Source organism: Microcoleus sp. Pol12B5 (assembly GCF_036701335.1).
Lineage (GTDB): Bacteria > Cyanobacteriota > Cyanobacteriia > Cyanobacteriales > Microcoleaceae > Microcoleus.
In genome coordinates, this window is the sequence record NZ_JAUBQQ010000009.1 from 94,306 (window position 1) to 144,106 (window position 49,801).

Consider the following 49,801-nt stretch of genomic DNA (forward strand, 5'->3'; position numbering starts at 1 on the left):
CAAGAGATTAAGGATAAGCTCAACTCCCTAATTAGCGACGCAGATCTAATAGATCCGAGTTTGGCGAGAAGATTGGATGAAATCAATCGCTGGGTGAAAGATGTTAAACCCGGTTCGCTAACGGCTAAAAAATTTGTGATGGCTTTTTTGCTGCAGCTTATCCGAGATTCTCAGGTTTGGCTGGCAGTTCAATCTCTACCTTCGGAAAGAGAACAGCAAGCCGCGTTTGAGTTAATGACTCCGGGGGAAAGGTATTGGTACAGCTATCTATTTCCTAAATGGCTGAGCGAAAATGATCGCAAATTTTATATCTGGAAACAAAAACTCAAGGCCGGCAAATTCCATCCGGGTGATGATATCGTGATTCGTGCGATCGCAGCCCGAATTGTCGATCGCCAAGGCACTGTTTTGTATCGATATGTTGCAGATCTTTCTATGGCAACCGATTCGATCGTTAGCAGTCGCCAACAGCAGCCCCTCTGCATTCAAGTCACAACTCTTTCGGATGAATTCTCTGAACAAAAATATCAGAATTGGCAACAAACTCTTCAAGATTGGGGGATTGACAGAGGATTATTTTTAAGTTATGATAAAAACGATGCAAATTTCCTGAATCAGTTAGTTAACATTGCATTATATAATAGTGATAATTTGCCCGCAGGTCGTTACCTCAAGTTCCCGTAAATCAAGCATATCTGCTGCTGAGAATAGTTCGACTGCTAAAAACTTGGTGAAAAAAAATTTGACTAACTCACATATTGCACAATTTTCGACAAAGCCAAAAACCTAAGCCCCAGCCTGCTTCGGGAAAAGGGAAAACAGACCAAGCTTTTTCCTCTCCTTTTCAGTCTCCGGGAGGGGTTTGCCAGACACTGGCAAGAGGTGTTTGATACGAAGGCTAAGCAATGGGAACATTTACCGCAGCAATCAATCGGGTGAAATAACGAGCAACTCGGCCTAAATTGAATTGAGATTTGATTTAATTGCGGTGAAATTGTTGGAAATAAAATCTAATTACATCAAAATCAAATACTATGACAGTACAAGGTACACATACCGTTGAAAATAACTTGCAAAAAGTCTGGGAAGAACTGGAAGCAGCCAGAAAAATGCAGGATGAATGGATGAATTACGGGGTAGATTTTGTAGATTTGTATGTGGAAGATGCGGGCGGTGATTGGTTGGAAAAGTGGGGTAAATGTGAAGAAGAATTAGAGCTAATAAAAAATAAAAAGGTAGATATTGAAGCAGTCAAAGCAGCGATCGACATTCCCAGCTTTCAGCAGACAAAACTGCTGGAAATTGCCTTCAATTGCCGTTATTCTACCAGCTATTACTCCGATCGCCCAGAGGAGTCTCCCGCTTGGCAAGAGGTTAAGTACAAACGGCTGTCACTCTTAGGGAGAGCGATTTTCGGTGCTGTTGTTAGCGATTACCTCTACCGCGAATATCCAGAACTCGAGCCCGATGCTATCTCAACCTTAAAAGCTCGTTTAGCAGAACCTGAAAAACTTGCGGATTTTGCACAGAAATTGAAATTAAACGAACTCAGTTGGGGCGTATGGAATGGGAAAGGAACAGAAGAAAGCGAGTACAATAGAGTTTTTCCTGAGACTTGTGAAGCTTTGTTTGGCGCGATTTACTTGGAGTTTGATCGCGATTTTTTTCGTGGGGGAAACTGGCTGATTCAGCACTTGATTGAACCAAATGTTGGGCAGCATGGGGATCTCACTCAGCAGCGACAAATAGGACCCGAAAACGAGGTAAAACGCCGGGAAATCCTGGGGGCGGATATTCTAGATGCGATCGCGATCGACTATTTGTACAACCGCTTTCCCGAACGCAACGCCAGCCAGCTAACTCGCTGGAAAAATATGTTAGTGACCAAAGAGATTTTTCCCAAAGAGTTTAAGGCCAAATTAGGCAGTCATTACCTAGAGTTGGAAAGCAATTTCTCGCGTACCCGCGACTGGTTGGTGGATAACTTTATCAAAACCGCAGTTGACGAACTGCTAGAGGAAAGCGAAACTCAACCAGAATATGTGATTGACAGTGCGAACCCGGAATCGCTGCCAGAATTGGTCAGCCGGATTACAGACAAAAAGTGGAAAAATGAATTTGTGAGAGTTGTCAGCATTTTGCAACCTGCTGACGAACTTTTGCTGCTGATGCAACAAAAATTAGACAGTATGGTGGCTAAAGATGAAACTTTGCAGCAGTTGCTAATCTGGGCCAATCACAAGTCTCAGTTAGTGCAAAGGAATTTTAAACCACTCGAAATTCGCGCTTTTTATGTAGCCTTAGTTTGCGTACTTAATTTGGCTTTGACTCGCGTCCTCGATCCGAGTGTGAAGTTTGATAGATCGAAAGTTTGTAAGTTGCGAAGTTGTTTGGCAAAGGCTGGCAAAAATGTAGAATTTGCAGATGCTAACGAGTCTCTGAAGTTGGCCTTTGATAATGAGGATGTGGCGTGTATCTTGGTTGGCATTTGGGCGCTGGATATTGAACCAGAACTTAAACAATTGCTGGCACAATTTCAGACTGAGATGCCAGATTTGCAAAACTGGAAAAAGTGGCGCAAAGAGTGCGGTTGCACTTGGCTAGCAAAATTCAAAACTGCGATCGGCTACAATTTATATTTGGGCCCCCAACAGAAAACTTTGCTGCAACAGTATTACTATGCCCACAACTTGCTGGTGGAATGCCTCAACAGCGATAATTGTCAGGTGACACCGGCCGTCAGACAAAAAATTGAGGATAAAATGTTGTTATTGTCGGTGGATTTGAAGCTGGTTCATATTTAATTTGGATAGCATGGAGGGGCGGGACGCCCATCCCACTAATGGATGGACGGGCGGGACGCCCATCCCACTAACAGCAACAGGGCTTACCCACTCCCACCCAAGAAATCGGGTTTTTTACCGAATCTGCGGGCTGCAATGCGTCTTTTGGTGAAAAACTCGGTCTCTCCTCATCGGTGCCTAAGTCATAAGAAGGGTAAGATTTAATGGGCAAGTCAAATTTATTAAGTGATGGCTTCCAAATCCTGTATCCCATAACGGAATTCTATGCAGTTGCAGCGCCAATTTAGCGGACAACTGATTGCGATCGACACCAAAACCGCGATCGCCAGTGGGGGTGAAGGTCGCATCTACCCGATCGCCCAAGACTCGTCCCTTGTAGCCAAAATCTACCACAAACCGACAGACGAAGACGGCGACAAACTCACAGTCATGTTCAGTATGCCGCCGGATGCGCCGATCGCGGAACCGGGACACGCTTCCATTGCTTGGCCGATCGATTTGCTGCATACTGTCGGCGGGCGAGAAAAAATCGTCGGTTTTGTGATGCCGCGCGTCAACAAAGTGATGCCGGTACACACTTTCTACACTCCCAAAACCAGGCGCGAACAAAAACCGCTATTTAGCTATCTTTACCTCCACCGTACCGCCAGAAATCTCGCCTCGGCTGTAAATGCCCTTCACGTCAGGGGTTACGTCATCGGTGACGTAAACGAGTCGAACATTCTCGTGACGGATACGGCGTTGGTAACGCTGGTAGACACGGATTCGTTTCAAGTCCGCGATCCTTATACGGGTTACGTTTATCGGTGTCCTGTGGGGAAACCCGAGTTTACGCCGCCGGAGTTGCAGGGGCAGACTTTCCGCGATATCGATCGATCTCCAGAGCACGATTTGTTCGGTTTAGCGGTATTAATTTTTCAATTGCTGATGGAAGGTACGCATCCGTTTTCGGGAGTTTATCTCGGTAGCGATGAACCACCGTCTTTGGAAGCGAGAATTCGATCGGGCCATTTCCCTACAGGTACGAAACGGATTCCCTACCGCCCGATGCCGGCTGCGCCTCCTTTTGAGATGCTGAATCCCCGGCTGCGGCAACTGTTTATCCGCTGTTTTGAGGAAGGGCACGGCAATCCTGCGGCGCGCCCGGATGCGAAAACCTGGGTGAATGCGATTCGGGAAGCCGAAGATGCTTTGGTAACTTGCAGCAGAAATAGTCAGCATAAATACGGAAATCATCTCAGTCGATGCCCTTGGTGCGATCGGGCAAAACTCCTGAAAGGGCGCGATCCGTTTCCTTCACGGCAAGCAATCAGCCACGGATTGCACTTGCAGCCTGCGAAAATCAAGCGTAAAAAGCCCCAACCACCGCCTGTCGTGGCCCAGCCCGCAATGCGTCGGCAACAGCCAGCCACGGGGCTGTCACGCCCTCTAGGCCAGTACGCAGTGCCGTTGCTACCGATGCCGATGTCTTCTCGGAGTCGGACTCCTGCGCCTCAGCTTCCCGTGGGCAAGTTTGAGCGCATTTTTCAGGATGCTGCTTGGGGAGGTGTTTGGGGTAGTTTGTGTTTGGCGGCGATCGGGGGGATTTATTCGGCAATAGCTGAGGGCGGCAGTGCTATTTTGGGGGCGATTTTTGTTGGTTCGATTTGGGGCTGTTTTTTTGGGGTGATGTGGGGGGTTTTTACTTTGCCGCCGAATCAGATTTGGCGGAAGTGGGGCGGAGTTTTGGTGGGGGCGTCTTGGGGGGCTTTTTTGTTGGCGGCGATCGGCGGTGCGGTGTTTGGCGCGATTAATAGCACTCCGGGGATCGGGGAGAGGATTTTGGCTGGGGCGGGGGTTGGTGCTCTCTGGGGCTGTGTTTGGGCAACTTTTCAGCCTCCTCTGGCGCTGCCAATGGGGAGGGTGTGGGGCCGGCGGGGAGGGTATTTGGGGGCGGTCTGGGGCTCGTTTGTGGGGACTCTGGCTGGTGTTCTTTTGGGGGCTGGGCTGGTGGTTTGGCAGCAATACGGTGTCCAGATGCGGCCGGTGAATGAGTTTGCTGGTTTGTTGCTGGGTGTGGCGATCGTGGCGGCTGGTGTGGGTTCTGTTGGGGGTGTGGTTTCTGGGGGTTTGTTGGGTTTTTGCGGGTTTGCGCCGAAGTTGCCGATTTCGTTTCAGCCTTCGGGTGTCAATGGTGGGAGTTTGGGGGCGATTTGGGGCAGTTTTTTGGGGACTTTTGCGGGTACTGTGTTGGGGGCGGGGGTGTCTGCGATGTTTCCGGCTGTTAACGCTGGGGTGCCGGTGGAGTTGGGGCCTGTGGCGGGGGCGATCGTGGGGGCTGGTTTGGGGGCAATTTGGGGGGTGGTTTCGGGTACTGTTTGGGGGGCTTTGGGGAAGTGGTGATTCGCTTGATGTCTGTTTTTGGGTGGAAAATGCGTCTATGCCTAGGTGTAAAAATCGAGGTGTTAAATTTTGGGGCTATAATGTATATGCTCTAAGGGTTAGAGGCACTTCAAGCTTAACAATGGTAGACGCAATCGCTGGAATCTATGCAGGACAAGGGTTTGATGGCTGTATGAAAAGTTGGGTATTGACACGTCGAAGGCTGAAATGGTACTTTTGTTTTATGCAGACGCAAATGAACCTTGAAAACCAAATACAGCAAAGCTTCTGGAACGGGCTGCCGCAATTAACCAAACTCCCTATCAGGGATTGAAACCTAGCAATTTTGGAGTAATTGGAGCAAGAATTTGGCCGCAATTAACCAAACTCCCTATCAGGGATTGAAACGCCGAAAGCGGAGACTTGCCACAGGGAATGGTGATGGCCGCAATTAACCAAACTCCCTATCAGGGATTGAAACAATGTCAAATTCTTTGTCCAAGATATCTCCCTGGTAGCGCCGCAATTAACCAAACTCCCTATCAGGGATTGAAACCAATTCCCTGGGACATAATGCTTGCGACTAAGGGCCGCAATTAACCAAACTCCCTATCAGGGATTGAAACCGACAATCACTATTTCCAGGAGCAAAAGTGCGATCGGGGCCGCAATTAACCAAACTCCCTATCAGGGATTGAAACTTTCATTCTCCCCGGTACCCGGTGGGAAATGGGAGCCGCAATTAACCAAACTCCCTATCAGGGATTGAAACGAAGGCATTCCCGGACGACTCGACGCTCCTGTCGTAAAGCCGCAATTAACCAAACTCCCTATCAGGGATTGAAACAAAAACATGGGGTCAGGCCTCTGGGAACTCGGTAAAGCCGCAATTAACCAAACTCCCTATCAGGGATTGAAACGACTAGATTTGCAGCATTCACGTACTTCTGTGTCGGCCCGGCCGCAATTAACCAAACTCCCTATCAGGGATTGAAACGCTGAAACCCTGATAGAGAAAGCATTTCACTGAAGCCGCAATTAACCAAACTCCCTATCAGGGATTGAAACGGAAGCTTATCAACAGTACCTTCAGATTTCGGTGTTTCGCCGCAATTAACCAAACTCCCTATCAGGGATTGAAACGGCGGCGGTTGGCTTCTGAGCATGGGCCCTTTGAAGCCGCAATTAACCAAACTCCCTATCAGGGATTGAAACTTTGGCTGGCACTGGTGGCGGTAAAAAGGATGACGTGCCGCAATTAACCAAACTCCCTATCAGGGATTGAAACATTTAGAGGCGATCCAAATCTACCAGCGACGGCCGCAATTAACCAAACTCCCTATCAGGGATTGAAACAATTTTAACGTTTCTAGGCAAAGATTCAGTCTGGCCGCAATTAACCAAACTCCCTATCAGGGATTGAAACACCGTGTCTCGGCATTTGTCCAATTCGTATCGTCGCCGCAATTAACCAAACTCCCTATCAGGGATTGAAACTTGCCTTGCCCACTTGCGAAATTGTAAATATCCCAGCCGCAATTAACCAAACTCCCTATCAGGGATTGAAACAGGCGGAATCACCCTAGGGGCAATGTTGCCTACTTGCCGCAATTAACCAAACTCCCTATCAGGGATTGAAACGCATTAGTGTGGCGGGTGCAAAAATAGAGGTAACGCCGCAATTAACCAAACTCCCTATCAGGGATTGAAACATCACCCCTCACCCCGCATATGTCACCAAAAATGCCGCAATTAACCAAACTCCCTATCAGGGATTGAAACATTTGTTGTGCCTCTTTGCGACTCATTTGGGCTGTGAGCCGCAATTAACCAAACTCCCTATCAGGGATTGAAACGTTGTCGGCTCTATCGCTTCATTAATGGCTATTCTGCCGCAATTAACCAAACTCCCTATCAGGGATTGAAACAGGGATTATCCGGATTGATTGAAGGCTAAGCTCGCGCCGCAATTAACCAAACTCCCTATCAGGGATTGAAACCAGCCAAAACAGTTTGGGTCAGGGGAATCTGTGCGGGCCGCAATTAACCAAACTCCCTATCAGGGATTGAAACTCTGGGACGATTCGTAGTTCGCTAATATCCCAGGCCGCAATTAACCAAACTCCCTATCAGGGATTGAAACTTCTGTATTGAAGTTAATCTTGCTCATTTCTTTTTAATGCCGCAATTAACCAAACTCCCTATCAGGGATTGAAACTGATTCCAACGGTCACGACGTGAAGCATGAGAAGCCGCAATTAACCAAACTCCCTATCAGGGATTGAAACACATCTGGGTTCCTCCCGAAAGGGGGCTGCTATTTTGCGCCGCAATTAACCAAACTCCCTATCAGGGATTGAAACATTCATTCGTATCAATTTATCGGAATGAAGACGGCCGCAATTAACCAAACTCCCTATCAGGGATTGAAACACTAGCAGATATTGTTGAAAAAATAGAAAAACTGAATCGCCGCAATTAACCAAACTCCCTATCAGGGATTGAAACAGCGGATCGGCACACTTAAACGAGCTAGCCGAGGCCACTAAAGCCGCAATTAACCAAACTCCCTATCAGGGATTGAAACAGGGTGAATCGCGATCGAGTGCAATTTTGGAAGGCATAAAGCCGCAATTAACCAAACTCCCTATCAGGGATTGAAACTCAAGCTTTGCCAATTGCTCAGGAGTCAGGGAATTAAAAGAGCCGCAATTAACCAAACTCCCTATCAGGGATTGAAACCTACTGCAATGGTGATAGTACGTATCTTTTTAACGCCGCAATTAACCAAACTCCCTATCAGGGATTGAAACCCGTACACCAAGCAATCAACAGCTACGGGAATCGCGCCGCAATTAACCAAACTCCCTATCAGGGATTGAAACCCAAAAATCCCAGAAATGGCAACCAACGCAACCACGCCGCAATTAACCAAACTCCCTATCAGGGATTGAAACCGATTTTCGGATCGAGTTCCTTCACCCAGAAGCGCCGAGCCGCAATTAACCAAACTCCCTATCAGGGATTGAAACGCTTGTTTGGTATAGGGGACGGTAAACGAGCCGGTGCCGCAATTAACCAAACTCCCTATCAGGGATTGAAACGCGATCTACTCTGAGTTTTGGCAGTTTGTCAGGCCGCAATTAACCAAACTCCCTATCAGGGATTGAAACTTTCGGAAGTATTCACCAGAGGAGGAGACAGGAGGAAAGAGAGTATTCTTCTCCTGACTCCTGACTCCTGACTCCTTCTTCGCCACAACCAACCTAAATCCCATCTTCACTTAAGATGACAGTGACAATTCGGCTTTTCAATCAAAGACTCAACCAAAGCATTCAAAGCAACCGCCGCCAACAACCCGCCGCCAAAAGTTCCCACAGTCGTAATATAAGCAACGCCCGATCGCACTAACCGCCGTTTCGCCACCGGAGAATGACTAAAACCGATCGGCATTCCAACTACCAAAGCCGGTTGCAGTTGCCCACTCTCGATCGCCTCGCAAACCGCCATCAGCACAGACGGCGCATATCCTATCACTAATATACATCCTTTTTCCAGTTTCAACAACTTATCAAACCACTCACGCTGCTGCCAGAATTCCTGTTCCGCTTCCGCCGCAGCATTGATGTGCGGGTCATCAATTAAAGCTGCAATACTTGTTCCCAAATGCGCCAATCTAGTTCGATCCAAAGCCGCGAAAACAGGCGGCACGTCAGCCACAATTTGACACTGATTTTTCAAAGCTTCCCGCGCCGATTTAATCGCCGTTTCGCTCAACTTCACAAACGGCAGCAGCGAACAATCTCCGCAAGCTAACACCAGTTTAGAAAGCAAGTATACCTCAATTTCCGAGCGATCGCCCAAATCCGGCAACAAATGCTGCAACGACTCCCCAAAATCCTCCGGGTGAGTGTGCGCCCCCGCATCCCAACCCTCCCAAAGTTGTTCCAACTCATCCAACCCCCCCTCAGTTTCCGCCTGCAACAGCCTTAATTGCGCCAATGCGTCCGCTTGCACCGCTTGACAGGAAATATCCCGCCCCAGCAATCCTTCAAGCGCCGAAGCCGTTTCTCTGAGGCGAACAATTTGCTGAATAACCGATAGATATTGCCGTTGCAGAGTCGCCATCAGCGCGTCAGGGGAAGCATCCGCGTCAGTTTCTAACAGTTTGCGGATGTGAGACAGTTGAAAGCCTTGCTGCTTGAGTGCGACTATTCTTTGGAGTCTTTGCACGTCGCTGCGGGTGTACAGTCTGTAGTTAGAGGTCGATCGCACCGCCGGAGATAGCAGCCCCAAAGCGTGATAATGTCGCACCATCCGAGGGGTAATTGTGCCTTTTACCGCTTCTGTAAGTTGTTTGATTGTCAGGTATTCTTGCATTGGATTTTTTAACCGCAGATATGGGCGGATAAACGCGGATGGACGCAGATGGGTATGGATGGTTATTGAGTTTTGTAATTTTGTTTGGTTTTACTATTGACATTGACATTAATGTCAACGTTTAGGCTACAGGAGTCATTCTACTAAATAAAGCTTTACAAATGACTTCTAATTCTTTGTCACTTTCTCGCATCTCCCAGTTAGCCGAAGAACATCCAGATGCTGTGACTGCCGCCCTGTGCGGAATTCTAGTAATCTTGGGTTCGCTAGCCCTGCAATTCGGCTGGCTGGGTGTAGCCGTGTTAATCTTGCCCGCAGCTTATGTTATCGGCGGCTATTCCAGCACCCGCGAAGGCTTAACTACGCTTTTTCAAGAACGCGAATTAGATGTAGATTTGTTAATGATTGTCGCTGCTTTGGGCGCGGCCGGTTTGGGGTTGTGGCGGCAAGAATATCATTTAATAGTTGACGGTGCGGTGCTGATTTTAATCTTTGCAATTAGCGGCGCCCTTGAAGGTTATGCTATGCAGCGGACTGAACGCAGCATCCGCAGTTTGATGAGTTTGACTGCGGATACTGCTAGGGTGGTAATGTACGGCGGGGAACGGGAAGTTGCGATCGACAAATTGGAAATTGGCGATTACATTTTAGTCAAGCCCGGAGAAATCATCCCCACAGATGCGATAATTATTGAAGGCTACAGCGCGATCGATCAAGCCTCGATTACCGGCGAATCGATGCCCGTGGAAAAAACCAGGGGCGATGAAGTCTATGCAGGTACAATTAACGGTGTCGGCGCGCTGAAACTCGAAGTGCATAAAACTCCAGAAAGCAGCTTGATTCAGCGAGTAATTCGGCTGGTTCAAGAAGCGCAAACAGCAGCGCCACCTTCTCAAATGTTTGTGGAAAAATTCGAGCGCGGTTATGCCAAATTAATTGTCGGTTTAGGCTTGCTGTTGGCAACTTTGCCCCCCTTTCTTTTGGGCTGGAATTGGGAAGAGACAATCTATCGGGCGCTAATTTTCCTAGTAGTCGCATCCCCCTGCGCGCTGATGGCTGCGATTATGCCAGCGCTGCTTTCGGGAATTGCTAACGGGGCGAGACAGGGGATTTTGTTTAAAAGTGGCGCGCAATTAGAGATGATTGGTAAAGTCAGGGCGATCGCCTTTGACAAAACCGGAACTCTCACCACGGGAAAACCTGAAGTTATCCAAATTGTACCAGCAGCCGGATATACTGAAACAGAAGTTCTGCAATTGGCAGCAGCCCTAGAAGCTCATTCCGAACACGCGATCGCCTCTTCAATTGTCAGCGCCGCCCAGCAGCAACAGTTACAATTGTCAACCGCTACCGACGTACAAGCAAAAATCGGTCAAGGAATTATAGGCAAAGTCAACAATCAAATCATTGCCATTGGTAAAGCCGGATTTGTCGAAGCAACTTCCGAATTAGCTCAAATCAGCCAGCAGTTGCAAGCCGAAGGTAAAACCGTTGTTTGGGTGGCAAAGGGCGCTCAGCTTTTGGGAATCATTGCAGTAGCAGATACCCTCCGCCCCGAAGCAGCAGCCACAGTAAAACGCTTGCAAAAATTAGGCGTAGAACATATAATTATGCTAACCGGCGACAACGAGCAAACAGCTCAACACATCGCCCGTCAATTAGGCATAAAAGAAGTGTACGCCGAACTTTTGCCAGAAGACAAAGTGCAGGCAATTAAACAACTGCAAACCCAGTATCAAACTGTAGCAATGGTGGGAGACGGCATCAACGACGCCCCCGCCCTCGCTCAAGCTTCCGTCGGTATTGCGATGGGAATTTCCGGCAGCGATGTTGCTTTAGAAACTGCTGATATCGTATTAATGGCAGATAAGTTAGAGCAACTAGCTAAAGCAATTAGTTTGGGCCGCCGCGCTCAAAAAGTTATCAAACAAAACATTGTTTTTGCACTCAGTTGCATAGTTTTGTTGTTGGCGGCTAATTTTTTCGGAAATATCACCATGCCTTTGGGCGTCATCGGTCACGAAGGCTCTACAGTAATAGTAACCTTAAGCGGTTTGCGACTGCTGAGAAATTAGACACCAAAAACCGCTAAAATCGAAGCAGAGCAAGAGTAAAATGCGTTCCCAGACTCTTCCTGGGAACCAAAATTTTATCTGCGTTCATCTGCGTCAATCTGCCTTCATCTGCGGTTAAAAAAAAAATATTAAGAAAAACTACAATTTGTGTTTGCGTCACTCAAAATACGCTAGCGTCAAAAGTATAGAATCATACCAAAATCTGAAATTGCTCGAAACTGCAATAAAAATTAACCTAGAAAAAGTCTAGAAAATGGTATAGAACTGATTGCACCAAGAGCAATGGAAAAAAAGTTTTCTGTTGGAGGCTATTATGAACGAAAAAGTCATTGGGGCCACGCGGAACGTTGCAATTGTTGGCCCTTATTTAAGCGGTAAAACCGCACTGCTAGAAAGTTTGCTGTCGGTGACAGGGACAATTACCCGCAAAGGAAATGTCAAAGATGGCAACACAATAGGTGATAGTTCGCCGGAAGCGCGCGATCGCCAAATGAGCGTAGAAGTAAACGCCGCCACCGCTGAATATGAAGGCGTCCGCTTCACATTTCTCGACTGTCCGGGCTCGGTAGAATTTGCCCAAGAAACTTACAATGCGCTGATTGGTGTGGATGCGGCGATAATTGTTTGCGAACCCGTTGCCGATCGCACTTTAACCCTCGCACCCCTGTTTAAATTCCTCGACGATTGGGAAATTCCCCACCTAGTTTTCATCAACAAGATCGATCGAGCTTACACAGACGAAACTACTTGCGGCACCAACTTCACCGAGGTGATCGACGCGCTCAAATCCGTTTCCAGCAGACCGATCGTACCTCACCAATATCCGATCGGCAAAAACGAACAAATCATCGGTTTTATCGACCTAGTAACCGAACAAGCTTACCACTACCATCCGGGCGCCGCCGCAGATCCCGTCCCGCTTCCAGAACACCTCAAAGCAGAAGAAAGCGCAGCGCGGCAGCAAATGCTAGAAGAATTGGCGAATTTTGACGACCATTTACTCGAAGAATTGCTCGAAGAAATCAATCCCGACGCCGAAGAAATTACCCGCGATTTAAAGATGGAATTAGGCGCAGATTTAATTGTGCCAGTATTCATCGGCATGGCCGAACAAGATTTCGGCGTGCGGCCTCTGCTGGAAGCTTTGCTGAGGGAAGCGCCGACACCCGAAACTACAGCCGATCGCCGTGGCATTATACTAAGTGAAAACAAAGTTCTGGCTCAAATCCTCAAAACCTATTACACGCCGCAGGGAGGCAAACTATCGTTAGTGAGAATGTGGCGGGGGACGCTGGCAGACGGAGCAATTTTGAACGGCGTTCGAGTTAACGGTTTGTACCGCTTGACCGGCCAGCAAACGCAAAGTTTGCAGTCTGTCAGCACCGGGGAAATTGTGGCTTTGGGAAGGCTAGAAGGCGTGAAAACAGGCGATATGCTGGCGCAAGACCCATCGGAAGAATTGCCAAAAGCCGAAATCATCCCGCCTGTCTACGCACTGGCGATCGTCCCAGAAAAGCGCAACGATGAAGTTAAGCTGAGCTCGGCTTTAGCTAAATTGTTAGAAGAAGACCCATCTTTAGTCTGGGAACAGCACGGCGACACTCACGAAATTATACTTTGGGGTCAAGGCGAAATCCACCTGAAAGTAGCCTTAGACAGGTTGCGCCGCAAGTATAACTTGCCGATGGTAACTCACTTACCGCAAGTGCCGTACAAAGAAACCATCCGCAAACCAGCATCTTCCATCCACGGGCGCTACAAACACCAAAGTGGCGGACACGGACTGTTTGGCGACGTGTACCTCGATATTACACCGCAGCCTCGCGGAGAAGGCTTCAATTTCACCGACAAAATAGTCGGCGGCGTCGTCCCAAAACAGTACATTCCCGGCGTGGAAGTGGGAGTGCGCGAATATTTGGATCGCGGCCCGCTGGGTTTCCCTGTGGTAGACGTAGCGGTGACGCTGACGAACGGTTCCTACCATTCTGTGGACAGTTCCGAACAAGCTTTCAAGCAAGCGGCGCGTTTGGCGATGCAGGAGGGAATGGCGAAGTGCGAACCGGCATTGCTGGAGCCGATCGCCAAAGTTGAAATTTGCGCTCCGAACGAGTGTACATCAAAGGTGTTGCAGTTGGTCAGCGGACACCGCGGCCAAATTCTCGGCTACGAAGGTAAAAAAGACTGGAAGGGATGGGATGCAGTTTCTGCTTATTTGCCGATCGCAGAAATGCAGAATTTGATCGTAGAATTGCGATCGCAGACGATGGGAGTTGGATTTTTTAATTGGGAGTTCGATCGATTGCAAGAAGTGCCGGAACCTTTAGCTAAGCGGGTTTTGCAAACGACTGGCGGCAATGGAAACGGTAACGGTAAAAGTTAGGTAATTGTCTTAAGAAACCCGGTTTCTTCAAGAAACCGGGTTTTTGCACGAGTTGCCATTACAATTCATTGGGATCGATTCCCATTTCTCGGAGTCTTGATTCTAAAGCTTGCGATCGCGATCGTTCTTGTTCCAGCAAAGTTTCTGCTTCCTGTGCCCGTGCTTCCGCCTGCTGTCGCAGTTGAGCGAGTTCCACAAAACTCACAAACGGTTCTCCCGACGGCCCGAACATTTCGAGTCCAGTTTCAGACAATCCAAAGCGCACCCCCAGTCTGGGACTAATCCAACCGTCTATTTGTTCGATCGCCTCTAACTCTTCCTCAACCCGCTGCCATCCTGTCAATTCTAATATTTGCGGGTCGTACAAATAGTATTCTTCCACACCGTAACGTTCGTAAAATTTGAACTTGTGAATCATTGCAGCGGGCCGATTTCCCGGCGACAAAATTTCAAACACAACTTGTGGCCCAATATTATCTTCATTCCACTGTTGATAGGAACCACGATAACCTTTTGGTCTACCAAAAACTACCATCACATCTGGTGCTTGGCAAAGTTTATTATTTCCTTCCACAGGATACCAAAGCAAGTCGCCGGCCACGAAAACATTCGGTTCATTCGCAAACAATAGTTCTGAATTTTCCTTAATCCAGACGATTAATCTAAATTGCTCAGTATTATCTGACATTGGTTCGCCGTTGTCATCGGGGTAGATAATATTTGATTTGTCGGGAGATTGCAGTTGTGTAACCATTGCTGTTTCCCAAATTTACTGCTAATAATATTGTATTGTAAATGATATCTATTCCGTGCTTCGTAGGCGCTGCTTTCACCAGAAATATTTGCAATCATTCAAAGGATAAATAAACCCGCCCCCGCCCCACGGCCAATCTGAATGTACATTTCGATTGTTCGTTGGGTGGGGGCGGGTTTTCGAGATTGTTTTTTTTCGGCGATTCGGGTTTGTGAAACCCGCCCTTACGATCGCACAAATTATACGATGCGAATCAACGAGACATGATATTAGAGAACTCGATAATTCATCCGTGTATCCCTGTCAAAATCCGTGTCCTGCCTTCTGCTTTACCCTAAAAAGAAATGATTAAGTAACCATTCAGGAACTTAGCACCAGTAACAGATTTCCCAGTTAGCGCCGGAGGCAGCAAAATATTGCGCCGCTGATCGCCCGCTTCGATCGTCACTTCCGGCCCCGATTGAATCAATTTAATTTCTTTCTTGTCAAACCCAGGCAAAAACAAACTAACTTGACGCTGTGCAATGTTTATGTTAATGGGTTTAGGAGCTTTTGCGGCATCAGAAAAATCTGGCAAAGCATCAATTAGCGGTTGCCAATTATTGTCACTGTGCGCCGGAACCGAAACAGCCGTCAAAGGCTCAAAATCGGCAGTAATAGCTTCTGTAACCGATGCTTGATTGACAATGACACCGCCCACAGTCAAACCAACTTGTTGAGAACTTCCCCAAAGATAGCGAGCAGTTGCGATCGCACTTGCATCTCCAGTCGTCACCAAAAAAGCCGCCGTGCGGTTCGGATCTGCCAGCGCTTCCTTACCCTTATCCAAGAGATTATCGACTTGCTTAGTAGATTGAAAAGCATTGTCTCCCGACAAATCCACAGTCAACACGGTACTAACAACCGGTTGAATAAAAGGCGACAAAGCTTTACCCAAATCCGAATCTACCAAAGCTTGACGGAACCTGCGGATGTACCAACTCAGAATTTCCGGCATTCCCAGCATCCGCAGCGTATCCATGCCGCCATTGCCGTCATAAACAATTACATCGTATTGTTTGCTGTCCTCGTATTCCCGAAGTTCGTTCAACGCCAGCGCGCTGTCCATTCCCGGCAAAACCCCTAATTCTTGACCGTAAATCTGCTTGAAAAACGGAGTGCGGACATATTGAGCTTCTAGTTGTTTAACTTCGTCCCACCTGCGTTCTAGCAGTGGCGCGCTTTGCACCTGAACTGCTTTGAGGTTGGGGGCGATTTCCTGGGGGCTGAGAGTCAGGGGAGTCCCTAGCAGGATGCCCAATGCAGGGCCCGGATCTTGGCCCAGCAGCAGAACTCGCTTGCCTTGAGCCGCGTATTTTTTAGCTGTTGCGATCGCGATCGTACTGCAGCCAGTGCCGCCTTTGCCCAAAAATGTCAAAATCAAAGCCATTTTCTGTTCTCACTGCCAAAGCTTACTCTTTAACATTTAAGCGCAACCTTCAGCCAGAGTGGGGGAGGGCGGAGAGTGGAGGAAGAGGAGAGTCGGCGAGTCGGAGAGTGGGAGAGGGGAAGAATTGGGAAAATTTCTCCTCTTCCTTCTTCCATCCGACTGACATCCGTTACATCCGTTACATCCGTCGAGCGAATCCGTTGCCGAACTTCCTTCTTCCCTCTTCCTTCTACATCTGTTAAACGGGTTCTAGCTCATCTTCAAAAAACCAAGTCGCAAAACCGTCAAACTTGACAACCACACCTACTCCGCTACCGTCAACCATTCTGAATCCGTCAACAGTGCCTACGGGATTCTCCTTTATCTTGCCCACTATATTTGCAGGTATCCGATCTCTGAGACGGCGCACCTTCACTCTCTGACCTACTTCTATTGCCACTGAAATTGTTCTCCTGCTCTATATAACCTATATACAACCGTCCATTTTACAGTTTGGCGTCTACTTCGGAACAGCAACACCAGCAGGCGATCGCTCGCTATGATTTTCCCTCGAAATTTCCACCAACTTTCCCTAAAAAACGGTATTCTAGTCGGAGTTCGTCGATCGTCTACCCGGATTCGCTTGGGTTTGCCTCATCAGGTTACACAGCGGCAAGCTCAACTTCCAGAGCCTCGCGCACCACGGAGATAATTATTTTTTATCCATTCCCAAAAACAATCTTTTTATTAATTGCCACAACTACAGGATTTATTTCCAATTAGTCATCCTTCCGGTAGAAGCCAAAAGACATTCAGAAGCAGTAATTAATTTTAGGTTTGCTATATATAAATCTTGTATTTCTAACGTTGACATCGGCTAAGATTAATGCTGTAAAGCACTTGGAGTCTAGCTTGCAAAATTTTCCGAATGTCAGATTCTAGGAAACGGTCATGTTGTAACGGTTTACTACAATCGGACAATAAAAAAAAGATTTAATGCTAAAATTTCAGGCTGAGAAAGTTTATTTGTGCTGCTGTGTTAGGGCATAAAAAGTCGAACGATTGCCGGATTTAGGGTGTCTGATACAGGAAAGGAAGTCTAGAAACTTCAATATGACAAAATTGAAATTATGAATAAAATTTTTACCTGTGGGCGCTCGACCCAAATTCCGCTCCTAAGTTTATCATTAGCTGTGTTTGCCTGTCTGCCGCTTGGTCGTGCGACGATCGCCAGTCCGCTCTCTGCATCCCCCAAACAGCCGTCTAACCCTACTAAAATTATCTCAGTCGATCGACAGCCAGCACTACCAACCGCCTCAAAATCTCCCAAAAATCCGACAACAGTGGCGGCGAATCCATCCCCAGCAGAGATGATAAACGCTCAGGCAACAACGGGCGCGCGATCGCTCGAAATAGAAGAAATTCGCGGTACAGTCAGCTTTAAAGGGCGGCCGGCGGTTGTGGGCGATCGGCTACTCGCCCCCGGAGACGAAATCATCACCGGCCCCGATTCCACAGCCCGTTTAGGCATCGACAACAACCTCGGCACCGTGGAAGTTGGCGAAAAAACCGCAGTCAGAATATCCAATTTGTCAAGCAGTGCAGGCGGCGAAAAAGACACAGCCATTTTTGTCAGCAGGGGGCGAGTCAGGTTGTCGATCGGCAAAACTGCGGCGACAACTCCCGCAGCCAGCACCTCAACAATTATCCCGCCGAACCAAATAGCGTCCCTCAATACCTTCAGCGGACTCGGCAAATCGAGTCAAATTGCCCAACAAAAAAAATCTGCCAAAACCGCCCCAGTCAGGGTTGAAACCCCAGAAGGCGTTGCGGGAGTCCGCGGCACTTCCTTTGGCGTCAGTGTCGGCGGGGGTAAAACCGCAGTCGAAACGATTGAAGGTGAAGTCGTAGTATCCGGCAACACCGACTCGGAAGTAGTTGTCAACAGCGGCAACTCCACGACAATTTTCCCTCAAACCTCGCCCGTGGCGCCCTCAGCCAGCCCTCGCCTAGCTAAACTCAAAGTCCGCAGGTTGTTGAGACTCAGCGGCAATATCTATCGCCTCAGCGGTCAAATTAACCCGATCGACACACTTTATGTCAACAACGAAGCTATTAAGATCGATCGAAATGGCAACTTCAAGATCCAAGGAATTTTACCTCCAAGCCGCCGCCTCCAAATCGTAGTGCGAGGGCCGTCAGTCACAGAACGGCACTACAGCCTCGCCGTTCCCTAAACAACCTCTCAGAGCAAATTGCGCGGGCAGTCTCTGAGGATTTGAGTTAGATCGTAAGTTTTAGTTGAGTTGATTATTTCGTGTAAGGGCGAAGCATTTCGCGGTGAAACTTCGTAAGCCCAGCCGCGTCTAAATCTTAAAGTCAAGTTTAATTCAATTATTGTGAGGTGTCCCGCTCGCCTACAAATATAATTTAGATGCCCAAGAGATTACTCAAAATAAATAAATTTGGCGTTAACCTTTCGCCATTACGGTTTTGTAAAACTTCATGACTATCATATGCGTTCCGGTTGCATCGGAATCATAAAATCGAGTCAATAGTTAACAGTCAAGCATTCAGTTTTTAAATAGCAAGTCAACAGCCAACAGTCAACAGTTAACAATCAACAGGAGTGCCACCGCAATTGATATATAGCTATCCTTGCATCCTTTGTGAATTTCTTACTCCCTCCCCTTGATAAGGGGAGGGTTGGGGTGGGGTAAAAAATTTAAAAAGGATGCGAGGATTGATATAACTCCTCTCGAAGGTCGGACTCAAATGTCAATGATTTCGTCAAATTAATTGCATGAAGTTCAAAGAATGGATCGATCATCTCAAACAAAATCAACTGCTCGGCCTCCGGCAATATATAGCAACAAATCCTCCCTGGATGACAGGGGCAGTAGTAGGTATAATGTCTGTCATCATGCTGCAAGTGGGAATGTGGAAACCCCTTGAATATTTGGGATACAAAACTCTCTTTCAAATTCGAGAATTGGGAATTTTGCCCAATCCCGGATGGGATGAGAGAATTGTGGTAATTGCGATCGAACGGCATTCCCTGCAAGAATACGGTCAATTTCCTTGGCCCCGCAACCGCTACGCCGAACTGCTAGAAGCACTGAAAAAATCTCCCCCTACAGCAGTTGGTTTTGACATTCTTTTTCTCGATCCAAGTCCGAAAGATGATATTTTAGCCGCTGCAATCGCCGCCAACGGCAAAGTTGTACTCCCTAGAACCCCCAAAGAAGAACCCGTAGCCTCTTTAAAAGCAGCCGCCGCAGGTGTCGGCCACATCAGCCAAGAAGCCGATAGCGACGGTATTACCCGCGAGTCAAAAATCTTTCTCAACGGGATTCCTAATTTCGGTTTAGCCATGACTCACAGGTACAATGCTGCTAATCCCCAAGATCCAGTATTGCTTCCACATTCAAAAAATAAGCAGGAAAAAAAAGTTTGGATTAACTGGCCGGGGAAAACAGAAAATCTATCTACCTATGGTTTTGTTGATGTCGTAGAAGGTAGAATTCCCGCAGATGCTCTGACCAATAAGTTAGTTTTAGTGGGCATAGTTGCTACGGGATTCGACCCCATATCTTCACCTCTCAACAAGACTACGGCTGGGGTTTATTTATATGCAGCGTTGGTTGACAATGTGCTCAATCAACGCTTGCTGCAGCGGCTGCCGGTAGTGGTAGAAATTTTGTTATTGTTGGGGATTGGCCCGCTTACTGCTTTGGTTCTGGGCAAGCGAGGTGTTCAAGAGAGAATTGCGATCGCTCTCGGTTTGCCTATAATTTGGATTGCGGCTGCTGCTTTGTTATTTGGCTTCTTTTTTTGGTGGGTTCCGATTGCCGCACCTATCGGCACTCTCATTTTATCTAGCACTGCTTTGCAACTGCGGGAACAGTACGAAAAGCAGCAGTTGATGAGGTTATTTGAAAAGCACGTCGATCCAGAGACTGCTCAGCTTATTTGGCAACGCAAAGCTGAGATATTTGAACAGGGAGAACTCGAACCTCAAGAACTTACAGCAACGGTGCTGTTTATGGATATTCGTAGTTTTACTTCGATTTCAGAAAAAATGCCGCCGCGAGATTTACTCACCTGGCTGAACAATTATTTGCAAGCGATGACCAACTGTATTATGGATCACGGCGGCGTTGTAGATAAATACATCGGTGATGCAATTATGGCAGTTTTTGGGGTGCCTTTTTGCCATACCGAATATGGACAAATTCAACAAGATGCTTTGAATGCAGTTGCGGCTTGTATTGCGATGCACGAACGGCTGCACCAAATTAATCAGCAGCTTAGAATTGAACGCAAACCTTTAATTAAGTTTGGCATCGGTTTGCATACCGGACAGTTAGTTGCTGGCAGCGTGGGCGGTTCCAGGCGTTTGAATTATTCTGTGATCGGCGATGCTGTCAATGTTGCTGCTAGATTGGAGGCGATGAATAAGGAAATTGTTTCTGACAGTCCTTTTAATTTGTTGGTGACGGCGAGGACTTTTTCTTACGTGCGCGATCGCTACGAAGGCCAAAAAGTAGGCTCGATTCAATTACGCGGCAAAAAAGAAGAGACTGTGGTTTATGCTATTTTGGGCGAAAAGCATTAGTCAGTTGTCAGTTGTCAGTTGTCAGTTGTCAGTAGGGAAAATTACCTTTTTTCCAATTCCCCATTAGACATTCCCCATTCCTAATGACTACTGACTACTGACTACTGACCAATCTAATCAAATACGCTTAGCCGCAGACTGTGAGCTATTTTTTCTAATAGAAATAAGCCACCGATAGAATTTCCGTCTTTATCCAGGGGCGGACTGTAAAAGCCGATCGCACCTTGACCCGGAATTACCGACAGCATTGCCCCGCTAACTCCCGACTTGGCCGGCAGTCCCACCCGCAGCGCAAAGCGGGCGGATGCTTCATACAAACCGCAAGTTGCCATCAGTGCTTTGACAGTACGGCTGTTTTCGCCGATTTGTCGATCGCCACTTTTTACCAAAACCATCCCCAGCTTAGCTAAATCCTCCACACTTCCCGACAAACAGCAGACGCGGTTGTAGGTTTCTAAAGCAATTTCTGCATTTTGAATATAACCAGATTCTACCATTCTCAAGGCTAGATTCCAATTGTTTGGATTCGGATTTGTCTTCACTGAATCGAGCATTAACTCATCAAGAAATAACTGACTGTTTGCCTGTTGATTTAACCATTCGAGCAAGTTTTGACAGCGCGCCACAGCATTTTGACCGGGAATCAAAGACGCTAGGGCGATCGCTCCGCTATTAATCATCGGATTTCTCGGCTTCCCTTCGTCTATTTCGAGTTGAATGAGGGAATTGAAAGGCAGTTCCGAAGGCTCACAGCCAACGCAGTCAAATACCCTTTTTTCGCCCAATTCGCACAGCAAATAAAGCAGCACAAAGGGCTTGACTACACTCATCAGCGGGAATGTTTGAGCAATGCTACCCCAGCTCAAAAATTTACCGTCAATTGCCCGAATTTGCACGGCAAATCCTTGTCTCTCGGCTCGCGCAAGGAGAGGTATGTACGCGGGGATTTGACCGAATTTACTGCAATTTATTGCCTCTTTTGCCCAAGCTGCTAGTTGTTCGGGTTCCAATGAAGATAGTTGGCTGGTGGATATATTCACGCTCGATTATTTCGATCATTTTAAATTTTAGATTGGTATTCCTGGCGCGATATTGAGCCATAAACCCGGTTTATTAACGGAATTGCGTCACTTGGGCCCGCTGCGGGAAGAAACTGGGTTTCTTCGGGGATCTCAACCAAGCTCGAACTTCAGGCTATTGACGTTTCTGCCCACCGGGAGCAAATAAATTTTTCATAAAAAACCTGTACTTTGCATAAACATCTCCCCTTCACCCCGATATATAAGTAGCAGCTTCAAGGCCAGGCTGCTATCTAAAAAAAACCAGCACTAGCTCGAAATGCCTTCAGATGCTTATGTTTAAGCCCCTGTAAGGGGCGAGGTGCATATTTAACTTAATTCTTTCAGAGTTCGCGAAATCCTGTCCGGAAAACCCCCGAACCTTTAAGAATGTACTATCCAACCGGATTCACCAAAACCAGGATAAAAAAATGGCAGATGAAGCGAAAGCAGAAGCACCAAAGCCCGCTCCCATGATTTTTAAGGGTGTGTGCAAGGAGGGAGTTCTCAAAGGCAAAGAAATTGAAGGCAAACTAGATATCAAAGTCAACGTCGAATCTGTCACAACCCCAGAAGCACCGCCCAAAAAATCCGAGTGGGAGCCAGTTATCTTTTGGGTATTGTTTGCATTCATGGCAAACTTGATTGTCGGCGACCCCGCCGGAATGAGAAAAAAATACAGCTCCCCACAAAGGTCTCATTCTCATCAGATGTTAAACCAATCTGGGGAGCAGTCGCTGTTGCCTAAGAAAAACACCAGCAACTTGCCACTTTAGGCTCTGGGAGCCTGCCAGCCGCGCAAATAGTAATAAAAAGACCCGAAATATTCATCGAATACTCGCGTCGTAGTTACCAAAGCTTCTGCACTGGGCAGAAAATCTCCCGCGTCTAAGCGGAGTCTGGATTTTCCTCCTGATGTGGGTTGAAAAGTGTAGAAGTCGGTAGCCCTAGGAATCACCTGGATTCCCATATTCGCAAAAGCGAGGCTGGCACGGCGCATCTGAATCGCAGATGTTACCAGGATTACTTTGCGCGGGGCGCCACGGCTGTCGAGTATCTTTCTCACTTCTTGGGCGCTGGTGCGTATGTTGCTGCCGTTATCGTCGAGAACGATACTGCTGCGCGGCACGCCCATGTTGTTTGCCAGCAAAGTCTCGATATCCTTCGCTTCCCCAACATAACCCTCCAACTCTGGTCTGGGGCCAGCGGTAACGATGACCATCGGTGCCACTTTTTGGCGGTACAAAACGGCAGCATAGGGCAGGCGATTACCTGTATCTGTCAGTTGAATCGCTACTCGGTTGGGGATGTGAGGCTGAGTGGTTCCCTTGCCTAGGAGAACTATCGCCGCGGCAGTTTCATCGCAGCAAGCTGTGCGGACGGCAGCAGCGGCGTCCCGTTCTGCTTGGTCGGCGAACCAGTAAGCGACAACTGGCATACTCGAAAGGATCAAAACTAGCAGCGCTGCCAGGATCATTCTCGGCGCCGGGTTGCGGATGCCCCCGTTCGTGATCAGCGCCGACGCAATCACCAGCAGAGTGATGGAAAAACCCAACGGCTTAAAGAAGAAGGCTATGAGCCCGAAAATCGCTGCTCCGACTGGTGTGTCTGGCGCAAAAAAAGCCAGGAACAAAAGGCTGATCAGCAGCAAAACGCGCAGTCGGTCTAATAACGGATTGTCTTTACCTCCTGATTGATCCCACCACGATTTGATCAGTGAGAACAGGAGGAATAGAAATAGAATGCGAGCTAACAGTTCTGGCATCTTGCAATATTCTGTGTCTTCATAAATTAGTACGGAAGTGTGGAAACGAGCGCGAATTTAACTGCGGGAGGAAATACGGGCATCGGTGGGTTTTTAACTTTCGCGAATAACGCAGTCCGATCGCATTTATTCTGATGCTCGATTCCGGTCAGCTATCAACTATTGGTTGCAGGGTGCAAGCCCGCTACTTCCAGTCACAGATTGCTGACTGTTAATTGGTAATTGATAACTGGTAATAGTTGATTGGTAATTGGTAATGGAGCGAGGACGCCGCAGGTGGAATTGACAATTCAAGCCTGCTTTGTTCTGCCTACTTTTTTCCCCATTACCTGTTACCGATTCAGCAATCCCAATTTATCGGCGCTTCAGTTGATTCCGAATTGCCTGCGTTACCGTTTGAATTACTTTAACACGAGCATAATACTTGTTATTGGCCGCAATTAGCGTCCAGGGAGCAGCCGGCGTGCTGGTGCGCTGAATCATTTGATTCACCGCTACTTCATAATAATTCCACTTTTCCCGATTCCGCCAATCTTCCTCGGTGAGTTTGTATTGTTTAAATGAATTGTTTTGCCGCTCTGTAAACCGCTTTAGTTGCTCGTCAGGACTGATGTGCAGCCAGAATTTAACTAAGACACAACCGAAACTGGTGAGTTGCTCCTCAAATTCGTTGATTTCCTGATAAGCTCGGCGCCATTCGGGTTCGGTGGCAAATCCTTCGACTCGCTCGACGAGCACTCTACCATACCAACTTCGATCGCAAATGCTGATTTTACCAGCAGTTGGCAGCCGCTGCCAGAACCGCCAGAGGTACTGATGCGCTTTTTCTTCGTCTGTCGGCGCCCCAAAGGCATTAACGGTGTAACTGCGGGGGTCTAATACATCCGTCAAGCGTTTGATTGCTCCTCCTTTACCGGCGGCGTCCCAACCTTCAAACAGCACTAACACGGGGATTTCCTCTTCGTAGATACTTTGTTGCAGTTTCCCAAAACGGCTTTGTTCCTCGCGAAGTTGCTGTTTGTATTCGTCGGGCGACAACGATTGAGTTAAATCTACTTGGGCCAGCAAGTCGGGTTCAGTAGGTTGTAAGTGTTCTTGATGCGGCAATTGTATCGGTGCTGATTGCATCGTTCGTCTGTCTAAGGCTTCTGTAATTGTCGCTGCCATTTGCGTTAAAACTTTGACTCTCGCCCACCGCTGACAATCGCCTTCTACTAGCGTCCAAGGTGCGGGGCCCGTGCCGGTTTGGGCTACCATTTCTTCGGCAAAAGTTGTGTATTCTTGGTATTTTTTGGCTTGTTTCCAATCTTCGGGTCGCACTCGCCAAGCTTGTAAGGTGTCGTTTTCTAGTTTTTTGAGCCGATGCTTGAGTTCTTTTTTGCTCAAGTGAATCCAAAATTTGGCAATTGCGGCGCCGTCATCAACCATCTGCCGCTCGAAGGCATTGATTTGCCTGATGACTGTGGGTACTTGGGCGTCGGAGACTCGATCGAACAATCGGTCTTCTAAAATGTGAGTGTACCAACTGTGGTAGAAAAAACCAATTTTGCCGCGGGCGGGGAGTTTCTGCCAAAACCGCCACAGGAAAGGATAGCCCATTTCTGCATCTGACTGCGGCCAAATCGGGTGGACGGCAAACCCCCGCGGGTCCATGTACCCTACCATTTGTTTGACTAAAGCACCCTTGCCGGCAGCGGCCCAGCCTTCGAGAACGATAATTGCGGGCAATTTTTTTTCCCAGCAGGCTAGTTGGAGCGATCGCAACTGTTGCATTAAAATTTCTATCTTGGCATCATAGGTTTCTTTATCCAGCGAAATATCTAAATCGAGGTTGTCGAGCATATTTACCTCATATTAATCTGTAAAAAACAGTTTAACGTTAGTTTAACGTTTGGATAAAATTAAATCATCAACTCAGGCAAAAACGTTATATAAATTACAGTTACGGCTGGTTAAAAGCCGGAGCGCTCCTGCAATCAAATGCCAGCCTCGTTAATACTAGCAAGAACCCCTCGATTTTAAACTTGCAAAAAAAAACAGCTCAGGTTATAGTTGAAATAGGGGACTTTTAAATAAGTTCAATTTCTCCCCTCCCCCGATCGGGCGAGTTAACAGGAGGAGCCAAAAACCCGTGAAAAAGGATTTATTGTAAAACAGAGCAAAAGTAAAAATCAACTACCCGGTGGGGGTGACAACTTCTTTACTTAGCTGTAGAAACTTTATTCAAACAATAGTTACTTAAGCACCAAGCTTGGTAACGAAAGAGAGCGCGACTCATCGACATCCAGCCATAAACTCACATACAAAACTAGCCCGAAGGGGCAAACCAATTTTTATGATTGCCTAATTAGATAAAACCTGAAAGCCTGGGTGATATAAACAGGTTTCTGAGTTTTATCGACACCACAATAAATCTGCATTACATCCGCGTTTATCCGCGTTTATCTGCGGTTAAGCATCAAAAACTCGGATTTTTGCAAGAAATTCACTGTACTTGTTTGCCAATACCCATTAAGAGGAACAGTCCGAAGTTACGGATTGCAAGTTTTCTATGAATATCTTAACAACACGCTCCTACAAGGGCGAAACTGACTGGTGCGCGATCGCAAATTTGATCGATGCTTGCGAAGCAGTGGATCGACTCGGCGAAGAAGTGTCAGCAACTGAACTCAAGCTAATACTTGATGCACCCAAACTCGACAAAGCCCGCGACGTGCAGTTGTGGGAAGATGGTAATTACAAACTAATCGGTTTGTCACTCCTAGATATGCCAGATTTCCCGGCTGAAATAGACGCTTGTCTGTGGTTTTATGTGCATCCAAATTTCCTGGGCGAAGGATTAGAAAAAGACATAATTAAGTGGGGAGAAAAGCGGCTGCGCGAAGTGGCGAAAGAACGGAACTTGCCCGCGAAATTGCGTACCTACAGCCGGGAGGATAAAACAGATGAAATCATGCTTTTAAAAAAACAGGGCTTTGAGGTCGATCGCTATTTTTGGACAATGGCCCGATCCCTCGCTGAACCAATACCAACACCCGAATTTCCCGCAGATTTTGTGCTGACACACGTATCAGGAGAACAAGACATCCAACCCTGGGTAGAGATGTTCAACCAGTCATTTATCGATCACTGGAATCATCACGATTTAACTGCGGAAACAGTGCGCTACTGGATGCAAGATCCGAATTATCAGCCGGAATTAGATTTGATTGCTGTTTCGGGCGATTCTCTGCGGGATAGCTTCGCTTCACGCAAATTTGCAGCTTTCTGCGACTGTCAAATCAAACCCCAAAAAAATGCCCGCAGCGGCACTAAAGACGGTTGGATTGAATTGTTGGGTACGCGGCGCGACTTTCGGAAAATGGGTTTAGGAAAAGCGATGCTATTAGCTGGTTTGCATAAGTTGAAAGCAGCGGGTGCAAACACAGCTAAACTCAGCGTTGATGCTGACAGTTTGACGGGGGCGACAAAGCTTTACAAATCAGTGGGTTTCCGCCCGATGGAAACTTGGATCGAGTGGGCTAAGACTGTGTAAACCCGTGAGGGTGGTCAGAAACCGGGTTTTTGCGAGATAGTGCGTTACAGTCGGCAAAAATGGCAAAAAACCCGGTTTTTTGGTTTTTTGAAGCGCACCGGGCGGATGTACGCTGATGGACGCATATTTAAGATGCAGTTTGTTTAGTCACTTCTACATAAATATGTTCTAACCGCACCGGATACCGAGCGATTGAATCAATAGAAATCCCATCGAACAGCAGAATAATCTCTTTTAATTCTAAACGTTCCGGCAGCCAAAAAGCTAAATCGCTACCGTAGCGGCGGGGTATAAAACTGTATTGTTTAGCGCGGGCGATGACTTCAGCTTCTTCCTCGGTTTTTACCACGATAATTTCTTGAGCCGGAATCAGTTTTTGCAACTCTTCTAAACTACCTTCAGCTACAATACTGCCATTTTTTAGAATCCCGATTCTCTGACAAAGACGCTCAGCTTCATCCAACAAGTGAGTTGTCAGCAAAATTGTAATTCCTTCCGATTGCAAACGCTGAATTAACTCCCAAATTTCATAGCGAGCCTCAATATCTAAACCCGTTGTGGGTTCATCTAAAATTACTAATTTAGGCTGGTGTACCAAAGCCACCGCAATATTCAAACGGCGCTGCATTCCTCCGCTCAAAGTTTCCACGGGGCTTGTAGCTCTATCTGTCAAATTTACGGCTTTCAAACAGTGTCTTACTTGATAGCGCCGCTGTTTGCGCTCTAAGCCGTAAATTTGAGCAAAAAAGTTGAGATTTTCTTCGCAGCTAAGGCTTTTGTAAAGCAAATTTTCTTGAGGCGCTACCCCTATTAAGGATTTTGTAGAGTCAGAAACAGGTTCGCCATTGATGGAAACTTTGCCGCTGTCGGCATTTAGCAAATTGCATAAAATATTGATAGTTGTAGTTTTGCCCGCCCCGTTTGGTCCGAGCAAACCGTAAATTTCTCCAGCTTGAATGTGCACTGTTAAATCTCGAAGCACTGAACGCTCGCCGTAAGACTTATTTAACTTTTCAATTTGCAGCACTGCTTTAATTCTCCGTATTATTTTATATATTTACGGTTGTTTATGAACTATTAAACCGCAGAGAGCGCAGAGAGCGCTGAGTCAGAGAACAGAGAGATGAATAATTACGACATAATGAGATAGTTTTAAAGTCTTCTTTCTACTCTCAGCATCCTGCGGTAAGAAAGCCATCCACCTGCAATCATGGCAAGAGAAAATATGAATAAATACCAAAAGTGTTCGGAAATATCAGCCAAATCTTTGCCGTCAGCCCACACACCCATCAGCGCTTCGTTCATGTGATAAACTGGATTGTACTGGGCGAGCTCCAGCAGACTTTTGGGAAACAGCGAAGTTGGCAAAAATGCGCCTCCTAAAATCAACAAAGGAACGCCGAAAGCGGCTACTAGCGAGTTGACATCTTCAGTGCGCCTCGCAAACTGGGTGCCGAGAATAAAGCCTACACCTACATAAGATACAATACTGAGCAGAATAATCGCAGATCCTAACAGGATAGAGCCTTGAAATTGTGCTCCTAAACAAGAGGCGATCGTGTATACTAAAATGACCTGACCGATGCCGATACAACTGTGAGCCAGGAAAATTCCTAAAAAGTAGGAAGTGCCGCTCAGCGGGGAAATAAACAAGCGTTTGAGGGTATGCTGTTCTCGCTCTGCTACTACTGTTGCTACGCTACCACCGAGACAGCTAAAAAATAAAGCCGCTCCTACTAAGCTTGCCGGTGCAGCAACTTCAAAGGCTTTTGCTGTGCTGAGATTAGCGCGTTCTTTTAAAATTAAACCGTTAATTAGCAAGATAGAAACTGGAAAAATACTCCACAAGACTAAGCTGCGTCGCCGCCTCCCCAATTCAATTAAAATTCGCTGCGCTACTGCGAGCGTTTCGTACCAGTATTTCATAAGAAATCTATTAATATTGTTGTGAGAATTGGGAATTGGCTAGCGCGCCACCGGATATCATACCATAGAGATGCCAATAAGTTGAACTCTCAATAAAAAACCCGCAGACGCGGGTTTTGTGATTTTAGGGGGATAGGTTTTAACACCAGTTAAAAAAAAGAACGGAACAGTAACAAGTTCTAAACCTCTATCGAATCAGTTATTCCCAGCAAATCGAAAATGGTATAACTTGTCGCCCTCTGTCGCTGCTGTCAATTAATACTAAAGTTCTTGCCTCTGTAGCATCCTTGAAAAGAAGTTAAACTGGTGCCGTTTTTCTGTTCCAATTTAGTCACGAGAGAAGAAGTATTGCTACTTTCAGGGGTAGCACCCCACTTGTAGATAAAGTCGCCGAGATTGTCTCCGGTTTCTTCGTAGCTGTGCTCTTCAATTGGAATTCCCGAAACTCCTGAAACAGTTTGGTTATGGTATCCGTTAACAATGATTTTTTCGATTACTGCGCCCGGTTCTGCGGTAATGTTCCATTGCACGGGTTCATAAGCTGAAAGTGCGAGAATTATTGGCTTGTTTCGGCGTTCTACTTTGACTTCGATCCTCTCCGAGGGCTTCGCTAACGCCCTTTTAGAGAAATTTCGCTCCCCGTGATCCGCATTAGCTTCGTAAACGCCTATTAAATGAAGTTCTTGGTTTCCGCTTGAGGAACCGATATAAGCTGAAAAATCGTTGGAACCGCCAAGCCCGCAGTTGGCGCCCGAACTAATTGGGGAAACAAAAGCTGTTTTTTCGGCTAGTTTCTGCTGCACTGCCGGTACTACCCACAATCCGGTTCCGATGCCTAAAGCACCTATCAAAGCAGCCGCGATACCGAAAGGAAGGGCATTTGTGAGGTTGCGAACAACTGGTTTGGCTGTTAGTTGAGATAGCGTTTGCTGCCAAGTTTCACCAGTTTGATCGGCATTGCCGCCATCGAGACAGGCCAATAAACCTAAACTTTCCGGCTGTTCGAGCAGACTTTGAACTGTTTTCCCTTCGCCGACGTAGAGATTTCTAGTTTCGGTGTCTAAAAGCAGCCAGTAGCGATCGCCCTCGCCGAGGTTGTACTCTTGTACCGCAGGATCGACTAAATCGTGCTGCAAAAACACCAGCCAAGCCATATTATTGCCCGTGCCGACTGTTTTGCCGTCGCTGGATATAAGTTGGTCGATGTCGGGTTCCCAGCGCCAAGCTACCCAGCGACTATCTCCTCGATAGCCCAGGGATTTTTCCAGTTGCGGATGAGCGGTTATTTCTAAACGTTGAACTAAGTTTGACACTAGATGTCCTCCTCAAGTGTGATCGGGTCTAGAGCAATTTTGTTCCAATTTATTAAAACAAATATTTTGCTCATGAAGAGCCTCCGAATAATCGGGTTAATTTTGTCTTGCTAATGTTATCAGCCGGTACTTTTCCAACCACACTGGCTTAACAAAAATATGCCTGTTGAATGGTTTAGCTTGAGAACTTGGAGCTGGTGAGCACCCGCCTGGTAATAATTTTAACCTGTGCTGATAACTAATCCTGTTACGGATTAAAGCTAGCTATCTATCACTGCTTCTACCTGGTTGTCCAGTTTTGAAAGAGTGCTTGGCCCATAGGGTCTACAAGTTCTTAGCTTAACTTTTATTTTGCTACTCTGCTACAAAATATGCCGATCGCACCTGACATCAATATTATGCAGGCAAATAAATATTCTGGCTTTCTCGCGGGTGAAATATCCCTGAAAAAGAGAACGTTTCCGAGAAACCCGGTTTCTGTGATGAAAGTTCTGACACTTCGCCTATTACTGGCGGGGGCCATCAATTGCATCTCTAGTCGGTGCAACACCTCCAGGACCAAAGGAACTCGGCGGCACTCTCGGAAGATTGAGATTGGGATTGGGAACTAAATCGCTGTTGCTGTCGCCAGCATTTCCACCCGTGGGAGACGCACTATTATTGGGAGTGGTACTCGGTGAACTTCCCGGATTGAGATTATTGGGATTGGTATTCGGCGAAGTTCCCAGATTGGGATTATTGGGAGTGGTATAGGGCGCACTTCCCGGATTGAGATTATTGGGATTGGTGCTCGGTGAAGTTCCCGGATTGGCATTATTTGGAGTACCTGCGGGCGAAGTTCCCGGATTGGCATTATTTGGAGTACCTGCGGGCGAAGTTCCCGGATTGGCATTATTGGGATTGTTGGGATTTGCCGTGCGTGTAGGAGTAGTTACCGGGGTACCGACAGCATCTCTGGTGATGGCGTTGGGGTTCGGGGGAGGAGGCGGAGGAGTGCCTGCATTGGGGTTATTTGCAGGAGCATTGCCGGCAACCGGAGCAGGATTTTGGGGAGCAGCATTGCTGCCGCACAAGCTGACTAAATCAAAAGTTGTGCCCCCTCGGGTTTCGATAAAGCAAACCGGCACATTTACATCGGGGTTTGAGGCTCTGGGAAAATCGGCTGTTCCCGGCATGGGACGGCTAAAGGCAGCTTCAGCCATCAGTGGGGTCAAGGCCGCCGATAGAGCGGCGATTGTTCGCAATAATCTCATCAGCGTTTCCTCAAATGTATAATTTTATTTTCTCCAGTATTGCCCATAAATTGCCAAGTGTCGTCACTCTAAAAGCCGATCGATCTTTTTGACAACTGCTTCTACAGGCCCACCGCTGGCTGCAACATCTCGCGCAGACAGAAAGTACAGGTAGAAAAAGGCGAAAGTGCAACAGTCGCGCATCCGTTGCCCTTCTTCCTTGATATTTTTAGTACCGAATTCGGGGGTCAACGTAAGCGTTCAAAATATCAATTACAATGCTGGCAATTACGACAATTGCCGCAAAAAACACCACAATACCTTGAACAGTTGGATAATCCCGCAAGCTAATCGCTTCGTAAAGACGATTTGCCAACCCCGGCCAAGAAAAAGTAACCTCTGTTAAAATAGCACCGCCCAACAGTGCAGCAAAAGTCAATCCTAAGACAGTAATCACCGGAATTAGTGCATTTTTCAGAGCGTGAGCCCATAAAATCTGGAATTCTGGAATGCCTCTAGCTCTAGCTGCTTCGACATAATCTGCTTGCAAAGTTTGCTTGAGATTCACCCTGACAATGCGCTCGAAAATGCCGCTCAAAAGAATCCCCAACGTCAAACTCGGAAGTGCTAAATAATGCAAAGATGTGAGAAACTGACCAGGGTTAGCGCTCAGGAGACTGTCAATAGTGTATAGTCCTGTGTAGCCTTCGGGGGCGGGGAATGTGACGGGAAAGCGAGTTCCCAAGGGGAACCATCCCAACTGCACCGCGAAAATTAATTGCAAAACCATGCCGGCCCAAAAAGCGGGCAGCGAGTAAGTGATAATGCCAAACAAACGGCCGACAGCATCGAAAATAGTGTTGGGGCGGGATGCTGCCAGGGAACCGATACTGATGCCGACAATTAAAGCTATGGCCATGCTACAAACTGCTAATTCCACTGTAGCGGGGAAATAATCTCCGATAATTTGCCACACGGTTTGTCCGCGAGTGGTGATTGAGGTTCCCAAGTCGAAGCTCAACAAGTCTTTCATGTATTTGAGATATTGCTGCCACAGGGGTGCGTCGAGGCCGAGTTGAGTTCGCATTGCTTCTTTGGCGGCTGCGGGAGCTCGTGAGCCGAGAATGGCATCTATGGGGTCGCCTGGAGTAGCGCGCAACAATAAAAATACTGCTGTGGTGATTGTCCACAACATTAGGGGTGCCAGAAGCAAGCGGAGAAAAATATAAGATTGCAGGGCTTTGGAACGAGACATAATATTTGGGAATTGAGAATTGGAAATTGAAAATAGACAGTTGACTGGATTTTACTTACATCTTGCACTATTCTCAAGAACAGGAAAGATACCTGTTCCACAACAGATAAATTTTATTTTAAACCGTTGCTCCTCGCCCGCCATGAAAGGATGATTGAGAATGGCGTCAGATATAAGTTTTAGCGAAAAAGCCGATCGACTTTTTCGCAATTCCCGATTTTCTTATTCCCCTAGCAGCGATTCAAATGCAGCTTGCAAAGACTTGATATCGCCTACTCTGGCTACTAACAAGTTTTCGCTGCCGGCATCCTGCAGCCTGTGTCTCCAATACTGGATGCTATCGGAATTGTTCATCCAGAAACTAATCACGGTGTTTACAACTCGATCGACATCCCAGCCGCGGTTAGGAGAAACTGTCTCTACGGATGCCACAAACGCATCGAGAGTACACTTTCGGTTTGCCAAGTATTCTACACCGGAAGGCTGCTGTTGTTGCAGCAATTCCTGCTGCTGCTTGAAAAACGTTAAAGTTGGAGATACGCCCAGGATTTCAAATGTATAGTTCATGTCATCCTCCAGAAGTATTATTTTGCCCAAATGTCGATCGTCCAAAAAGCTGAAAACACTCAAATTTATCGTTGACGCAAAATCACCTACGCTTAAATTTTTCCCGAGAGTTTGCTCTGGATTTTGCCAACTTATTTTATTAATAGCAAATTTTTAAAGGGAAGATTGTTAAATTGTTTACATTTATCGCAATCATAATCCTCAACAACGATCGGTATTTTTCCAGCAGTATTTTCACGTAGGTTGGGTGGAGGTACGAAACTCAACCTACTTTCTAAAGATTGTTAAATTACTTACAGTTGTCCGCCTCGCCACCCTCAACTCAACTGACAAGAGAATAGCAGTGGTATTTTTGGAGCAACCAAGTTGCTAGGTTTTCTCAAATACCGCCGAGATTAGTGGTAGCTTAGGTTCAGGGAATTTACAACAAGCATACGCAAAGTCGGTATCTGTCAAAATATTGATGTTATTGAAAAGTCTGAGCAGTTGTGTGATGAAAAGCTCGCCCAAGATGTCACTGAGCCTAGTTTTGTTGATACCGCTGGTGGTGCAAATCTCCGTAGCAGTGGGCGTGACTGGATGGCTGTCGTTTCGCAACGGCCAGAAAGCTGTTAATGACCTTGCTACGAGGTTAAGCTTGGAAGTTGCAGCGAGGACGAAAGAAAATTTCCGCAGTTTTGGGGATGTGTCTCACCTGTTCCTGCAAATGAATAGTGCTGCCATCGCCTCTGGAAACTTAGACCCGGAAGACCTCCCCAACTTAGAGCGCTATTTGTGGAACCAGACCAAGCTGAGCGATCGAACTACAACCATCTACTACGGCGACGAACAGGGAAAATTCCTCTTGCTCAAGCGAGAAGCAGAAAACTTAGTATACATCAGAGACGAATCAACCGCTCCAAACCGCGAAATTTATCGCCTAGATAGCCAAGGAAATCGCACTGAGCTAATCCAAACCGTCCCCTATGACCCCCGTACTAGACCGTGGTACAAAGCTGCCAAACAGTCAGGAAAAGCCTCTTGGTCTCCCATCTACCCCTTCGCAGCCTCGCCAGTTCTGGGGATTACGCCGGTGAGGCCTATTTACAATGAAACAGGAAACCTGCAAGGGGTATTGGCAATTGACCTGACTCTTTCTCAAATCAGCGATTTTCTTAAAAGCATTAAAATTAGCCCGTCAGGACAAGTTTTTGCGATCGAACGCAGCGGGGAAATAGTCGCCAGTTCCACAGACGAATTGCCCTTTGTCACAGACAAAGACGGACAAAAACGGCTGTTGGCGACACAGAGCAAAAATTTGCTAATTCGATCGGCCTCCACATACTTGCAAAAACGATTTGATAGTTTTGAACAAATTGACAGCCAAGGACAGTTTACCTTCGAGATAGACGGCAAACGTCAATTTATTACCGTTGCTCCCCTGCAAGACGGCCGCGGCCTCGATTGGCTGATTGTAGTCGCAATCCCGGAAGCCGACTTTATGGAGCAAATTAACGCTAACACTCGCACAACTATCTTATTGTGCTTTTTTGCCTTCGTACTGGCGATCGCACTCGGAATATTTACCTCTCGCTGGGTTGTCAAACCGATTACCCGATTGCTGGAAGCTTCCAAAGCTTTAACAAAAATGTCGGAATCATCCGACTTCACCTCCCCAGAATTAGACGGTCAAGTCGAAGTTCAAGGAGTCAAAGAAATCGGTCTCCTAGCTCAGTCTTTCAACCAAATGGCGAGACAATTGCGATCGTCTTTTGTTGCCCTAGAACAAACAAACTCTAGTTTAGAACAGCGAGTAGCAGAGCGGACTGCCGAACTCGAAGCGGCAGAAGCAGAATTGCGGGCTTTGTTTGCAGCTATGAATGAATTAATTATAGTTGTGGACGCCAGCGGTCGCTATTTAAAAATCGCGCCCACAAATCTTTCTCTGCTCTACAAACCAATCGAAGAATTAGTTGGCCAAACAGTCACAGATGTGTTTCCGCAAGCTACATCAGACAATTTTCTCAAGCACATCCGAGCAGCTTTAGATACTCAGCAAACTGTCAGCATCGAGTACGATTTAACCATTAGCGACCGCGAAGTTTGTTTTGCAGCCAGCATTTCACCGCTTTCAGCAGAATCCGTCATTGTGGTAGCCCGCGACATTACCGAACAGAAGCGAGCCGAATCAGCGCGACGCCAAAGGCAAAAACAATTGCTCAAACAAAATACGGTTTTGGTAGAATTGGCAAGAAATAAAGCGCTGTATCGAGGCGATTTGCAAGTAGCTTTGAGGCAAATCACCGAAGCAGCAGCTCATACTCTACAGACAGAAAAAGCTGGCGCGTGGCTATACGATGAGAGTCGATCGAAACTGCAATGTCTCGACCAATTTAGCCGCAGCAACCCGCACCATTCCCAAGGTGCCGAAGTCGCAGCAGCCGACTATCCAGCTTATTTTAAAGCTTTGGAAGAACACCGGACGATCGCAGCCGATGACGCACTCTCAGATGTGAGAACCAGAGAATTTGCCGAATCTTACTTTGCAAAAGTGGGTACTACATCAACCTTAGATGCGCCGGTGCGGCTGGGAGGACAAACCGTCGGAGTCATCTGTATCGAACAAGTGGGAACTACTCGCAACTGGACATTAGACGAACAAAATTTTGCTGCTTCCCTCGCAGATTTGGTATCATTGGCGATCGAAGCCAGTGAGCGCGATCGTACACAAATCGCTCTGCGTCAAGCAGAACAAAAATATCGTAGCATCTTTGAAAATGCCGTTGAAGGAATTTTTCAAAGAACCCCCGAAGGCCACTTCTTGAGCGTAAATCCAGCTTTAGCCCGCATCTATGGCTACGCCACTCCCGAAGAATTGACATCAAATCTCACAAACATCAGGCAGCAAGCTTACATCAATCCTCAGCAGGGGGACAAGTTTATGCAGGTGATGGAAGAATTCGGAGAAGTTTCGGGGTTTGAGTCACAAGTTTACCGCGTTGACGGCAAGATAATTTGGATTTCCGAAAGCGCGCGTGCAGTGTGCGACGCCGACGGCGAGGTACTCTACTATGAAGGCAGCGTCGAGGATATTAGCGATCGAAAAGTCTTTGAATCCGCCTTGCAACTCGCCGTAGAAGCAGCCGAAGCAGCTTCCACCGCAAAAAGCGCATTTTTGGCAAACATGAGCCACGAACTGCGAACACCTCTGAATGCCATCATCGGCTACAGCGAAATGCTCCAAGAAGAAACCGAAGAATTGGGTTACGATGAACTCACCCCAGATTTAGACAAAATTCGCACTTCCGGCCGACACTTGCTATCGCTAATTAACGACATTCTCGACATTTCTAAAATCGAAGCCGGCCGCATGGATCTTTACTTAGAAACCTTCGACATCGCCGCCTTGATTAAAGAAGTCGCATCTACTGCCGCGCCGCTAATTGAGAAAAACGGCAACACTCTAAACTTGGATCAAATTAGCAATATCGGCACCATGCACGGTGACATTACCAAAGTGCAGCAGATTTTATTAAATTTGCTGAGCAATGCCGCCAAATTTACTCAAAACGGTACAATTACCCTCACAGCCAGCCGAGAAAAAATTACCGATGACAGCAGCGAAGCAAAACAAGAAAACACTTCTGAACCTGCGGCAAGTTCTCAATCTTCAATTGCTAGTAAAGAATTTTTAGTTATTAATTGTACAGATACAGGAATTGGGATGACTCCCGACCAGTTGCAGCACATTTTCCAACCCTTTACCCAAGCCGACGCTTCCACCACCCGCAAGTACGGCGGCACCGGTTTGGGACTGGCAATCAGCCAGCGTTTTTGCCTAATGATGGGTGGCAATATTTCCGTAAAAAGTCAGGAGGGTGTTGGTTCTACTTTTACCATTCGCTTGCCGGTTAATCTGCCCAATTAGGGGGCGTACTCTTACACCTGCTCTGCCTAAAAACTAGAAATTCCCAATTCCCAATTACCTTTGAATGCTACGCGGATCGAGAGCATCCCGCAACCCATCCCCCAATAAATTAAACGCCAAAACAGTCAAAATAATCAGTATCGCCGGAGGCCAAACCAACCAAGGCTGCAACACTAAAATTGAAGCATTAGTAGACAGGGATAGTAAATTTCCCCAAGAAGGATCGGGCTGTTGAATTCCCAAGCCAATTAAACTCAAAACCGACTCCGCCACAATAAAACCCGGAACCGCCAAAGTAGCAGAAATAATTACATAAGTAGCAGTTTGTGGCAACACGTGGCGGACAATAATATAAATTGGGTTAGCACCCATTGCCCGCGCCGCTTGCACAAATTCTCGTTGTTTAATTGACAGTACCTGACCGCGAATTACCCGCGCCAAACCCGCCCAATTGATAAATGAAGTAATCAGCACAATCAATATAAATCGCTGAGCACTTGTCAATCCTGGTGGCAATACTGCTGCTAGCGCTACTAATAAATAAAGACCGGGAATCGTCATCAATACTTCGGCGAAGCGCATTAAAATACTGTCAATCCAACTGCCGAAATAACCAGATATGCCTCCGATCAACAATCCCAATGGGAAAGAAATTGCTATGCCAACTAAACCGATGCTGAGGCTAATTCTGCTGCCGTGTACTAAGCGACTGAATTGATCGCGAGCTTGTTCGTCCGTGCCTAAAATGTTAATTTGACCTTCTCCTGTAGTACCAAACAGGTGCCTGTCTAATGGCAAAAGTCCTAAAAACTTATAGGGGGAAGCTTTGACAAACAAACCGATAGCAGAGGGTTTTTGCCAGTCTACAATTACCTCACGAGCGCCGGTATTAGCATCCACCGGGCCCTGAGTAGTCGGATAAACGTGGGGCCCGATAAAGCGCCCATCTTGGGTGCTTAAATAAATCTGAGTGGGCGGCAGCAATGAACCGTTTAATTGAGAGTCGTAGGGGTCGTAAGGTGCCACAAATTCGGCCAAAAGTGCGACTGTATAAAAAATTAACAGCAGCACGGCTCCCAACCGAGCTAGAGGATTGTTTCTAAGATTTTGCCACCATTTCATAAGTTTTTAGGTTTGAGGTTTTAAGTGGGCTAGTAATCAAAACTAAAGTTCTTTGTATAGACTTTAGTCTTTTCTTAATGGACTCAGCAGCCAAAAGTTAATTCCTGACTTATAAAAGTTTTCCCAACTGAATTACTTACTACAAACATTAGACTACTTTTGTTCATCTGCGAGCAAGATTATTCTACTTTCATCTTCTGGTATTTTTCCTAATTCCTCACCGCTAAAAGGATTGTAGAAAAACGATCCTGTTTGGGGTGGCAATTTGGGATTGAGTACAATTTCTACTATACTTTTTACAACCCCAGTGAGCGGAATTGCCAGGATAACTCCCAACAATCCTCCTACTCTACCTCCTAACAGCAAAGCTGTGAAAATAACTACCGGGCTTAATCCGGTGAGATTGCCCATGATTCGAGGAGCTACTAAATTATCCTTGATTTGCTGGAGACCGATCGCCACTACCAAGACTTGCAGCGCCAGCCACCAATCAATAAAGGCTACAATTATACTAACAGTGCCAATTCCCAAAGTTGCTCCAATAAACGGAATTATTTCCGTCAACCCTATAAATACCGCAAACAACAGAAAAAACGGAACTTGCAGCCACCAAAAAGCCAGAGTCAACGAGATGGCCATCAAGAGTCCCAGCAATAACTGTCCCGATACAAATCGCTGGAGGTTTCGCTGCAAAGTCTCTGTTAAAACATAGCGAATGTCTGGGGAAAAAATACTGGTCAAACCCTGCCAAACTCTTTGCCCGTCTAGGAGCATATAAAAGGAAATTACCACAATAAAAATCAAGTCCAAAAACCAGTTAACAGTACCGACAACTAAGCCTAAACTCGTACCGGCGAGCGCCTGCACTTGTTCCTGTACTTTCGCTGATAACTGCTGCTCCAATATTTGCACGTTAAACGGCAAATTGCGCTCGGCACTCCAGGCTTGAAATTCAGCTAGCTGCAGTCGCCCCGACTCCAGTAAATCCGGGAACCTCACCCCCAACTGGCTCGCTTGGCTGAACACGGGCGGCACAATAGTTAAACCGATTACTACTACTATCACACCCGCAGTTAAATAAACCAGCCCTGCAGCTACTCCCCGCGGCAAAAATACTTCCAGTCTTTTTACTGCATAATTTAATAAAAATGCAATGAGTCCCGCTGTTACTAAAATGCTAACCAGTTCCCCAACATAACTGACAGCAGTCAAGGTAAACCATCCCGTCACTAGCACTAGCAGCCAAGTAATTAGAAACTGTTGGAGGGGAGAAAAAAGACTATTCATTTTGATTTTTTTTAAATAAAGTGGCACAATTTTTTCAGCAGATGTGCCGTATTATACAGTAAACACATGAGAGTAGAAGTTAGGAATAATCAGTTCAAGATTAGACTGAGTTTTCTCAGCATTGATAGATAGGTGACGACCAAACCACTTGGGGAGAGACAATGCCAGCCCGATCGCCCCGACGATCGTCCATCGCGCTAATATTCAGTATGCCCCGCACGCAGATCAAATTAAATATCGATCGCACAAACTCCGATCTATTCGCCATTGTAGGGTGAAATGACGCCGCACTCACCCAAAAGGGGGACGCGGGATTGCTGAGGCTATCCGCTAAAATGAATCAAATATAAAAACCGCAATCTTTCTTTACAATAAAAAAACCACAGGCTAATAGCGGCGAGAGGAACTACCGTGACCAATCAAGTTTTTTCAGAAGCGGAAGAAAAGCAACCCCTTCCCCCCGTGGAGAGCGGGCACGACAGGAACTCAGCAGTAAATGTAGCTGAAAGTGAAGTCTCAGACAACTCTCGCTGGCAATTCTCCGGTGAGGATGATGAACGAGAAGTTGCGCTGGAAGTTCCAGAAATCGAGGAGGAACAAGTTTGGGAACCAGAAGCAACTGAAGTTGGGCGCCCCAAAGAAATCAGGTGGCCTGCCTTGTTGGCGGGCGCAGGGATTGGCGTGGCTGCAACGTTGCTAGCAGTAAAATTGACTGCGGGCAATCAGAGTTCGCCTCCTGCCGCTCCAATTCCATCGGCAACTCAGCAGGCAATGGCTCCGACGGTGACAGTGGCGTCTGTGGAATCTGCCCAGGTGGGTGAAACTCTGGAAGCGACGGGTACAGTGGCAGCCTATGACTTACTGCCGGTGCTACCACAAGCCAACGGTTTGCAAATCAAGCAGGTGTTGGTGAATGAAGGAGATGCGGTAGAAAAAGGGCAGACGATGGCGGTTTTGGACGATTCGGTGCTACGATCGCAAATTGCCGAAGCCCTTGCGGGAGTACAATCAGCCAATTCTACGGTAGAACAAGCCGAAGCTCAGGTACAGCAAGCCGAGTCAGCCCAACAAGAAGCCCAAGCCGGCGTTGCTCAAGCCCAAGCTGGCGTTGAAAAAGCCATCGCTGACGCAGCGCAAGCCCAAACAGGCGTCGGGCAAGCAAGAGCCGGTGTGGAACAAGCTAAAGCTGGTGTCACTCAAGCTAAAGCCGGCATTGCCTCCGCTCAGGCTAAATTAGATCAAGCTCAAAGAGAAGTAAATCGCACCCAAGATTTGGCTTCTCAGGGAGTAATTAGTCGGCAAGATTTAGAAAGACGCAAGACAGAGCGGCAGACTGCTGTTCAAGACTTGAACAAAGCTAAAGCTGACTTGAATACAGCTTTACAAGAACAGAATAAAGCAGCAGAAGAAGTGCAATCTTCTCTTGCTAAAGTAGCTACGGCAGAAGCTAATATCAGTACGGCTAGAGCAGCCCTCAGCAGCGCTCGTGCTAAAGTGAATACGGCCGGAGCGAGTGTCAGCAGTGCGAGAGCAAATGTGGGAAATAACGCAGCAAGTGTCCGCAGCAATGATGCACAAGTCAAACAGTTACAAACTCAATTAGAACAAACTATTGTTCGAGCGCCGGATAGTGGTACTGTGGCTGAAAGAATTGGTCGAGTGGGCGATGTTTCTTCGGGAAGTCAAAAACTATTTTCGATTATTCGCGGTAACAAGCTGGAACTGCAATTGAAAGTACCGGAAAGTCAGGTTTCGCAAGTGCGGCCGGGAACAGCAGTGCAAATTACTTCGGATTCTGACAAGCGGATTAAGTTGTCAGGAACTGTGCGAGAGATTTCGCCGGTAGTTGACCCGCAAAATCGGCAAGCTACGGTGAAGATTGATTTGCCGGCAAGCGAGTTTTTGCGATCGGGAATGTTTTTGCGCGCATCCATTGCGACGGCAACGGCTCAAGGTTTGAAAGTCCCCGCTAAAGCTATTTTGCCGCAACCTGACGGTAGTTCTATTGTTTATAAACTTGTCGGCGAGGACAAGGTGCAGGCTCAACCCGTGGAAATAGGGGAAATTTCCGGGGGTGCGGTGGGCGATTTGACTGCTGCTAAGGTGGTGGTTAAAAAAGGTTTGAAGGCGGGCGATCGGGTGGTTGTTAGTGGCGCTGGTTTTCTTAAAGATGGCGCTGAGGTTAAGGTTGCTAAATAATTATATCGATTCCGGTTGCACTCTTTATCATTGTTGACGGTTGACTGTTGACGGTTGACTGTTGACTCGATTTTATTATTGTGATGCAACCCGAATGATTGTTGACTGTTGACTGTTGAAGGAGGGGTGGAAAAACTCAATGGGTGAGTGTTAAATGTTGACTCGATTTTATTATTGTGATGCAACCGGAAACGAGATCAGATGAGGAGATAAGATTAGAAATAATATTAATTGCGGTGGCGGCGGAATGATATCAAATCCGCGCTTATCTTCCTGATAAAGTCGAATCAAGCTGCCAAAAAATAAGTCGCGAAATTTTCATTGTTTTGACTCACAGTCAACAGTCAACAGTCAACAATCACGAGATATCTGTTCGTAGCGGCAACCTCACGGTAAACGTTGCCCCTTGTCCCTCACCCGCACTTGTGGCAGTAACAGTACCGCCATGGAGTTCTACTAAATGACGCACGATCGACAGTCCTAGCCCCAATCCAGAGTCTCTGCGAGAGTAGCTACTATCCGCCTGACGGAAGCGATCGAACACATAGGGGAGAAAATCAGGGGAAATCCCTTTACCAGTATCGCTAACTTGGATTTGAGCGATTCTATCCATGTAGTCTAATGCGATGTCAATTCTTCCTCCGGCTGGGGTGAATTTAATCGCGTTTGAAAGTAGATTCCACACCACTTGTTGTAAGCGACTTGGATCGCCCAAAATCTTTGGTTTTAAAGGGCTTAGCCTGGGTTCAATTTGAATATTTTTGGCTTCTGCGGCGAAACGAATCACCCCGATCGCATTTTCAACCAGTGGATTGAGCTCAACTTCAGAAGCATTGAGCCGAAATTGGCCTGTGGTAATCCGCGAAACGTCTAATATGTCATCGATGAGCTGGTTTTGTGCTTTGGCGGCGCGCTCGATCGTTTTTAGCGCCTCCTGGGTTTTAGCCTCGTCAAATTTTTTCAGGCGCAGCAACTGTGCCCAGCCAATCATCGCATTCAGCGGCGTCCGCAGTTCGTGAGAGAGGACGGACAAAAACTCATCTTTGACGCGGTTGGCCTCCTCAGCAGCCGCACGAGCCGATTGTTCTTGAATCCGAAGGCTGCGTTCTCTCTCGTACTGTTTTTGGTCGGTGATATCCTCGATCGCCAGCAGAATCATCTGTGTATCGCCAACCGGAGGCATTTTGCGGGCATTGAGCTGCATTGTTTTATGCCCGATGTGGTCAAAGTTATGCTCGACTTCAAAATCTTTAAACTGGGGATTGCCTGCCAGAATTTCTTTGAGGAGCGATCGCAACTTGGGAATATTCCACTGTCCATTACCGAGATCGAAAAATGAGCGGTGCTCTGTTTCGCTCGCCATCACCTGAAACGTCTCGTAGAAAGAACGATTGGCAGTGAGCGCCCGCAGATCGAGATCTAGCACTAGCAATGGTTCCCGCACGGTTTCCACGATCGTTTCGGCGTAATTTTTCGCTTCCATCAAATGCTGGGCGCTGACTTTGAGCTCGTTGATATCCACCAACATCAGCACAGCCCCATCAATCTTGTGGTCGAGCGTCCGGTAGGGTCGAATATGCAGATCGTACCAACGACCCTCTCGATCTTGAACCTCCTGAACTTTCAAATTGAGCGTGCGGATCACTCCTAAAATCCATTGCTCTAAGTCCGGTACTATCAACTTGTGAGTGATGTCGCTCAAAGACCGCCCGACATCGCTAGAAATCAAGTTGAAGATGTCTTCAATTGCGGGAGTAAACCGGCGGATTCGCAGGTCGCTTCCCAGCATCAGGATCGGAATATTGATGCTAGTCAGGAGATTTTCTAAATCGTTGCTCACCTCAGTCGATTCCAAATTGCGCCGCTGCAATTCGTCATTAATCGTGTTGAGTTCTTCATTTGTTGCCTGAATCTCTTCTTTCGCCGTTTCGAGTTCCTCATTCATGCTTTGCAACTCTTCGTTGCTTGACAAAATCTCTTCGTTGGCGGCTCTCAAATCTTGATTAGCGGCTTGATGTTCTTGAACGATCGCTCCGAGATGTTCTTTTGTAGTTTTCAGTTCCTGTAGCAGCCTTGCAATCTCCTCACTTTCACCCTGTGAAGGATCAGAGTTGACTCTATCCTCGTCAGCAGCAGCAGGCATTACAGAGATCGGGGACTCCTCTTGAAACAACACTAAAAAATACTCTTTTGCCGCAGCGCCGGCTTGGAATGGAATCACATTAATTCCGATATGCCGGAGGCGAGCGCCGTCTTTAAGTTGGAAGCCTGTCCGTGCGATCGGCTGCTTATGATGTGAGGCTTCTTGAATTGCAGTACGCAGTTCCACGCGCAACCCTTCTTTTGCCATTCTCAGCAGGCTAAAGCTCGCTTTACCGGGAGCCGGTTCTAGATAGGCATTCGTCTGGCCTCGAAATTGCAGAATCTCGCTGGCTGTATTAATCACGACCCCGACAGGGGCATAGTGATTCAAAACAATGCGGTCGGCCTCTTTTTCCATTTCGATTTCCTCCAATCTTTCCGTGTGCTGGGCTGGTGGGTTGGGAGGTGTCAGAGGATAGTTGCTAGCATTTAAATCCATGCTAAGCCAATGCGTTACCTGTTTTTTAGTATAAATTTTATTCTTTTTATCGAATACCGCAAACAATATTGAAAACTCTCCAACCGTTTCCGAAGTGCCTAACAGCAAAAAGCCCGCGGGCCCAAGCCCATAGTGGAACATTGGCAGCAGTTTTTTCTGCAACAGGGGTGTCAGATAGATCAGCACGTTCCGACAGGTAATCAAATCCATCCGCGAAAAGGGCGGATCGGCGATCAGGTTTTGTCTAGCAAAGACGCAGAGTTCGCGCACGGGCTTAGCGATTTGGTATCCGCCCTCGACTGGGACAAAGAACCGATTTAGGCGTTCGGGTGAAATATCGGCGACTTGGGCATTGGTATAAAAGCCAGTGCGAGCGATCGCGATCGCATTTTCGCTGATGTCTGTGGCATAAATCTGAATCGGCAGGTTAGTAGATCGAGCTGCTAAAAACTCTAGCAAGCAGATGGCCATCGAGTAAGCTTCTTCACCCGTTGAACAGCCGGCAATCCAAATTCGGATCGGTTTTTTCGGCGATTTATCTTTGACGATTGCGGGAAAAACAGTGCTGCTTAAGACCTCAAAGCTTTCTGGGTCGCGGAAAAAGCTGGTGACATGAATTAAGACATCGTGATACAGCGCCGTTACTTCTGCCGGGGTGCTTTGGAGATATTCGGCATAATTTTCGATCCGTTCGAGCTTGTAGAGCAACATCCGCCGATGTATCCGTCGCTTCAAGGTGGTTTGTTTGTAGTGAGTAAAGTCAACTCCTGTAGCCGCCCGCAGCAAACTGTAGATAATTGCGATCGCATCTTCGCTTGCGATCGCATCTTCGCTTGCGATCGCATCTTCGCTTGCGATCGCATCTTCGCTTGCGATCGCATCTTCGCTGCTGGTCGATTCTGTCAAAAGCCGATCGCTCATGTAGGGATGACGGCCGATCTCTGCTATTTTATAGGCTATTTTTTCCGGTGGCAAGATAAAGTCTACCTGACCCGTAGCCACCGCAGTATTCGGCATACTGCTAATTTGTGCTGTGTCTTCACATTGGGCAAAAGTAATACCGCCTGTGGCCTTAATCGCTTTTAACCCTTGGGCACCATCGCTGTCGCCCCCGGACAAAATAACGCCGATGGCTTTGTTCCCCCGTTCTTCGGCGAGGGAAAACATAAAAATATCGACGGACATAAATACCCCCTTTCGTGTGCCGCGAGGCCTTAGCTTCAGCACTGATCGCTCGATGGTCATGCTGAAATTCGCGGGGATAACGTATACCTGATTCGGTACTATGAGCATCCCATCTGTCACCTCATGCACGGGCATCAGGGTCGATCGAGCCAGAATCAAACTCAACCCACTTCCCTGATTCGGCAACATATGCTGAATTATTATAAACGCCATGCCGGTATCGATCGGCAAATGGCTCAGTAATTGCATAAAGGCTTCCAATCCACCCGCAGATGCTCCTATTGCGACTACAGGAAATAAATCGTTTTGATTGTTGTGCGGCTTTCTATCAGTTTTGATACCAGCTTTAGGTCGAGATTTCTTGGGATACTTATTCTGACTCATTTTTTTGACCAGATAGCTTCCTGGCGGCGTATTATAGTTATCTTGCCTGTAAATTTGATATATATATATATATATATATCAAAATGAATAAATGAGCCATCTACCTGCCGATATAATCTCTACGCGAGCTCGGTCGGCGCGCTCAATCGATTTTAAAATTCTTATTTGGGATTGCGAGCTTTCCTAGTGGGGGACAAGATTGAAACGGGAAATCCCGTATAAATTATGCTAATTGTACTGTTAAAAGTGGACAATCAGTGAACTTTCCAGATTCTGCGATCGGACTATGAAGTCTGACCCAAAAACAACCATTTCATCCTATTTTAATAGGATTACTTTCAAAAGACCCCGAAGGGTAGGGTAGGAAATCAGACTTTATTTGTTTTTTTCAAAAAATGGCTGAGTTCTAAAGCCGATTCACTATTAGCATTTTTTCAAATACCGAACCCAAAGCTGCCGAATAAGCGCAACTATCGAGAAACCTCGGTTGCTGCAGCATTTTGTATTGGATTTCATCGCGCTTTTGCTTTCGCAATTGGGCATTAATTCCGAGTGCGACACTCAAGTTAATATAAGACTCTTCGCTGTCAGTAATTAAATCAAACAACTGGATGTCTCGCAGGAGTGCTGCCCCTTGTCTGGAACGCAAATTATTCCCGTCTCTCACTACAGTAGGCAATCCAACTTCTAACGGATCAACCGTCGAATTTGCACCCGCGTAGGGATAGGAGTCGAGATAGACATCAGCCAGTTGTAACACTGCTTTCACATCTTCGCGATTCGCCAGGGTATTTAATAAAATTAAACGAGTGTGATCGATACTGTATTTATCAAATATAGCAGACATTTTATTGATAAACGGCTGTTTGACGTAATCACCAGACCAGGTATTGCCGAAGGGATATAAAACTAGGACAGAATTGGGCACGGCTGCGATAATCTTTGCCCAAGTTTCTCTGAGTTCGGGAATAATCTTGAATGTATTAGCGCCGGAAATAAATACAACTGCTGTCTCGGAAATTCTCAAGCTTTTTCTCTCAAATTTAATACTTGCTTCTGCTTTTTGGATGCTATAATTGAAGCAAAATCCTGTCCCATCTAACATTACTAACCGTTCACGATATTGTGATTGCGCTTCTTGCAAAGGTTCCGTTAAAGTGCCGGAAATGTAGTAATCGATGTTGCGGATGCCTGTAGTGACGGGAGAGGCAAAATAGGTGGTCTGTAACCGTGCTAGGCGGTGCAAAGCTAGTAAAATGATGTTTTGAGCGGCATTGGTGACGATCGACCCTACAAACAAAACATCTAGGTCATCGGCGCGAATCATCTCAACTTGACTGCGAAGTTCCTGCGGTAACTTCACCAGTTTGTCGGCCCGACTTTGACAGTATATATCCAAAGGGTGATCGCTCGCGTTGAGGACATATAAAATAATCTCAAATTTCTCTCTGTCTAAATGATCAAAAGCCGGGATAGTCGTAAAAGTTTCTGAAATAGGCGCGAAACTTGCTTTGAGAATGCCGAGGCGAATTTTGCCTCTATTAGCGGGGCGTTTGTCAAAGCTGAAGTCAATCTGATGTCCCCTGGCTTTTAGGATCGATTCTAGAATATCCGAGCGCTTGCTATAGACATCTTTTAAGTTTTTTGTGCTAAAATATAGGGGGACAAAGTTAACGGTATCTGCAAAAATCAAAGCAACATTTTGCCAAATGTCTGAGTCGGGATTGCTGAAAACGCGACTGTGAACTAAATCTACTAATTGCTGCATATAGCTACAATAGTTCTCGACTTCTCCCACTTCTTGAAAATAACTGGGTAAGTAAAGCATAAACTCCAGCAAATCGTTAAAAAACCACTGGGGAACAGCAGTTCTACCATACTGCAACGGCAACTGATCTGCCCGCCGATACAGCATTGCCGCTAGCAAATATTGAATAGCTTCAGCAGCTTCAAATCCTTTAGCAACGTATAGAGATAACTCGTCTACTTCCCGCTGTTCGACATCAGTCAGAGGTTCGTCTCTCATGCCACTAGCTAATAGCATTTTCTGGGCTTTTCCCGCACGGCCAGAATAGCTGCTTTGCAGTTTATCTGGTGGTGCAGATAGCCAAAATTCGGCTAATTTATGGCGGGCTTGACGCAAATCTGTTAAGGCAGATTCATGGGATGTGCTATGATAGCGATCGATACAACTGGACAGCCAACTGAGAAATTGAGGCGACTCTGGGTTGAGCTGAACTTTGATAGTTTCCTGATGCAGTCGGAGGGATAAACGCTCTAGGGTTCCGCCATTTCGCGGCAAGGATAAGCTGGAAAATGGACTCGGCAAGTCGGCTACTAAATCTAGCTGATTGAGGAGTTCAAAACATCCGCCCGATGTCAGATTGAGAACTTGAATTAGGGGATGGTTGAGCGGCAAGCTGCTCAGCATTTGAGGGTTGTAAACTGACATCAAAGTATTTTTGATATCTAGTTCTTGGCTATCCGGGGATTTCAAAGGTAGATTTAGCTTGGATTTTAATAATTCTAACACTTTGCCGGGAGATGTTAGCAAGGTATTCAAATTTACAAGTAGGCATTGATTGTCATGGCGTTTATAGAATTCTAAGATGTGGCGATTATAAAATTTCCATATCCTTAAGCAAGATTCTGGGTTTTGTGAGAAAAATGGGATGTTCAACCGCAATATTGAATCCGCTACATCCCAAGGATAGCGGTAGACAAATAAATAGCGAGCATTCGGGATGATTTGATTCCAGAAATCTAACATTAAACTGGTGCGCGGATCTTTCCAACCCCAAAGTTCTGAGTGGTTGGATCGAGATTTGACTAATTGTTTTGCAGGCTCTATATTGGTGTTAAGTTTTTGCAGGTCTAGCTGTTCGCTTTCTGTCCAACCCCAATCGGGAAAACCTGTTTCGTCAGACTGAGAGCAAGCTTGCAGAATTGTTCGCTGAAATTCGACAAAATCTATATCTTCAAAGTAGCCTTGGGGATTCCAATAGTTGCCTTTCAGGAGATTGTCTCCCAAGTCAATGCCGATTTTCTGTAGGAAGGCAGCAGTCAGAGAAGTTCCAGATCGGTGCATTCCAGTAATAATGAGAACAGGAGAATTGGTTCCGCTATTTAATAACATTTATTACCTTCTTTAGGATTAAAAAAACTTACTTGTGGTTAATTAGTCTATTCAAGTGATATATGCTTACGTATATACGCTTACAAAAATATTGTGATTTTTGTAACAATATGCTTATATAAATAGCATCTTTTGTCCCAAATAAAACAAATTTTGCCTAAAAAACTTTTTGGGAAAATTCGCATAATTTTTGGGAAAAAGCACTGATAGATAATTAGGGCGTAGTAGCTAAGTAAAATTAGCGATCGCCTGTTTACCGTAAGCAGGAAAAAAACGTGGCAATATTTCTGGGTACATCCTTAGATGACACTCTCAAGGGCGGATTAGGCAACGACAGCCTTTTTGGCGCAGACGGCAATGACTCTCTGAGTGGTTCTGGCTCCAATAACACCTTAGATGGCGGTGCGGGCGATGATACTCTCGCACCAGGCGTTAGTGGCAATGATAGCCTCTTTGGTGGTGATGGCAATGACTTGCTTTATGGAGGTTTTTAGTGCGATTCGTTGAAACGTGAATCACGGTAATCAGTCCGTACATAGCGTTTCCAGCCACAAGGCTGAACTCTCGGC

30 protein-coding genes and 1 CRISPR repeat array (1 of these 31 cut by a window edge) are annotated in these 49,801 nt (G+C 46.7%); of the genes, 12 read left to right on the top strand and 18 right to left on the bottom strand.

Annotated features, from left to right (window positions below; translation table 11 throughout):
- The 3 genes from QUA24_RS07600 to QUA24_RS07610 form a co-directional block, all read left to right on the top strand.
- Nucleotides 1–684 carry the 3' portion of a hypothetical protein gene (locus QUA24_RS07600; protein WP_333228529.1) on the top strand. It extends 9 nt beyond the left edge of the window, so the window shows 684 of its 693 coding nt (coding positions 10–693); its start codon lies off the left edge, out of view; its stop codon occupies nt 682–684.
- 350 nt (nt 685–1,034) lie between these two features.
- A complete protein-coding gene (locus tag QUA24_RS07605) occupies nt 1,035–2,804 on the top strand; it encodes an NACHT C-terminal helical domain 2-containing protein (RefSeq protein WP_333228531.1) in 1,770 nt (589 codons plus the stop codon).
- A 264-nt stretch (nt 2,805–3,068) separates the two neighbouring features.
- Complete coding sequence (locus QUA24_RS07610) at nt 3,069–5,186, top strand: DNA-binding protein (RefSeq protein WP_333228533.1); 2,118 nt, start codon at nt 3,069–3,071, stop codon at nt 5,184–5,186.
- Nucleotides 5,187–5,465: 279 nt separating this feature from the next.
- Nucleotides 5,466–8,338: a CRISPR direct-repeat array (repeat unit 37 nt; unit sequence GCCGCAATTAACCAAACTCCCTATCAGGGATTGAAAC).
- 106 nt (nt 8,339–8,444) lie between these two features.
- On the opposite strand, the gene QUA24_RS07615 is transcribed toward QUA24_RS07610, so the two are convergent.
- Nucleotides 8,445–9,545, bottom strand: a complete 1,101-nt coding sequence (locus QUA24_RS07615; protein ID WP_333228534.1) for a precorrin-8X methylmutase — start codon at nt 9,543–9,545, stop codon at nt 8,445–8,447.
- A gap of 161 nt (nt 9,546–9,706) precedes the next feature.
- Here QUA24_RS07615 and QUA24_RS07620 point away from each other — a divergent pair, with 161 nt between their 5' ends.
- Both QUA24_RS07620 and QUA24_RS07625 read left to right on the top strand, forming a co-directional pair.
- Complete coding sequence (locus QUA24_RS07620) at nt 9,707–11,620, top strand: heavy metal translocating P-type ATPase (RefSeq protein WP_333228536.1); 1,914 nt, start codon at nt 9,707–9,709, stop codon at nt 11,618–11,620.
- 313 nt (nt 11,621–11,933) lie between these two features.
- Nucleotides 11,934–14,000 carry an elongation factor G gene (locus QUA24_RS07625; RefSeq protein WP_333228538.1) on the top strand — a complete coding sequence of 689 codons (2,067 nt, stop codon included), beginning with the start codon at nt 11,934–11,936 and terminating at the stop codon, nt 13,998–14,000.
- A 58-nt stretch (nt 14,001–14,058) separates the two neighbouring features.
- Here the strand turns inward: QUA24_RS07625 and QUA24_RS07630 are convergent, their stop codons facing one another.
- The 3 genes from QUA24_RS07630 to petP form a co-directional block, all read right to left on the bottom strand.
- On the bottom strand, nt 14,059–14,754 hold the full coding sequence (locus QUA24_RS07630; RefSeq protein ID WP_333228541.1) for a Uma2 family endonuclease: 696 nt from the start codon (nt 14,752–14,754) through the stop codon (nt 14,059–14,061).
- Between the two features lie 334 nt (nt 14,755–15,088).
- Nucleotides 15,089–16,183 carry a Get3/ArsA fold putative tail anchor-mediating ATPase NosAFP gene (locus QUA24_RS07635; RefSeq protein ID WP_333228543.1) on the bottom strand — a complete coding sequence of 365 codons (1,095 nt, stop codon included), beginning with the start codon at nt 16,181–16,183 and terminating at the stop codon, nt 15,089–15,091.
- Between the two features lie 238 nt (nt 16,184–16,421).
- The gene (petP, locus tag QUA24_RS07640; RefSeq protein ID WP_172186826.1) at nt 16,422–16,622 is read right to left on the bottom strand and encodes a cytochrome b6f subunit PetP; all 201 of its coding nucleotides are present in this window, start codon (nt 16,620–16,622) and stop codon (nt 16,422–16,424) included.
- Between the two features lie 670 nt (nt 16,623–17,292).
- Between petP and QUA24_RS07645 the strand changes: the two genes are divergently transcribed.
- Together QUA24_RS07645 and QUA24_RS07650 are read left to right on the top strand one after the other, a co-directional pair.
- Complete coding sequence (locus QUA24_RS07645; RefSeq protein WP_333209332.1) at nt 17,293–18,399, top strand: FecR domain-containing protein; 1,107 nt, start codon at nt 17,293–17,295, stop codon at nt 18,397–18,399.
- Nucleotides 18,400–18,965: 566 nt separating this feature from the next.
- Entirely contained in the window at nt 18,966–20,780 is a 1,815-nt protein-coding gene (locus QUA24_RS07650; protein WP_333228545.1) for an adenylate/guanylate cyclase domain-containing protein, read from the top strand.
- A gap of 113 nt (nt 20,781–20,893) precedes the next feature.
- Here the strand turns inward: QUA24_RS07650 and glsA are convergent, their stop codons facing one another.
- Nucleotides 20,894–21,820: a glutaminase A gene (glsA, locus tag QUA24_RS07655; RefSeq protein ID WP_333228547.1), complete on the bottom strand. Its 927-nt coding sequence runs from the start codon at nt 21,818–21,820 to the stop codon at nt 20,894–20,896.
- 449 nt (nt 21,821–22,269) lie between these two features.
- On the opposite strand from glsA, the gene QUA24_RS07660 reads away from it, so the two are divergent.
- Nucleotides 22,270–22,614, top strand: coding sequence for a hypothetical protein (locus QUA24_RS07660; protein WP_333080265.1), 345 nt, complete (start codon nt 22,270–22,272; stop codon nt 22,612–22,614).
- On the opposite strand, the gene QUA24_RS07665 is transcribed toward QUA24_RS07660, so the two are convergent.
- Both QUA24_RS07665 and pap read right to left on the bottom strand, forming a co-directional pair.
- Nucleotides 22,611–23,603, bottom strand: a complete 993-nt coding sequence (locus QUA24_RS07665; protein WP_333209327.1) for a YdcF family protein — start codon at nt 23,601–23,603, stop codon at nt 22,611–22,613. The two genes, QUA24_RS07660 and QUA24_RS07665, sit on opposite strands and share 4 nt — an antisense overlap.
- Before the next feature lie 354 nt (nt 23,604–23,957).
- Nucleotides 23,958–25,445, bottom strand: a complete 1,488-nt coding sequence (pap, locus tag QUA24_RS07670) for a polyphosphate:AMP phosphotransferase (protein WP_333228550.1) — start codon at nt 25,443–25,445, stop codon at nt 23,958–23,960.
- A 709-nt stretch (nt 25,446–26,154) separates the two neighbouring features.
- Between pap and QUA24_RS07675 the strand changes: the two genes are divergently transcribed.
- Nucleotides 26,155–27,138, top strand: coding sequence for a GNAT family N-acetyltransferase (locus tag QUA24_RS07675; protein WP_333228552.1), 984 nt, complete (start codon nt 26,155–26,157; stop codon nt 27,136–27,138).
- A gap of 127 nt (nt 27,139–27,265) precedes the next feature.
- Here QUA24_RS07675 and QUA24_RS07680 read toward each other — a convergent pair whose 3' ends face one another.
- The 6 genes from QUA24_RS07680 to QUA24_RS07705 form a co-directional block, all read right to left on the bottom strand.
- Entirely contained in the window at nt 27,266–28,165 is a 900-nt protein-coding gene (locus QUA24_RS07680; RefSeq protein ID WP_333228554.1) for an ABC transporter ATP-binding protein, read from the bottom strand.
- A 125-nt stretch (nt 28,166–28,290) separates the two neighbouring features.
- Nucleotides 28,291–29,064, bottom strand: a complete 774-nt coding sequence (locus tag QUA24_RS07685; RefSeq protein ID WP_333228556.1) for an ABC transporter permease — start codon at nt 29,062–29,064, stop codon at nt 28,291–28,293.
- A 251-nt stretch (nt 29,065–29,315) separates the two neighbouring features.
- Nucleotides 29,316–30,377 carry a hypothetical protein gene (locus QUA24_RS07690; protein WP_333228558.1) on the bottom strand — a complete coding sequence of 354 codons (1,062 nt, stop codon included), beginning with the start codon at nt 30,375–30,377 and terminating at the stop codon, nt 29,316–29,318.
- A 506-nt stretch (nt 30,378–30,883) separates the two neighbouring features.
- Entirely contained in the window at nt 30,884–31,630 is a 747-nt protein-coding gene (locus QUA24_RS07695) for a hypothetical protein (RefSeq protein WP_333228561.1), read from the bottom strand.
- Between the two features lie 208 nt (nt 31,631–31,838).
- Nucleotides 31,839–32,864: an ABC transporter permease gene (locus QUA24_RS07700; RefSeq protein WP_333080249.1), complete on the bottom strand. Its 1,026-nt coding sequence runs from the start codon at nt 32,862–32,864 to the stop codon at nt 31,839–31,841.
- 222 nt (nt 32,865–33,086) lie between these two features.
- The gene (locus QUA24_RS07705; protein WP_333228563.1) at nt 33,087–33,431 is read right to left on the bottom strand and encodes a hypothetical protein; all 345 of its coding nucleotides are present in this window, start codon (nt 33,429–33,431) and stop codon (nt 33,087–33,089) included.
- A gap of 493 nt (nt 33,432–33,924) precedes the next feature.
- Here QUA24_RS07705 and QUA24_RS07710 point away from each other — a divergent pair, with 493 nt between their 5' ends.
- On the top strand, nt 33,925–37,338 hold the full coding sequence (locus QUA24_RS07710) for a PAS domain S-box protein (protein ID WP_333228565.1): 3,414 nt from the start codon (nt 33,925–33,927) through the stop codon (nt 37,336–37,338).
- Nucleotides 37,339–37,392: 54 nt separating this feature from the next.
- On the opposite strand, the gene QUA24_RS07715 is transcribed toward QUA24_RS07710, so the two are convergent.
- From QUA24_RS07715 to QUA24_RS07725, 3 genes are all read right to left on the bottom strand, one after another.
- Nucleotides 37,393–38,460 (bottom strand): ABC transporter permease, encoded by a 1,068-nt coding sequence (locus QUA24_RS07715; protein ID WP_333228567.1) that lies wholly within the window; start codon nt 38,458–38,460, stop codon nt 37,393–37,395.
- Nucleotides 38,461–38,613: 153 nt separating this feature from the next.
- Nucleotides 38,614–39,747: an AI-2E family transporter gene (locus tag QUA24_RS07720; protein ID WP_333228569.1), complete on the bottom strand. Its 1,134-nt coding sequence runs from the start codon at nt 39,745–39,747 to the stop codon at nt 38,614–38,616.
- A 115-nt stretch (nt 39,748–39,862) separates the two neighbouring features.
- Nucleotides 39,863–40,015: a hypothetical protein gene (locus tag QUA24_RS07725; protein ID WP_333228571.1), complete on the bottom strand. Its 153-nt coding sequence runs from the start codon at nt 40,013–40,015 to the stop codon at nt 39,863–39,865.
- Nucleotides 40,016–40,158: 143 nt separating this feature from the next.
- Between QUA24_RS07725 and QUA24_RS07730 the strand changes: the two genes are divergently transcribed.
- Nucleotides 40,159–41,946 (top strand): efflux RND transporter periplasmic adaptor subunit, encoded by a 1,788-nt coding sequence (locus QUA24_RS07730; protein ID WP_333228573.1) that lies wholly within the window; start codon nt 40,159–40,161, stop codon nt 41,944–41,946.
- A 358-nt stretch (nt 41,947–42,304) separates the two neighbouring features.
- Here the strand turns inward: QUA24_RS07730 and QUA24_RS07735 are convergent, their stop codons facing one another.
- Together QUA24_RS07735 and QUA24_RS07740 are read right to left on the bottom strand one after the other, a co-directional pair.
- Nucleotides 42,305–46,096, bottom strand: coding sequence for a chemotaxis protein CheB (locus tag QUA24_RS07735; protein WP_333228575.1), 3,792 nt, complete (start codon nt 46,094–46,096; stop codon nt 42,305–42,307).
- Between the two features lie 406 nt (nt 46,097–46,502).
- On the bottom strand, nt 46,503–49,232 hold the full coding sequence (locus QUA24_RS07740; protein WP_333228577.1) for an O-linked N-acetylglucosamine transferase family protein: 2,730 nt from the start codon (nt 49,230–49,232) through the stop codon (nt 46,503–46,505).
- 275 nt (nt 49,233–49,507) lie between these two features.
- Between QUA24_RS07740 and QUA24_RS07745 the strand changes: the two genes are divergently transcribed.
- On the top strand, nt 49,508–49,726 hold the full coding sequence (locus tag QUA24_RS07745; RefSeq protein ID WP_333228579.1) for a hypothetical protein: 219 nt from the start codon (nt 49,508–49,510) through the stop codon (nt 49,724–49,726).
- The last annotated feature ends 75 nt before the right edge of the window (nt 49,727–49,801 follow it).

Bases quoted from the DNA above. Each gene is read 5' to 3' on its own strand.
- QUA24_RS07665 (WP_333209327.1), bottom strand. From the start codon at position 23,603: ATGCCAGAACTGTTAGCTCGCATTCTATTTCTATTCCTCCTGTTCTCA.
- QUA24_RS07605 (WP_333228531.1), top strand. From the start codon at position 1,035: ATGACAGTACAAGGTACACATACCGTTGAAAATAACTTGCAAAAAGTC.
- QUA24_RS07620 (WP_333228536.1), top strand. From the start codon at position 9,707: ATGACTTCTAATTCTTTGTCACTTTCTCGCATCTCCCAGTTAGCCGAA.
- QUA24_RS07610 (WP_333228533.1), top strand. From the start codon at position 3,069: ATGCAGTTGCAGCGCCAATTTAGCGGACAACTGATTGCGATCGACACC.
- QUA24_RS07675 (WP_333228552.1), top strand. From the start codon at position 26,155: ATGAATATCTTAACAACACGCTCCTACAAGGGCGAAACTGACTGGTGC.
- QUA24_RS07720 (WP_333228569.1), bottom strand. From the start codon at position 39,747: ATGAATAGTCTTTTTTCTCCCCTCCAACAGTTTCTAATTACTTGGCTG.
- pap (WP_333228550.1), bottom strand. From the start codon at position 25,445: ATGCTCGACAACCTCGATTTAGATATTTCGCTGGATAAAGAAACCTAT.
- QUA24_RS07725 (WP_333228571.1), bottom strand. From the start codon at position 40,015: ATGGCGAATAGATCGGAGTTTGTGCGATCGATATTTAATTTGATCTGC.
- QUA24_RS07705 (WP_333228563.1), bottom strand. From the start codon at position 33,431: ATGAACTATACATTTGAAATCCTGGGCGTATCTCCAACTTTAACGTTT.
- QUA24_RS07700 (WP_333080249.1), bottom strand. From the start codon at position 32,864: ATGTCTCGTTCCAAAGCCCTGCAATCTTATATTTTTCTCCGCTTGCTT.
- QUA24_RS07685 (WP_333228556.1), bottom strand. From the start codon at position 29,064: ATGAAATACTGGTACGAAACGCTCGCAGTAGCGCAGCGAATTTTAATT.
- QUA24_RS07615 (WP_333228534.1), bottom strand. From the start codon at position 9,545: ATGCAAGAATACCTGACAATCAAACAACTTACAGAAGCGGTAAAAGGC.
- QUA24_RS07735 (WP_333228575.1), bottom strand. From the start codon at position 46,096: ATGAGTCAGAATAAGTATCCCAAGAAATCTCGACCTAAAGCTGGTATC.
- QUA24_RS07740 (WP_333228577.1), bottom strand. From the start codon at position 49,232: ATGTTATTAAATAGCGGAACCAATTCTCCTGTTCTCATTATTACTGGA.
- QUA24_RS07715 (WP_333228567.1), bottom strand. From the start codon at position 38,460: ATGAAATGGTGGCAAAATCTTAGAAACAATCCTCTAGCTCGGTTGGGA.
- QUA24_RS07650 (WP_333228545.1), top strand. From the start codon at position 18,966: ATGAAGTTCAAAGAATGGATCGATCATCTCAAACAAAATCAACTGCTC.
- QUA24_RS07625 (WP_333228538.1), top strand. From the start codon at position 11,934: ATGAACGAAAAAGTCATTGGGGCCACGCGGAACGTTGCAATTGTTGGC.
- QUA24_RS07630 (WP_333228541.1), bottom strand. From the start codon at position 14,754: ATGGTTACACAACTGCAATCTCCCGACAAATCAAATATTATCTACCCC.
- QUA24_RS07645 (WP_333209332.1), top strand. From the start codon at position 17,293: ATGAATAAAATTTTTACCTGTGGGCGCTCGACCCAAATTCCGCTCCTA.
- QUA24_RS07660 (WP_333080265.1), top strand. From the start codon at position 22,270: ATGGCAGATGAAGCGAAAGCAGAAGCACCAAAGCCCGCTCCCATGATT.
- QUA24_RS07710 (WP_333228565.1), top strand. From the start codon at position 33,925: ATGAAAAGCTCGCCCAAGATGTCACTGAGCCTAGTTTTGTTGATACCG.
- QUA24_RS07695 (WP_333228561.1), bottom strand. From the start codon at position 31,630: ATGAGATTATTGCGAACAATCGCCGCTCTATCGGCGGCCTTGACCCCA.
- QUA24_RS07635 (WP_333228543.1), bottom strand. From the start codon at position 16,183: ATGGCTTTGATTTTGACATTTTTGGGCAAAGGCGGCACTGGCTGCAGT.